This is a genomic window from Streptomyces sp. RFCAC02 (genome assembly GCF_004193175.1).
Taxonomy (GTDB): domain Bacteria; phylum Actinomycetota; class Actinomycetes; order Streptomycetales; family Streptomycetaceae; genus Streptomyces.
Genome location: NZ_SAUH01000001.1, coordinates 4695260 through 4752331, shown reverse-complemented (window position 1 = coordinate 4752331; position 57072 = coordinate 4695260). Strand labels below are relative to the sequence as shown.

The following is a 57072-nucleotide window of genomic DNA, read 5'->3' as shown; positions in this document are numbered from 1 at the left end:
TGAGGGGACCCAGGCGCACCGGCTCGAACAGCCGGGCGACGTCGGGCGTGGCGGGGGCGGAGGCGGTCGCGGTTGTCTCGGTCATGGCGGCAGCGTAAGAATTGACATCGGTGTCAAGTTCAAGTCGGAAGGGGGGCGCGGGATGCGGATCGGTGAGCTGGCGCGCCGCGCGGGGGTGAGCGAGCGCTCGCTGCGCTACTACGAGCAGCAGGGGCTGCTGACGTCCGACCGCACCCCCGGCGGACACCGCGAGTACGCCGGGAGCGCGGTCGATCGCGTCGTCCGCATCCAGGAGTTGTACGCCGCCGGACTGTGCAGCGCCAAGATCGCGCAGCTCCTGCCGTGCATGCGGGACGAGGACGGCGGACCGGCGGAGACGGCCGACGCACGGCTGGTCGCCGACCTCACCGCGGAGCGGGCACGCATCGACCGCATGATCCGTGACCTCGTGCGCTCGCGCGACACCCTGGACGAGGTGATCGCGGCGGCGTCGGGACGTGTCACGGACCCGGCCTGAGACGGGGCGCGCCCGGCGGTCGGCACCGTCCCGCGGCCGCCCCGGCCGGCCGACGCGTCACACGGCCGACCGTGCCCCCGCCGCGGGCGTGACCGCCTCGCCGTCCAGCGCGACGACCTCCGCCGGGTCGAACGCCACGCCCACCGCCTCGCCCTCGGCCGGCGCGGCCCGCAGCGGGCAGGCCGCCTCCAGGCGGGGACCCCGCGCGCAGTCGAGGAGCAGCAGCACGTGGTCCCCGCGGAACGTCCGGGCCGCGACGGTGGCGCGCAGCGGCGCGTCGGCGGGCGCCGTGAGCCGTACGCCGGACGGCCGGACCAGCAGCCGCCGGCGGCCGTCCCCCGTACCGGCCGGGACGGGCACCTCGCCCCACTCCGTGGCAGCCGTGCCGTCGCGGACCTCGACGGCGGTGCCGGTGACATTGCGGAAGCCGAGGAAACGCGCCACGAACGCGTCCGCAGGGCGCCGCCAGACCTCCACCGGCGTGCCGGTCTGCGCGACGCGCCCGTCCCGCATGACGACGACCCGGTCGGCCAGCGCGAACGCCTCCGCCTGGTCGTGCGTGACGGCGAGCACGGTCGTCCCGAGGTCACGGAACAACTGCCGCAGCTCGACGACGAGCCGGTCCCGCAGGTCGCGGTCGAGCTGACCGAGCGGCTCGTCCAGCATGAGGAGGCGGGGCCTGGGCGCGAGGGCGCGGGCGAGGGCGACGCGCTGCTGCTCGCCGCCGGACAGCGCGCCGACGGGGCGGCGCGCCGCGTCGGGCAGGCCGACGAGGTCGAGCAGTTCGGCCACGCGGCGCGCCGTCTCCGCGCGCGGCACGCGCCGCATCCGCAGGCCGAACGCGATGTTGCCGCCCACGTCGCGCTGCGGGAACAGCTGGTGGTCCTGGAACATCAGCCCCACCTCGCGCCGGTGCGCGGGTACGCCCGCCTGTTCCTGGCCGGCCAGCCGCACCGCTCCGTCGGCGGCGGGGACGAGCCCGGCGACGGCCCGCAGCAGCGTGGACTTGCCGCTGCCGCTCGGTCCGAGGACGCAGACCGTCTCGTGGTCGGCGACGGTGAGGTCCACGCCGTGGAGCGCCGTGCGGTCGCCGTAGGAGACGGTGAGGCCCGCGAGTTCCAGGAGGGCGGGGGGCATGGGTGCGGCGGTCATGGGGTCTCCGTCTCCGGCGGGCGCAGGCGTTCGAGGACGAGCAGCGTGAGGGTGCAGACGGCCATCAGGACGGTGCTGAGGGCCATGGCCTGTCCGTAGTTGAGGGCGCCCGGGCGGCTGAGGAGGCGGGCCACGGCCACGGGCAGCGTGGGGCTGTCGGCGCGCGCGATGAACACGGTCGCGCCGAACTCGCCGAGCGACACGGCGAACGCGAACCCAGCGGCGACGAGCAGCGCCCGCCGCGCCAGCGGCAGGTCCACCTCCCGCCACACCCGCGCGGGCGAGGCGCCGAGGACGGCGGCGGCCTGCCGCAGCCGGTCGTCCACGGCGCGCAGCACCGGCAGCAGGACGCGTACGACGAACGGGACGCCGACCAGTGCCTGGGCCAGCGGCACGAGCATCCAGGACTGCCGCAGGTCGAGCGGCGGTTCGTCCAGCGTGATGAGGAAGCCGAAGCCCACCGTGACGGCCGAGGTGCCGAGCGGCAGCATCAGCAGCGCGTCGAAGCCGCGCAGCAGTCGCCCCCCACCGCGGCGTGCGAGGGCCGCCGCCGCGAGGCCGCCGATCACCAGGGCGATGACCGTGGCCATGGCGGCGTAGCGCAGGGACGTACCGACCGCGGTCCAGGGTTCGACGGCGAAGGTGCCGCCGTCGGTGGAGAAGAGCGCACGGTAGTTGGCCAGTCCGTAGCCCCCAGTGGGGACGGACAGGGAGCGTTCGACCAGGACGGCGAGCGGGAGGAGCAGCAGCAGCGCGATGACCGTGAGGACGGTCCCCAGCACTGCCCACTGCGCTGCGCCGCGCGGCGGGCGGGCCGTACGGTCCGCGTCCGTCAGGGAGAGGGCCGTCTCGCGGCGGCGGGCCAGGACGGACTGGGTGATGAGCATGGCCGCGACGAGTGCGAGCTGCAGCAGCGTGAGGACAGCAGCGGCGGGCAGGTCGAGGAACTGGGCGGTCTGCCGGTAGATCTCGACCTCCAGCGTGCCGTTGCGCGGTCCGCCGAGGATCTGCACGACGCCGAAGGACGTGAAGGTGAAGAGGAACACCATGGCCGCCGCCGACGCCACGGCCGGGGTCAGGGCGGGCAGGGTCACCCGCAGCCAGGCGGCCCGTGGCGAGGCGCCGAGCACGCGGGCGGCCTCCTCCTGGCGCGGGTCGAGCTGGCCCCACAGCCCGCCGACCGTGCGGACGACGACGGCGAAGTTGAGGCAGGCGTGGGCGAGGAGGATCGCCCACACCGAGTTGTCGAGCCGTACGCCCCACCAGTCGTCGAGCAGCCCGCCCCGGCCCACGAGCGCGAGGAACGCCGCTCCTGTCACGACGGTGGGCAGTACGAACGGCACGGTCACCGCGGCGTGCAGTACGCGCCGCCCCGGGAACCGCAGCCGCGCGAACGCCCACGCCGCCGGCAGCGCGAGCACCAGCGTCAGCACGGTCGAGGCGGCGGCCTGCCAGACGGTGAACCACAGCACCCGCACCGTGTCGCCGTCCCCCAGGATCTCCGCCGCACGGCCGAGCTGCCAGGAACCGTCCTCCCGCAGCCCGCGCCCGACGATCGCCGTCACGGGGTAGGCGAAGAAGACGGCGAGGAAGGCCACAGGCACCGCGAGCAGCGCGGCCCGTACGACTGCGGCGCGTCCGGCCGGCGTCATCCGAGAACCGCGGAGGTCCAGGTGTCGATCCAGCCGTCGCGGCCCTCGGCGATCTCCTCGGGCGCCATGCTGTACGGGTCGTCGACGACCGCTCCGTAACGCGTGAACTCCTCCGGCAGCGCCGCGTCAGGCAGCACCGGGCGCACGAACATCGTGAGCGGCATGTCCTCCTGGAACTCCCGGCCGATCAGGAAGTCGAGGAGCGCGCGGCCGCCCTCGGGGTTCTCCGCGCCGTCCAGCAGGCCGGCGAACTCGATCTGCCGGAAGCACGTTCCCGTCGCGACGCCGGTGGGGGCCTCGTCGGGACGCTCGTCACCGCCGTAGACGACGCCGGCGGGCGGGCTGGACGCGTAGGAGACGACGAGCGGCCGGTCGCCGCCCTGCCCGGCACCGGAGAAGCGCTCGTTGTACGCCTGCTCCCAGCCGTCGACGACCTCCACGCCGTTGTCGGCGAGCCGCTCCCAGTAGTCCGCGAAGCCGTCCTCGCCGAAGGCGGCGACGGTCGCCAGCACGAAGCCGAGGCCGGGCGACGAGGTGGCGGCGTTCTCCACGACGAGGAGGTCGCGGTAGGCGGGGTCGGCCAGGTCCTCCAGGGTGGCGGGCGGTTCGACGCCGTGGTCGGCGAACCAGGCGCGGTCGTAGTTGACGCAGATGTCACCCGTGTCGACGGGGGTGACCCGGTTCTCGTCGTCCAGGCGCAGGTCGGCGGGGACGGCGTCGATCCCGGCCGGCTCGTACGGCGTGAAGACGTCCTCGTCCAGCGCGCGGGACAGCAGCGTGTTGTCGATACCGAAGAGGACGTCGCCCTGGGGGGCGCCCTGCGAGAGCACGGCCTGGTTGACGACGACGCCCGCGTCGCCGCCGCGCACGATGTGCACCGTGTAGCCGCTCTGCCGCTCGAACTCGGCGAGCACGTCGTCGGAGATCGCGAAGGAGTCGTGCGTGACGAGCGTGACGTCCTTCGAACCGCCGTCGCCCTGCTCCCCGGCGTCGTCGCCACCGCAGGCGGTGACCAGGCCGAGGCCGAGGACCAGCCCGGCGGCCCCGAGAGCCGGGCGGGACATCGCGGTGCGCTTCATGATGCTGCCTTCTCCGCGCGGGCGCGCGCAGGCAGGCACGAGAGAGTGATCCGAACTTCCTACCCGGCATGACCCGGGCGAGGTTCGAGGGTCTGCGGCCGATGCCGCACTCTCAGCGCTGCGAGCGCTCCCCTGTCGGAATGTCGTGGACGGTGTGTCCTGATTGTGTACTCGTCACGCAACAATATCAGCCGGACGGGTGCCACCCGAAAGGACGGATCGGGGGCGAAGGTATGTTCGCCTCAGCACATTCGCCCAGCACGTCAGGGATACGCACATGGCACGAGCTTCCGACTGGTCGCCCCTGGGCATGGACTCGGACCCAACTCCTGGCGACCCGGCCGACGTTCGCACTCTCGCAGACGAATTGCAGACGTTCGCCGACGATGTCGGCGAGGCGCTGGGGAAGATCAGGGGCATGGCCGGGGACCGCGCCGTGCAGGACTGGTCGGGGCTGTCGGCCGAGGCGTTCCGCGACGAGTTCGACGGCGTCCCGGACAACCTCACCAAGCTCCAGAACTCCTACGACCTGTGCGCGCAGGCGCTCCACACCTACTGGCCGAAGCTGGAGACCGCGCAGGGCCAGGCCGACCGCGCGCTGGAACGTGCCGTCGCCGCGCAGGCCGACCTCACCGCGGCCCAGGCCGACCTGAACGCCGCCTGGGAGCAGGTCTGGCAGACCAGGGACGAGGTGAACCGTCTGGAGCGTGCGGGCGAACGGACGGACGCCGAGCCGCCGGACGACAGCGAGGTGCGTGCCGCGACGCGCGAGCGGACGGCGGCCGAGACGGCCAGGCACGCGGCGCGCGACCGGGTGGACGACGCGCAGGAACGTCTCACCGCCGCGCGCCGGCTGGCCGAGCAGGCGAAGGAGATGCGCGAGGAGGCGGCCCGGAACGCGGCCCGCGACATCGACGAGGCGTCCGACGCGGGCATCCACAACCGGAAGTGGTGGGAGGACGCCTTCCACTGGGTGTCGGAGAACTGGGACACGATCGTCGACGTCTGCAAGGTGGTCGTCGCCGTCCTCGGCATCGTCGTCATGATCATCGGCGGGCCGCTGGCCTGGGTCGTCCTCGCCGCCGCCCTCGTCGTCCTCGCCGACACACTGATCAAGTACAGCCAGGGCAGGGCAGGCCTCCTCGACGTCGGCTTGGCGCTGCTCGACTGCATCCCCGGCATGAAGGGCATCACCACCCTCGGCGGCCTCGCCCGGGGGCTCAAGGGCGGCCTCGCCGCCGCCCGTACCGGCATGCGCGGCCTGTCGGCCGGCGTGCGTGGCCTCGGCCCCGCGATCCGGCGCGCGGGCCGTGACATCCGCGGCCTGACCTGCCGCACGGACCCGATCGACATGGCGACGGGTGAGGTCGTCCTGTCCGCGACGGACGTCGACCTGCCCGGTGTGCTGCCGCTCGTCCTGCGGCGCCACCACCGCAGCTCGGTCCGTTCGGGTACGTGGTTCGGCCGCTCCTGGGCCTCGACCCTCGACCAGCGGCTCGTGCTCGACGCGGAGGGCGTGCGCCTGTGTGCCGAGGACGGCATGACGCTGTACTACCCGCGCCCGCTGCCGGACGCCCCGGTCATGCCCGTGGAAGGCCCCCGTCACGCCCTGGCCTGGGAGGACGGGCCGGGCAGCCCGCTCACCGTCACGGATCGCGCGACCGGCCACACGCTGCACTTCGCGCCCATCCCCGGCCGCCTGGGCGGCGAACTCCCCCTCACCGCCCTGACCGACCGCAACGGCAACCGGATCAGCGTCACGTACGACGAGCAGGGCGCCCCGACCGGCCTGGTCCACGACGCGGGGTACCACGTCGGCATCACCACGCACGACGGACGCGTCACCGAACTCCGCCTCCTCAGCGCCCCCGACCGGCCCCTCCTGCGCCGCTACGCCTACGACGAGCGCGGCAACCTGGCGGCGGTCCACGACCCCGAGCACGACCGTCCGCTGCGCCTGACGTACGACGGACGCCGCCGGCTCACCGGCTGGACCGACCGCAACGGCATGGTGTACCGATACACCTACGACGAAGCGGGCCGCTGTGTCGCCACGGACGGCACCGGCGGGTTCCTGGCCAGCACCGTCGAGTACGACGAGGCCCACCACCGCACGCTGTTCACGGACTCCCTCGGCCACACCACCGTCTACCAGTTCAACGACTGCTACCAGCTCGTCGCCGAGACCGATCCGCTCGGTGGAACGATGCACCGCACCACGGACCGCTACGACCGCCTCCTGTCGATCACCGATCCTCTCGGCCACACCACCGCCTACTCCTACGACGACAACGGCGACATGACCGGCATGGTGCGCCCGGACGGGGCCGTCCTGAGCGCCGAGTACAACGCGGCCGGGCAGCAGACGCTGGCCGTCGAGGCGGACGGCACGACCTGGCGCCAGGAGTACGACGACCACGGCAACCCGACCGCCCTCACGGACCCGGCGGGACACGTCACGCGCTGGTCCTGGGCGCCTGGCGGCCGGCTGGCGTCCGTCACCGATCCCCTCGGCGGCACCACCCGCACGGAGACCGACGCGGCCGGCCTGACCATGGCCGTGACCGATCCGTCGGGCGGGACGGTGCGCTACGAGCGGGACGCGTTCGGCAGGCCCGTGAGCATCACAGACCCGCTCGGCGCGGTGCACCAGATGGGCTGGACGACGGACGGCTCACCGCTGTGGCACACCGATCCGCACGGCAACCGCGAGACGTGGACCTGGGACGCCGAGGGCAACTGCCTCTCGCACACCGACCCGTCCGGCGCCACGACCCGCTACACGTACGGCCCGTTCGACGTGACCGTGACGGAGACGAAGCCCGGCGGCGCGGTACATCGTTTCACCCACGACACCGAGCTGCGCGTCATCGGGGTGACCGGCCCCGACGGCAGGACATGGACCTACCGGCACGACGCCGCAGGCCGCCTCGTCTCGGAAAACGATTTCGACGGCCGGACCGTCACCTACCGGCACGACGCCGCGGGACGCCTGACCGCCCGCGTCAACGCGCTCGGCCAGACCGTCACCCACCAGCACGACGCGCTCGGCCGGGTCACCGCCAAGGACGTGGACGGCGTCCGCACGGACTTCGCGTTCGACGCCGCGGGCCGGATCGTCCGCGCCACCGGACCCGGCTCGGAGGTCCGCCAGGAGCGCGACGCCCTGGGCCGCGTCACCGCCGAGACCAACGCCGGCTCCAAGGTCACGCAGACGTACGACCCCCTCGGTCGCGTCCTGGCCAGAACCACCCCGTCCGGCCACCGCACTGCCTGGGCCTACGACACGGCCGGCGCCCCCACCGCCATGACCTCCGGCACCCGTACCCTCCGCCTCACCCACGACGCCGCCGGCCGCGAGACCCTCCGCACGCTCGACACGGGCGCCACGATCGCCCACGAGTGGGACGCCCTGGCCCGCCGCACCGGCCAGACGGTCACGGCCGCGGACCGGACCACCCACCGCCGCACCTGGTCGTACGGCGCCGGGCGCGGCCCCGTCACCGTCGGGGACGACATCCTCGGCACGGCCGTCCTCACGGCAGATGCCGAGGGCCGCGTCACCGCTGTGGACGCTCCGGACCGGCACGAGCGGTACGCCTACGACGCGGCCGGCAACCAGACCCACGCCGACTGGTCCACCGCCCACCACGACGACACCGCCGCAGGCCCCCGCGTCCTCGACGGCACGCGCCTGGTGCGCGCCGGTGGGTTCCACTGCACCCACGACGCGGAGGGCCGCATCGTGGAACGGCGCCGCGAGGGCTCTCCGACCGCCTGGCGGTACACCTGGGACGCCGAGGACCGTCTCACCTCCACCACCACACCGGACGGCACGGTGTGGCAGTACCGTTACGACCCGTTCGGCCGACGGACCGCCAAGGAACGCCTGGCTCCGGACGGCACGGTCGCCGAGCGCACCGCCTTCACCTGGTCCGGGTCCGTCCTGGTCGAGGAGACCACCACCGGCCCCGGCCTGCCCGGCCGTACCGTGAGCTGGGACTTCGACGGCCTGATCCCCGTCGCCCAGACCGACCGGGCGAACGACGACGCCGTACGCGAACGCTTCCACGCGCTGCTCACCGACCTCGTGGGCTCCCCGACCGCCCTCATCACCGACGACGGCGCCCTCGCGTGGCAGTCCGACGCCACGCACTGGGGCCTCACGACGACCGGCAGCGGCGCCACGGCCTCAACTCCGCTGCGCTTCCCGGGCCAGTACGCCGACGCGGAGACCGGCTGGCACTACAACCTGCACCGCCACTACGACCCCGCGACCGGCCGGTACGCCTCGGCCGACCCCCTCGGCCTGTCCCCCGCACCGAACCCCGTCGCCTACGTACCCCGCCCGCAGGAGCTGGCCGACCCGCTCGGCCTGACCCCTTGCTCCCCCACCCCCTACCGCGCCCGCATGCCCTGGGGACGCCCGGACCGCCAGCTGGTGTTCGACGGCCACGGCGGCTTCCCCCGGTGGTCGCTCTTCCGCCGTACCACCGTGGTTCCGGAAGGGACGGCCATCGCCTTCTACTCACGCCACGGTGAGGCCCTGTCGTACCAGGACGGCATCTCGGTGAACCTCGGCGGGCCGGTGGCCATTTTCGACAGAGGTCAGATGGTGGGTTCGGTCAACGCCGTGCCCGTCGAAATCGCCGGACCGGGCACCCGCATCCCGAACTACCGCCTTTATCCGCTGGACGCCGATATGCAAGCCTACGGCGACCCGTTCACCGTGGACTCGCCGGTACGGTTGTCGGAACTGCTACAGCCGAACCTCGGTCTGGTCCACTGGTCCGCCTGCCGGAGCATCGTGTGACCCACTACACCGACCTGTCCCCCTACTCCTACCTCCCGGAGACCGTCCAGCCCGGCGTGCACGCCCTGAACGTCGGGTGGCTCGCTCCCTTCCACCGCCATCCGAAGGGCGCGGTACCGCCCGCCTTCACCGAGGCGCTGGCCCTGCTGTGCCGGGACGACCGCCGGGCCGTCACCCGCGGATTCCACCCGTGCGGCCTGTGGCACCGCCCCGGCGCCGCGCCGGGGAAGCCCGTCAGGACGGCCGTGGGCGGCGTGCCGGTCACCCTCGGGACGGCGGAGGTCAGGGTGGCCGCGCCCGACGGCACCCTCCTCATCGCGCCGACCCTCGTGCTGCACTACGTGACGGCGCACCGCTACCGGCCGCCGGACGCCTTCATCGACGCCGTCATGGCAGGCCGGAGGGCCACCGGCTGAGGCGCCCGTGATCCGCGAAGGAGGGACGCGGTGTTGCCCACCCGCGCCCCTTACGGATCAGGCCCGTTCCACCGCCGCGAGCTGGCCGCAGGCGCCGTCGATCTCCTGGCCCCGCGTGTCCCGCACGGTGACCGGCACGCCCCGCGCCTCCAGCGCCGCGACGAACGCCCGCTCGTCCTCCGGGCGCGAGGCCGTCCACTTCGAGCCCGGCGTCGGGTTCAGCGGGATCAGGTTGACGTGCGCGCCGCGGCCCTTCAGCAGCCGGCCGAGGAGGTCGGCCCGCCACGCCTGGTCGTTGATGTCACGGATGAGCGCGTACTCGATCGAGATGCGGCGGCCCGACCGCTCCGCGTACTCCCAGGCGGCGTCCAGGACCTCGCGGACCTTCCAGCGCGTGTTCACCGGGACGAGGGTGTCGCGCAGCTCGTCGTCGGGCGCGTGCAGCGAGACGGCGAGACGGCAGGAGAAGCCCTCCTCGGCGAACTTCCGCATCGCCGGCACGAGCCCCACCGTCGACACGGTGATCCCGCGCTGGGACAGGCCCACCCCGTCCGGCGCGGCGTCCGTCAGCCGCCGGATCGCGCCGGTGACCCTGCGGTAGTTGGCGAGCGGCTCGCCCATGCCCATGAAGACGATGTTCGACAGGCGCGCTGGGCCGCCCGGCACCTCGCCGTCGCGCAGCGCCCGCATCCCGGCCACGATCTGGTGCACGATCTCGGCGGTCGACAGGTTGCGGTCGAGGCCGGCCTGCCCCGTGGCGCAGAAGGGGCAGTTCATGCCGCACCCGGCCTGCGACGAGACGCACATCGTCACCCGGTCCGGGTAGCGCATCAGCACGGACTCGACGAGCGTCCCGTCGTGCAGGCGCCACAGGGTCTTGCGGGTGGCGCCCTCGTCGCACGTGATGTGCCGCACCTCGGTCATGAGCGGCGGCAGCAGCTCGGCCGCGAGCCGCTCACGGGCGGCCGCCGGGACATCCGTCCAGTCCGCCGGGTCCGCGGTGAAGCGGCCGAAGTAGGCTTGCGACAACTGGCGCGCGCGGAACGGCTTCTCCCCCAGCGCGGCGACGGCCTCCCGGCGCTCGGCGGGCGTGAGGTCGGCGAGGTGCCGCGGCGGCCTGGCGGCCCCGCGCGGCGCGATGAAGGTGAGTTCTCCAGGTGCAGGCATGGTCCTGCCAGTGTCGCAGATCGCCGGACCGGCCGTCCGGCCCGCCCGGTGCCGCCTCAGCCGGCGCCGACGAAGGCCAGCAGCAGGAGCCACACCACGGGGGCGGTCGGCAGTATGGAGTCGAGCCGGTCCATGATCCCGCCGTGCCCGGGGAGCAGGGTGCCCATGTCCTTGATGCCGAGGTCCCGCTTGATCATGGACTCGCCGAGGTCGCCCAGCGTCGCGCTGGCCGAGACACCGAGGCCGAGGACGAGGCCCTGCCACCACGTGCCGCCGTCGATCAGCAGCGGCATCACGACGGCACCGGCGGCCATGGCGAACGTGACGGCCCCGAGCAGGCCCTCGCGCGTCTTCCCGGGGCTGATGCGCGGCGCCAGCTTGCGGCGGCCGAACCGCCAGCCCACGGCGTACGCCCCCGTGTCGCTGATGACGGTCAGCAGCAGGAACGTCAGCACCCGCCGCGGCCCGTCGTCCGCGCTCAGTATCAGCGCCACGAAGGTGGCGAGGAACGGCACGTACAGCGCCGTGAAGATGCCGGCCGTCACGTCGCGCAGGTAGTTGTCCGGCGGTCCGAACATCCGCCACAGCAGGATCGCGAGCGCCGTCAGCGCCGTCGCCACCCACGCGCCCTCCGTGCCGCCGAGGTAGCCGGCCACGACCATGGCGGCGCCGCCCACCGCCAGTGGCGGGAGCGGCACATGGATGTCCTTGCGCTCGGCGAACCGGGAGGACAGCTCCCACAGCCCGACCACCACGGCCACCGCTATGACGCCGACGAAGACCGGCTTGTAGACGAAGAGGGAGACGACGACCACCGCGCCGAGCCCGACCCCGACCCCGATCGCCGCGCGCAGGTTGCGGCCCGCGCGCTTCCTGGGCTGCTGCTCCGTCATAGGCCGAGTCTGCGCCGCCGGCGCCGCATCATGCACGGGACCCGCCGGGGCGGGCACCGCGGACCGTGCCGGTGCCGACGGCACCGGCACGGTCCGCGGACCGCCGGGCGCGGCCTGCTGCGGCAGGGGCCGGGTCGCCGGCCCGGCCGGTGCCGGCTGGCCCGGCGTGACGTAACCGGTGGCCCGGGGCGGTCCCCAGGGAGATTCGTTCACGGTTGGGTGCGTCCTCGTCCTCGCGATGGCGGGCGCCGGCCGGGCCGCCCCGGCCGGGCGGCGGTCAGACCTCCAGCAGCTCGGCTTCCTTGTGCTTCAGCAGCTCGTCGACCTGGGCGACGTACTTGGCCGTCGTGTCGTCGAGCTCCTTCTCGCCGCGCCGGCCCTCGTCCTCACCGACCTCGCCGTCCTTGACGGCCTTGTCGATGCTCTCCTTCGCCTTGCGCCGGACGCCGCGGATCGAGATCTTGGCGTCCTCGCCCTTGGTGCGGGCGACCTTGATGTACTCGCGGCGCCGCTCCTCGGTCAGCTCGGGGAGGACAACCCGGATGATGTGGCCGTCGTTGGTCGGGTTGACGCCGAGGTCGGAGTCGCGGATGGCCTGCTCGATGTTGCGCAGCGCCGACTTGTCGAACGGCGTGACCACCGCCATGCGCGCCTCCGGCACGGAGAACGACGCGAGCTGGTTGATCGGGGTCTTGGTGCCGTAGTACTCCGCGACGATCTTGTTGAACATCGCGGGGTGCGCACGGCCGGTACGGATGGCCGCCAGGTCGTCCTTGGCGACGCCGACGGCCTTCTCCATCTTCTCCTCGGCCTCGAGGAGGGCTTCTTCGATCACCACGTGCTCCTGGTTCGCGTAGGAAAGAGGTAGGTCAGGCCCGGCGGCCCTGGCTGCCTACGAGTGTGCCGATCTTCTCACCCTTTACCGCACGGGCGATATTGCCCTCGGCGAGCAGCTCGAACACCAGGATGGGCAACTGGTTGTCCCGGCACAGGGTGATGGCCGTCGAGTCGGCGACGCGCAGATCGCGCGTGATGACCTCGCCGTAGTCGAGGGAGTCGAACTTCACCGCGCCCGGGTTGCGCGCCGGGTCGGAGTCGTAGACGCCGTCGACGCCGTTCTTGCCCATGAGGAGCGCCTCGGCGTGGATTTCGAGGGCGCGCTGCGCGGCGGTCGTGTCGGTCGAGAAGTACGGCATGCCCATGCCGGCGCCGAAGATGACCACGCGGCCCTTCTCCAGGTGCCGCACGGCGCGCAGCGGGATGTACGGCTCGGCGACCTGCCCCATGGTGATGGCGGTCTGGACACGGGAGTCGATGCCCTCCTTCTCCAGGAAGTCCTGGAGCGCGAGGCAGTTCATCACCGTGCCGAGCATGCCCATGTAGTCGGAGCGGGCTCGGTCCATGCCGCGCTGCTGCAGCTCGGCGCCACGGAAGAAGTTGCCGCCGCCGATGACGATGGCGATCTGCGCCCCGTCCCGTACGACGGCGGCGATCTCCCGGGCCATCTTGTGCACGATGTCGGGATCGACGCCGAGTCCGCCGCCGCCCGCGAAGGCTTCTCCGGACAGCTTCAGCAGGAAACGCCTGGGTTTGTCGTCCTGATGCATGGCACTCTCCTCGGGCACACACGAAGGAGGCCACTGCCGGCGGTTCCGCTGGGTTCCGTCGAAGCAGTGGCCTCCTCGTCACAACTACGGTCGTCCCGGCCTGTGCGCGGGGCGGCGGCCGGACGGCCTTCCGCCCGACAATAGCGGGGCGGGTCCGTCCGGCCGCCGGCGGCACGGCGGCGCGGTCGCGGGCGGCGGGTCAGGCGCCGACGCGGAAGCGGGCGAAGTTCGCGACGGTGACGCCGGCCTCCGTCAGCACCTTCTGCACGGACTTCTTGTTGTCCTTGGCGAACGGCTGGTCGAGGAGGACGTTCTCCTTGAAGAAGCCGTTGACGCGACCCTCGACGATCTTCGGCAGGGCGCCCTCCGGCTTGCCCTCCTCGCGGGCCGTGGCCTCGGCGATGCGCCGCTCGCTGTCGACGGTCTCGGCGGGGACGACCTCGCGGTTCAGGAAGCGCGGGGCGAACGCCGCGATGTGCTGCGCGACGTCCTTGGCGGTCTGCGCGTTCTCCTTGTCCAGCTCGACCAGGACGCCCACCTGCGGCGGCAGGTCGGGGCTGGTGCGGTGCAGGTAGGAGGCGACGTACGCGCCGGAGAACCGGGCGAAGCGGTCGAGGACGATCTTCTCGCCCAGCGTGGCGTTGGCCTCGTCCACGTACGCCTGGACGCTCTTGCCGGACTCGATCTCCGACGCCAGCAGGGAAGCGAGGTCGGCCGGGGCGGTCGCGAAGACGTGCTGGGCGATCGCCTCGGCGACGGCCTGGAACTTGTCGCCCTTGGCCACGAAGTCGGTCTCGCACTTCAGCTCGACCAGGACGCCGGAGGTGTTGTCGTCCGCGATGACGGAGACGACCGCGCCGTTCTCGGCGGTACGGCTCTCGCGCTTCGCGACACCCTTCTGGCCCTTGACGCGGAGGATCTCGACGGCCTTGGTGACATCACCCTCGGCCTCGTCCAGCGCCTTCTTGCAGTCCATCATGCCGGCGCCGGACAGCTCCCGGAGCTTCTTGACGTCGGCGGCGGTGAAGTTCGCCATGGTTACTGAGTTCTCTTCCAGGAAGTCGATCGGATCGGTGGCGATCCCGTGAATTCGGCGGGCCGGGGGACGGCGCGCGGCGCGTGGCGCGCACGCGTCCGCCGTCCCCCGGCCGTCACGCTGGTGTGGCTCAGGCCTGCTCGGCGGCGGCCGGGGCCTCGTTCTCGGCCTCGGCCTCGGCGGCCGGCGCCTCGGCGGCGGCCTGCTCGGCGGCCGGCTGCTCACCGGTCTGCTGCTGCTCCTCGTCGCGGACGAGCAGCTCGCGCTCCCACTCGGGCAGCGGCTCGCCGGACGGCTTCTCGCCCTCCTTGGCCTGGGCGGCCGCGCCGGAGCGGGAGATCAGGCCCTCGGCCACGCCGTCGGCGATCACGCGGGTCAGCAGGGTGACGGAGCGGATCGCGTCGTCGTTGCCCGGGATCTTGTAGTCGACCTCGTCGGGGTCGCAGTTGGTGTCGAGGATCGCGACGACCGGGATGTTGAGCTTGCGGGCCTCGCCGACGGCGATGTGCTCCTTCTTGGTGTCCACGATCCAGACGGCGCTGGGCACCTTCTGCATGTCGCGGATACCGCCGAGGGTGCGCTCCAGCTTGGCCTTCTCGCGGGAGAGGACCAGCAGTTCCTTCTTGGTGAGGCCGGAGGCGGCGACGTCCTCGAAGTCGATCTGCTCCAGCTCCTTGAGGCGCTGCAGCCGCTTGTGGACGGTGGAGAAGTTGGTGAGCATGCCGCCGAGCCAGCGCTGGTTGACGTACGGCATGCCGACGCGGGACGCCTGCTCCGCGATGGCCTGCTGCGCCTGCTTCTTGGTGCCCACGAACATCACGGTGCCGCCGTGCGCGACGGTCTCCTTGACGAACTCGTAGGCGCGGTCGATGTACGACAGCGACTGGAGCAGGTCGATGATGTAGATGCCGTTGCGCTCGGTGAAGATGAAGCGCTTCATCTTCGGGTTCCAGCGGCGGGTCTGGTGCCCGAAGTGGACGCCGCTCTCCAGCAGCTCCCGCATCGTGACGACGGCCATGGCCGTTCTCCTTGTGACGCTCGGTTGTCGGCACCGTCCGGCGGACGGTGCCCCTGACGCCCCGGCGCGCTGAGCCTGGAGCCGTCGTAAGAGACCGCTCCGAGGACCGAGGTGCGCGGCCACCGGGACACCCGGCTCGGAGCCGGGCCGCCGGAGTGGCGGGGCGTGCGAGGTCGATCCGGGTCGCCGGATCGCCACGAGAAGTGTACGGGACCCCGGCGACACGGGGCGACAGGCCACCGGAGGGGCCGCGTGACCAGAACGTCACTCACAAGAGTGACGGAGTTGTCCACAAAAGCCGGGTTTTCCACAGGGGGCGATCAAGATCCACTTCGTCGCCGCGGCCGGTGCACGCTCGTCCCCGGAGGTGACGCGGAATGGACCGTACGAGGATGACGGGCGCCGTGCCGGGTGCGAGGGGCGCGGCCGGGGTGCCGCCCGGGGCGCACGCGCCCCCGCGGGGCACGGGCCGCGGACGCGGCGCGCCCCGCGCGCGGGGCAGGGGCCGGGGTGCTCTCGGCCGCTTCGGGGAGGACCTCGCGGCGCGGCGGCTGCGCGCGGCGGGGCTCACCGTCCTCGACCGCAATTGGCGGTGCCGCGCGGGTGAGATCGACATCGTGGCGCAGGAGCCGGCGGGCGGGCGCGCGCTGGTGGTCTGCGAGGTGAAGACGCGCAGGGCCGGCGCGTTCGAGCACCCCATGGCGGCCGTCGGCCCCCGCAAGGCGCTGCGGCTGCGGGAGCTGGCCGCCATGTGGCTGGCGGAGCGGTGGCTCGCCGAGCACCGCCCCGTGCCGCCCGGCGGTGTGCGGATCGACCTGGTGGGCGTGCTGGTGCCGTACCGCGGGGCACCGGTCGTGGAGCACGCGCGGGGGTGGCGTGATGGGGTTCGCGCGGACGAGCGCCGTCGCCCTCACCGGGGTCGAGGGCGTCGTGGTGGAGGTGCAGGCCGACCTGGAGCCGGGGATCGCCGCCTTCTCCCTGGTCGGGCTCGCGGACAAGTCGCTGAGCGAGAGCCGGGACCGGGTGCGCGCCGCGGTGATCAACTCGGGCGCGGAGTGGCCGCAGAAGAAGCTGACGGTCGGGCTGAGCCCGGCGTCGGTGCCGAAGTGCGGCAGCGGTTTCGACCTGGCGGTGGCGTGCAGCGTGCTCGCGGCGTCGGAGCGGATCGACCCGCGGTCCGTCGCCGAGCTGCTGATGATCGGCGAACTGGGGCTCGACGGGCTTGTGCGGCCGGTGCGTGGGGTGCTGCCCGCCGTGCTGGCAGCCGCCGGCGCGGGCTACCGGCGGGTGGTGGTACCGGAGCAGACGGTGCCCGAGGCGTCGCTCGTCCCGGAGGTGGCCGTCCTGGGGGTGCGGAGCCTGCGGCAGCTCATCGCGGTGCTGGCCGGCGAGCCGGTGCCCGACGAGCCCGCTCCCGGGGAGCCCGGCGGCCCGCCCGCGCTCACCGTGCCGGGCTGGGAGGGGCCGCCGGTGGCCGGGCAGTACTGGATGCCGCCGCAGGAGCTGCGGCCCGACCTGGCGGAGGTGTCCGGCCAGCGGCTGGCGCGCCGGGCGCTGGAGGTTGCGGCGGCCGGGCGGCACCACCTGCTGATGAAGGGCGCGCCGGGGGCGGGCAAGACGATGCTGGCCGAGCGCCTGCCGGGCATCCTCCCGCCGCTGACCCGGCGGGAGGCGCTCGAGGTCACCGCCGTCCACTCGGTGGGCGGGGCGCTGCCGCCGGGCCGCCCGCTGATCGAGCGGCCCCCGTACTGCGCCCCGCACCACTCGGCGTCGATGGCGGCGCTGGTCGGCGGCGGCACGGGGGTGCCGCGGCCCGGCGCGGTCTCCCTCGCGCACCACGGCGTGCTCTTCCTGGACGAGGCGGCGGAGATGAACGGCCAGATCCTCGACGCGCTGCGGCAGCCGCTGGAGTCGGGGCACGTGGTGGTGGCCCGGTCGGCGGGCGTCGTGCGGATGCCGGCCCGTGTGCTGCTGGTCCTCGCGGCGAATCCGTGCCCCTGCGGGCGGCACGGCTCGGCCTCGGCGGACTGCGAGTGCGTGCCGAGCGCGGTGCGGCGGTACCGGGCGCGGCTGTCGGGGCCGCTGCTCGACCGGGTGGACCTGCGGGTGACGGTGGAGCCGGTGGGCCGGGCCGAGCTGGTGGGTGCGGCCGGTGGCGGGGAGAGTTCGGAGACGGTGGCGGCCCGGGTCCTGGCCGCGCGGGAGCGTGCCGCCGCCCGGTTCGCCGACACCCCCTGGACGGTGAACGCCGATGTGCCGGGGCACGAGCTGCGGACCCGCTGGGCACCGCGGCCCGGCGCCCTGGGCAGGGCGGAGCAGGACATGGACCGCGGCCTGCTGACCGCGCGCGGTCTCGACCGGGTGCTGCGGGTGGCGTGGACGGTCGCCGATCTCGCCGGGCACGACCGGCCCACCGCGCAGGACGTGGACGCGGCCCTGGAGCTGCGGACGGGTGTCCGGCGCGGCGCGGGCGTGGCCGGGAGTCTGCCGTGACGGCGGAGCGTCCCGGGGTCGGGCACCCGCCCGGTGCGGAACGGCCGGCGCGCGCGGCGCTGACCCGGGTCGCCGAGCCGGGGGACGAGGTGGTCGGCCGGTGGCTCGCCGACCTCGGCGCCACGGCGGTGCTGCGGGCGCTGCGGGAGGACCGGCGGCTCCCCGGGGTGTCGGCCGACCGGTGGGCGGGGCTGCGGGGCCGGGCGGCGCGCGCGGAGCCGGAGCGGGATCTGGCGGCGGCGGCCGGGATCGGCGCCAGGTTCGTGTGTCCTGGCGACCGGGAGTGGCCGCGCCAGCTCGACGACCTCGGGCCGCGGCGCCCGATCGGCCTGTGGGTGCGCGGCGCGTGCTCGCTCCGGTTCGTCGCCCTTCGGTCGGTGGCGGTCGTCGGCGCCCGGGCGTGCACGGACTACGGGGCGCATGTGGCGGGCGAGCTGTCCGGCGCGCTCGCCGAGCGCGGTTGGACGGTGGTCTCCGGCGCCGCGTACGGGATCGACGCGGCGGCGCACCGGGGGGCGCTGGCCGTCGGGGGCGCGACGGTCGCCGTGCTGGCGTGCGGGGTGGACCGCCCGTACCCGGCGGGGCACCGCGGGCTGCTGGACCGGGTGGCCGCCTGCGGGCTGGTCGTGGCGGAGCTGCCGCCGGGTGAGCATCCGACACGCGGCAGATTCCTTCAGCGGAACCGGGTCATCGCCGCGTTGACCCGGGGGACGGTGGTCGTGGAGGCGGCGCGGCGCAGCGGGTCGCTCGTCACCGCGCGGCAGGCGGGGCGGCTCGGCCGTGCGCTGATGGCCGTGCCCGGACCGGTCACCTCGGGTCTCTCCGCGGGGACGCACCAGTTGATCCGGGAGGAGGCGGTGCTGGTGGGCAGCGCCGCCGAGGTCGTCGAGATGGCGGGCCACATGGGCGAGTTGGCCCGTGAGGAGACCGGACCCGCCGTGCCGCGCGACCTGTTGGCGCCGCCCGCCGCGCAGGTGCTCGACGCTCTGCCGGCCGCCGGCGCGGTCGGCGCGGACGCGGTGGCGGCCGGAGCGTGCACGAGCCGGGAGGCGGCCCTCGCGCGGCTGCGGGAGCTGAGCTGTCTGGGATTCGTCGAACGCGTGGGCGATCGCTGGCAGTTGTGCCGGACAGCGGCCCGACACGCGGACGGCCTTCCCCCGGACGCGTGAGCGTACGTCCCACGTCCGTGCGGGCAGCGGAACGTATCTGCGCATATACGATCGCGGTTCAGGTGCGCACCGCTACGTCACTGTCACGCTACGCTCACAGGGTTCTGTCGCCAGAACCTGTACCGCCCGTCCGCATCCCTGCAGAACGGTTCCTGACCACGTATGCCACAGCACTCCACCGGGCCACGGCACGCGGCTCCGGCAGCACCGGCCGCGACGGACGGCGCGCCGCTTGTCACGGCGCCCACCGCACTCGACGCGCTGTGGCGCTCCTACAAGACCACGGGGGACGAACGGCTGCGGGAGCAGCTCATCCTGCACTACTCCCCGCTGGTCAAGTACGTGGCGGGCCGGGTGAGCGTCGGGCTGCCGCCCAATGTGGAGCAGGCCGACTTCGTGTCCTCCGGGGTGTTCGGGCTGATCGACGCGATCGAGAAGTTCGACCCGGAGCGGTCCATCAAGTTCGAGACGTACGCCATCACCCGCATCCGGGGGCGATGATCGACGAGCTGCGGGCGCTGGACTGGATCCCCCGGTCGGTGCGGCAGAAGGCTCGGGCCATCGAACGCGCCTACGCGACGCTTGAGGCGTCGTTGCGCCGCACGCCGTCGGAGGCGGAGGTGGCGGCCGAGATGGACGTCACCCTGGAGGAACTGCACGCGGTCTTCAGTCAGTTGTCCCTGGCCAACGTGGTCGCCCTGGAGGAGCTGCTGCACGCCGGCGGCGAGAGCGGTGACCGGCTGAGCCTGATGGACACCCTGGAGGACACGGCCGCGGACAACCCGGTGGAGGTCGCCGAGGACCGGGAGCTGCGCCGCCTCCTCGCCCGCGCGGTCAACACCCTGCCCGACCGGGAGAAGACCGTCGTGACGCTCTACTACTACGAGGGTCTGACGCTGGCGGAGATCGGCGAGGTCCTCGGGGTGACCGAGAGCCGGGTGAGCCAGATCCACACCAAGTCGGTGCTCCAGCTGCGGGCCAAGCTCGCCGACGTCAGCGGCTGACGGCGGCCGGTCACTCCCGGCGGGCCAGGAGGTACGCCCGGTGCGTCGGGGCTTCGTGGGGCTCGGGCGCGCGGTCCGTCCGCGCCCTGACGGTGAACCCGGCGTCCCCCAGCAGCCGGGCCACATCGGCCGGGTCGAGGAAGCGGAAGTCGAGGTCCACGGCCCTCCCCCACCAGGAGTCCAGGTGCCGCACCTCGTCGCCGACGTGGAACGAGACGAGGAACGTGCCGCCGGGGCGCAGGACCCGTCGTACCTCGGCGAAGGCGCGGGGCAGCTCGGCGGGTGCGAGGTGGATGATCGAGTAGAGGGCGACGGCGGCGTCGAAGGAACGGTCGTCGGCGGGCAGCGCCAGCAGGTCGCCCTGCCGGAATTCGACACCGGGGTACCGGGCACGCCCCACCGTCGTCATGCGGGACGACAGGTCGACACCGACCGTGCGTGCGCCCCGCCCGGCGAGCCACGCCGCGACGTGTCCCGGACCGCAGCCGAGGTCGGCCACCGTGCCGGCGGGGCCGGCCAGCTCCAGCACTGTGGCCAGCAGCGCCCGGTCCAGGGGCTTGCCGTCGAGTTCGTCGTGGAGGCGCGCCGCGTACTCCTCGGCGACGGTGTCGTAGGCACGCCGGACGCCGTCGTGCCCCCCGGGCTCGGTCATGGGGTGAGCATGTCACAGCGGGACGCGGGCGTCGGGGACGGGGACACCGGTCACGGGAAGCAGCCGCGAAGGCCCGTCGCGCAGCAGTTCGCGCGGCAGCAGCGACAGCGGGTCGAGGTACGTGTCGTCACGGAGCGCTCCCCAGTGCAGGCACGGCCGGCCCGCACAGTGGGACGGCCCCTCCGCGAGCGCGCCGAGGACCGTGCCGGTCACCACGTCGTCGCCCACCGCGACGGCCGGGAGCACCGGCTCGTGCGTGAGGCGCACGGGCGGGGTGCCGCTGTCCTCCAGCTCGACCGTGACGACACCCCGGCCGGCGACCTGCCCGGCGAAGGTCACCCGACCGGGACCCGCCGCACGCACCGGATCGCCGGCCGCGCCTGCCAGGTCCACGCCGCGGTGGCCGGCGGCCCAGGGCTCGGGCGGCGGCTCGTGGAGCCGCTCCACCACGGGGCGGCGGGCACCGGGGGCGCCCGCCAGCGGCCAGCCGCCGAGCCGTACCCCTGCCCCGGCACCGGCGTCGGCGGGGGCATCGGGCGACGCGGCCGCGCCGGCCGACAGGAGCAAGCAGGTCAGCACGGAAAGGAAGGAAGCAATCACCGTACGCATGCGGTCAGCATGACGGGAGCCGCCGGGAAGCGTCGGCCGGTGAACCGTTCCTGTGGACAACCCACCGCCTGTGGACAACCACCTCCCCCGTACGGGTGAAGCGATCCCCGTCAGTCGCCCCGCCCGCCGCCGAAACCGGAGTCCTCCGGAAGGTCGAGCTCGCTCCGATTCAGTTCCTCGATGTTGACGTCCTTGAAGGTCAGGACCCGTACCTGCTTGACGAACCGGGCCGGCCGGTACATGTCCCAGACCCAGGCGTCCGCCATCGACACCTCGAAGAACACCTCGCCCTGCACCGAGTGCACCTGCATCTCGTAGTCGTTGGTGAGGTAGAACCGCCGCTCGGTCTCGATCACATACGTGAAAAGGCCGACCACGTCCCGGTACTCCCGGTAGAGCTTCAGCTCCATCTCGGTCTCGTACTTTTCGAGGTCCTCGGCACTCATGGCGTGATCCCCTTCAGCCGTGCGTTCCCTCATTGTGCGCCACGGGCGCCGCCGGCACGCCATGACGCCCCTTCCGCCGGGCCGCCCAGCGCGCCACCGGACCGTACGCCGCCCCCGCGACGATCAGCACCGCCCCCGTCACCACCGCCCACAGCAGCGGCACCAGGGGACCGCGCCCCGAGACGCCGCCCGGCAGCCCGGCGAAGCCCGTGGCCGGGGCGAGGGTCCCGATCCGCCCGGGCGGCCACGCCGTGGCCTCGACCCGCGCGGTCACCGCGTCGCGCGGGACGGTGCCGGCCTCCGTGTCCGTGATGTGGCTGCGGGAATCGAGCGATTCCGCGCGGTCGTCCCCGAGCAGGAACAGCTCGCCGTCGGGCACCACCACGTCGAAACCGGTCGATGAGATCCCGAAGGCGGAGGTCAGATACGGCTCGGCGATCGGCTCGCCGTTCACCAGGAGGCGGTCACGCGCGTCGCAGCACGCCACCTCGTCCCCGCCGACACCGACGACGCGCTTCATCATCGGCACCTCGCCCCATGTGTCGTCCCGGAAGACGACCACGTCGCCGCGCCGCACGTCCGCCCCGTCGATCCGCAGCGCGAGGACCCGGTCGCCGGGGGTGACGGTCGGTGCCATGGAGCCGGTCGGCACCGTGAACGGCCGGTAGAGCACAGCGGCCAGGGCGAACCCGCCGAGGAACAGGACGCAGCCGATCCCGGCCGCGATCCCGGAGAGGACACGGCCCCGCCGGCCGCTTCCGCGCGGCTGTGCCCCCATCGCGTCGCCCTCTCCCCGTTCGGCCGGTCAGGGGACGACCCTATCGAGATCGCGGGGCGCCGGTCAGCCCCTCCCCCGCCCGTCGGCCACGGGCTCCGTCGCGGCACGGCGCAGCACCCTGCGGCGGCGCCACAGCACCAGCGGGACAGCACCGGCGACGCCGAGCGCCGTCGGCGCCGAGGCCGCCGCCGCGTCGCCCACCGAGTCGAAGCCGTCGGGCACCGGGAGGGTGCTCCACCGGTTCACCGGCCAGGCCACGACGATCGCACGGCCGACGACCTCGTCCACCGAGACCGTGCCGCCGCCCTCCAGATTCTGGTGGTAGCGGGAGTCGAGGGAGTTCTGCCGGTGGTCGCCCATGACCCACAGCCGGCCCTCCGGGACCGTGATCGGCCCGAAGGGCTGGTCGTCGCACGGGGTGTTGCCCGGGTAGAGGTAGTCGCTCTCGTCGATGGCCTCCCCGTTGACCATGACCTGGCCGCCGGCCTCGCACTCGACCGTGTCGCCGCCGACCGCGATGACCCGCTTGATCAGGTCCTGGTCCTCGGCGGACGGCATCAGCCCGATGGCGCTGAGCCCGGTGCGCAGCGCCGAGCCGAAGCCGCCGTCGCCGGAGTCCTCGTCGCCGAGCCAGCCGCCCGGGTCGTGGAAGACGACGACCTCCCCGCGCTCGGGCTCCCACCCGAACCACGGCGTCAGCTTGTCGACGAGCACCCGGTCGCCGCGCTGGAGCGTGTCCTGCATGGACAGGGACGGGATGGAGAACGCCTGCACCAGGAACGTCTTGATCAGCACGGCAAGCACGATCGCGATGCCGATCAGCAGCGGCAGCTCCTTCCAGAACGACCGCGGCTTCGCCGGCTGCTTCCGCCTGCGCCTGCGACGGCCCCCGCCGGCAGCGCCGTCGCCACCCCCGTCACCGTCGCCCTCGCCACCACCGGCGTCACCGCCGGAGCCGCCGCCAGCACCGGGCGCCGCGGCATCGTCGGGCGCCGCTGCGGGGACGCCGGATCCCGGCGCCGTGCCGGGCGGCCCGTCACCCGCGGGGCTCTCCCCCACCCCGGCCGGCCCGCCGGAACCACCGGCCTGCCACCCGCCGTCCGGACGGGAGGATTCCTCGTCGGGCGCTCCGCCGCCGTGCGCCGTCCACCGGTCCCCCGGCTCGTCGCCATTGGCACGTGCACCCACCGCCACATCCCCCACATCCGCTCCTCACGCTCGGCCTCGGCCCGCGCCGCCTCCGCGACAGGCCCACCACTCCCATAACGACCGGGAGTTCCACAGGCATCGGGAAGGGCGCCATTTCCTGGCGATCCCTCCCCGCTCCCGGGCCGGCCGACGCGTCACCGCCCGGCTCGGGCACCGCCGCGAACGGCTCGGTGTCACCCAGCCCGCTCCAGTGCGAGACGGGCCACGCGATGAAGAGCGCCCGGCCCACGAGGAGGTCCTCCGGTACCGTACCGTGCCCCTCGTCCTCCAGGTGATACCGGGAATCCGCCGAGTTCGACCGGTGGTCCCCGAGGACGAAGATCCGCCCCTCGGGCACCGTCACCTCGAACTCGATGCGCGAGGGCGGGTTCCCCGGGTAGAGGTACGGCTCGTCGAGCCCGACCCCGTTCACCGTGATGCGGCCCGCCTCGTCGCAGCACGCGACCGTGTCACCGCCGACGCCGACGACCCGCTTGATGAGGTCCTGGTCGTTCGCGGAGGGCAGCAGCCCGATGCTCGACAGGGCCGCCTTGATCTGCCGGATGCCCACCGGCCCGCCGTCCCCGCCCGTGTCGGGCTCCTGGCGCAGCCACCCGCCGGGATCGCGGAACACGACGACGTCGCCACGCTCCGGCTGCCAGCCGAACCACGGCGAGAGCTTGTCGACGAGCACCCGGTCGTTCACCCGGATCGTCTGCTCCATCGATCCGGACGGGATGACGAACGCCTGCACGAGGAACGTCTTCAGCACCACCGCGATCAGCAGCGCGAGACCTATCAGCAGGGGCACCTCCCGGCCGGCCCGGAACCGCCGGCGACGTCGGATCCGCTTCGCCGCCCGCCGCCGGTCGGCACGGCCCTGCCCCGGGCCGCGCAGCGTCGGCCGCGGCTCCCCGCCGCCGGAGCCGGCCGCGCCCGCCCCTCGGTCGCCCACCGGCGCCGGGGCCGCCCGCCGCCGGTGGGCACGCCGTGCGCCGCCGCCGTGCTCACCCATCGCCCGACCCCACCGAGCCGAAGCGGCCCAGCGGCCAGCCGATCCACTCGACCCGCCCGATCACCCGGTCCACGGGAACGGTCCCGCCGCCGGGCGACCCCAGGTACTGGCGGGAGTCGGCCGAGTCGGAGCGGTGGTCACCCATCACCCACAGCCGGCCCTCCGGCACCTCGATGTCGAATCCCACCTCGGACGGCGCGTCCCCCGGATAGAGGTACGGCTCGTCCAGCGGCTCGCCGTTCACCTCGATCCGGCCCTGCTCGTCGCAGCACCGCACATGGTCGCCACCGACGCCGATGACCCGCTTCACGAAGTCGGTCTCCTCGGGTTCGGCGAGCCCGACGGCCGCCGCCGCGCCGTGCAGCAGGGCGGTGACGGGGTTCCGGTCCTCGGCGGCGGACTCGGCGACGAACGACCCCGCCCCGTCGAACACGATCACGTCCCCCCGCCGCACGGGCGAGCCGAAGTCGTACGCCAGCTTGTTGACGAAGACGCGGTCGCCGACCCGCAGGGTGCCCTCCATCGAACCGCTGGGGATGCGGAACGGCTGCACCACCCACGCGCTGACGATCCAGGTCAGCACCACCGCGCCGAGGACCACGGCCCCCCACAGACGCGTGGAGCGCGACACCCGCCACCTGCTCACCGGGGAGGAGGGGGCGGAGTCGCGCTCCGGAGGTCCTGCGTCGGTTTCCGTCACGCCGTGATGGTAACCGGCGGCACGGACGCCTCAGTTCTCGCGCTTCTCCTTGATCTTGGCCGCCTTGCCGCGCAGGTTGCGCAGGTAGTACAGCTTCGCGCGGCGGACGGCGCCGCGCGTGACGACCTCGATCTTCTCCACGACCGGCGTGTGCACGGGGAAGGTGCGCTCGACGCCGACACCGAAGCTGACCTTGCGGACGGTGAAGGTCTCCCGGACGCCCGAGCCCTGGCGGCGGATGACGACGCCCTTGAACTGCTGGACACGGGAGCGGTTGCCCTCGATGACGCGGACGTGCACGTTGACCGTGTCGCCGGGCCGGAAGGCGGGGACGTCGTCCCGCAGGGACGCGGAGTCGACACTGTCGAGGAGGTTCATGACCTGCTGCTCTCTTCGCCGATGCCACAGGTCATCGGCGGAACGTTGATGGGTGCGGTGCGACGGCCCGGTCCCGTCGGCGGGCGGCGTTCCCCCTGTGGCAGGGGCGCGCGCCGCACGGGAGGAGGTGGGCCGACCGCCTATTCTTCCACGGGCCGCGACGCCCGCCCAAATCGGCCGTCGGGACCCGGCTCCCAGCCGAGCTCGGCGAGCGTCGCCAGATCACGCTTGTCGAGGGCTGCCGGGTCGCACCGCTCGACGAGATCGGGCCGGTGGGTGCTGGTCCGGCGCAGCGCCTCGTCGCGGCGCCAGCGGCCGATCCTGCCGTGGTGGCCGCTGATCAGGACCTCGGGCACCGCGCGGCCGCGCCACTCGGGGGGCTTCGTGTAGACCGGCCCCTCCAGCAGTCCGGCCATCGCGCCGGGCGCGAACGAGTCGTCACGGTGGGACTCGGCGTTCCCGAGGACACCGGGCAGGAGCCGGGCGACGGCCTCGACCATGACGAGCACCGGCGCCTCCCCGCCCGCGAGGACGTAGTCGCCGATGGACACCTCGCGCACGTCGAGGCGCTCGGCGTAGTCGTCGATGACGCGGCGGTCGATGCCCTCGTAGCGTGCGGGCGTGAAGATCAGCCAGGGGCGGGCGGCCAGCTCGACGGCCAGCTCCTGGGTGAACGGCCGCCCGCTCGGCGTGGGCACGACGAGGACCGGCGCCCCGTCCCCGGCGGACGGTCCGGCGGCGAGCACCGCGTCCAGTGCCTCGCCCCACGGCTCGGGCTTCATCACCATGCCGGGGCCGCCGCCGTAGGGGGTGTCGTCCACGGTGCGGTGGCGGTCGTGGGTCCAGTCGCGGAGGTCGTGGAGGCGGACGTCGAGCTGCCCGCGGGCGCGCGCCTTGCCGACGAGGGAGACGTTCAGCGGCTCCAGGTACTCGGGGAAGATCGTGACGACGTCGATCCTCACGCCGGCTCCCCGTCCGCGGCGGTGTCGAGCAGGCCGGGCGGCGGGGTGACGACGAGCTGCCCCTCGGTGACGTCCACCTCGGGGACGATCTCGGACACGAACGGGATCATCGCCTCGCCGCCGTCCGGCCGGGCGACGATCAGCAGGTCCTGGGACGGCAGGTGCGCGACCTCGCTCACCGTGCCGATCTCCTCGCCCTCCGTCGTGACGGCCCGCAGGCCGACGAGCTGGTGGTCGTAGAACTCCTCCGGGTCGTCCGGGAGTTCGTCCGGATCGACCTCGGCGAGCAGGAGTGTGTTGCGCAGGGCCTCGGCGGCCGTGCGGTCGTGGACGCCCGCGAAGCGCAGCAGCAGCCGGCCGCTGTGGACCCGGCCGGCCTCGATGGTCAGCGGTCCGGCGGCGGGCGGGTCGGTGGCGAGCACGGCGCCGGGGGCGAGCCTGAGCTCGGGCTCGTCGGTGCGTACCTCGACGGACACCTCGCCCCTGATGCCGTGGGCGCGGCCGATGCGCGCGACGACGAGTTCCACGTGTGCTGTCCCGTTCTCGAAAGTCATGGGGGGCTCGTAGGGATGGGGCCGGCGGGGAGCACGAAGGGCCGGGGGCGGTAGCCGCCCCCGGCCCTTCGTGCGACGCCTTCGCGCCCTCAGCGGATCTCGTCCGCGTCGACGAGGTCGACGCGGATGCCCTTTCCGCCGAGCGCGCCCACGACGGTGCGCAGCGACCGGGCGGTGCGACCGTTGCGGCCGATCACCTTGCCGAGGTCGTCGGGGTGCACCCGGACTTCGAGCGTGCGCCCGCGCCGCAGGGTGCGGGAGGCGACCTGGACCTCATCGGGATGGTCGACGATGCCCTTCACCAGGTGTTCCAGGGCCTCTTCGAGCATCTCAGCCCTCGGACGACCCGGCCGGGGCCTCGGCCTCGGCGTCGGCCTTCTTCTCGGCCTTCTTCTTGGGCGTGATGGCCTCGCCACGCGCCTCGCCGTCGGTCGCCTTGGCGGCGGCCTCGAAGAGAGCACGCTTGTCCGGCTTGGCCTCGGGGACCTGCAGCGGCGGCGGCGCCGGCAGGCCCTTGAACTTCTGCCAGTCGCCGGTGGCCTTGAGGATGGCGAGAACCGGCTCGGTCGGCTGCGCGCCGACGCCGAGCCAGTACTGCACGCGCTCCGAGTCGACCTCGATGCGCGACGGGTTCTGCACCGGGTGGTACAGGCCCAGCTCCTCGATGGCGCGGCCGTCCCGGCGGGTGCGGGAGTCGGCGACGACGATGCGGTAGTGCGGCGACCGGATCTTGCCCAGTCGCTTCAGCTTGATCTTGACGGCCACGGGTGTGGTGTCTCCTGCGTGTTGACGTGATGGGCCTCAGCCGGTCTCCGCGTGGGGGTGCGGCGCCGCGGGCCCGATGGACGCGCCAGCCGGAGGAGAGAGGGTCCTGTGCGACTGCCGAGTTCAGCCGCCCATTGTGCCACAGGCCGTCAGTGCGGTGCGGCGGCGGCCATGGCCTCGACGATCTGGAAGGGCTTCTTGCAGGCACCGCAGACGATGGGCGCCTGGGCCAGGACCGACGGGACGACGCGGACGTTGCGCCCGCACTCGCAGACGGCCTTGACGCGGACACCGCCGCCCGAGGAGCCGTGCCGCGCGGCGGGACCGCGGAAGCTGCGCTTGGTGTCGGTGGCGGTGGCGGCGTTGTGCGCCTTGAGGGCACGGGCCAGCCGCTCGGCCGTGGGCCGGTACCTGCGGCGGGTCTCCGGCGTCATGGCGACGAGGGAGAAACCGCTGCTGGGGTGGGGGTCCTCCACGTGCTCGAGCCCCAGCTCCTCGGCGATCGCGAGGAAACGGCGGTTGTGGTAGCGGCCGGCGCGCGAGGTGTCGCGGACACCCCGGGCGGCGGCGATGCCGTGCACGGCCTCGTGCAGGAGCCGTTCGAAGGAGAGCTCGGAGCCGCAGGCGGACGACGACTCTCCGATCAGGGATTCTGGTGCGGCCAGGTCCGGCAGCTCCGGGTGGTGCCGTTGAATGTCGGCCCACGCGTGTGCCAGCTCGGCGGCGAGAACTGGTGGTGTCGTGCTCACGTCTACCTAACGAGCGAGATCCCCGGGGTGTTCCGATTCCGGGTCAAGTCCACGAATTTGCACTTACCGGTCAGTTGGTCTCTCCGGTGGCCGCGGGACCGGCCCGCGCGGGCGCGCCGCGCGGGCCTTCCGTACGCCTCCGTGCGCCTCAGTACGCCCGGCCGACGACCGCCAGGAGGCCCGGCTGGTCCTCCGTCTCGGGGACGGACCCGTCCTCCCCGACCAGGCAGCGCACCGACACCGCGTCCTGCGCGAGCCGCGCCTCGCCGTCGGCGCCGACCAGCGACCACGGCACCCGCGCCCACCCGCCGGCGCGGGCGGCCTCGACGGCCTCCTCCAGGGTCGCCACATCGCTCGTGCGGGCCTCGCGGCGCTCGCGGGACTGGCGCAGCAGCAGGGCCTGGTCCTCCTCCAGGAGGCCGGGCAGCAGCCGGGGCAGCGACTCGATGGAGACGGACTCCTTGCCGCCGGGGATGCGGCGGACGAGGACGGCGTTGCCCGCGGCCACGTCGCGCGGGCCGACCTCGACGCGCGCGGGGACGCCCTTCAGCTCCCAGTCCACGGCGCGGCGTCCGAACGGGGTGTCGGTGCGGTCGTCCACCTCGACGCGGACGCCGGCGGCCGTGAGCGCGGCGCCGATCTCGTGGACCTTCGCCAGGACCTCCGGGTCGTCCTTGATGGCGAGGACGACGGCCTGCACGGGCGCGAGGCGCGGCGGGATGCGCAGGCCGTTGTCGTCGCCGTGGGACATGATGAGGCCGCCGACCATGCGGGTCGACGTGCCCCAGGAGGTCTGCCAGACCAGCTCGCGATTGCCGTCCTTGGACAGGTAGCGGGTGTCGAAGGCGCGGGCGAAGTTCTGGCCGAGCTCGTGGCTCGTGCCCATCTGGAGGGCCTTGCCGTCACCCATCATCGCTTCGAGCGTGCGGGTGTTGATCGCGCCGGCGAACCGCTCGGAGGGCGACTTGGCGCCGAGCACGACGTCCATGGCGAGGACGTTCACCATGAAGTCGGCGTAGACCTCGCGGTGGATGCGGGACGCGTAGTCGCGGGCGTCCTCGTACGTGGCGTGCGCGGTGTGCCCCTCCTGCCAGAGGAACTCGGTGGTCCGCAGGAAGACGCGCGGCCGCATCTCCCAGCGGACGACGTTCGCCCACTGGTTGATCAGCAGCGGGAGGTCGCGGTAGCTCTGCACCCAGCGGGCGAAGGACGCGTTGATGACCATCTCGGAGGTGGGCCGCACCACGGCGGCCTCCTCCAACTGCTTGCCGCCCCCGTGGGTCACGACCGCGAGCTCGGGCGCGAAGCCCTCGACGTGCTCGGCCTCCTTGGTCATGAACGACTGGGGGATGAGCAGGGGGAAATACGCGTTGCGCGCGCCGGCGGCCTTGATGCGGGCGTCCATCTCGGCCTGCATCCGCTCCCACAGCCCGTAGCCGTACGGTCGGATGACCATGGTGCCGCGCACCGGGCCGCCCTCGGCCAGCTCGGCCTTGCTGACTACGTCCTGGTACCAGCGCGGGAAGTCATCCGCCTGGGGTGTGAGTACGGGAGCCTTTGCCATGCGCGACATCGTACGGAACACGGCGGGCCGAACGTGAATCGGTTTGCGTGCGGCGGGCGCGCGGAGCCGGTACGGACCCCGGGCGCCCGCCACGCCGCCGTCACAGCATGTCGCGGAACTCCTTGGGCAGTTCGAAGTCCGCCGGGTCCGTGCCCGCGGCGCCGTCGGAGCGGCGCTGGTCCTCCTCGCGGCGCTTCATCGGGTTGCCCGAGCGCCGGGCGCCCTTGCCGCGCTTCGCCTGCTGCTTGCCACCCTTGCGCCGGCCGCCGCCCATCCCGGGGATGCCAGGCATGCCGGGCATGCCGCCGCCCTGGGCCATGCGGGACATCATCTTGCGGGCCTCGAAGAACCGCTCGACCAGGCCCTTGACCGCCGAGACGTCCACACCGGAGCCCCGTGCGATACGGGCGCGCCGCGAGCCGTTGATGATCTTCGGGTCGGCGCGCTCGCCCGGGGTCATCGACTTGATGATCGCGGCGGTCCGGTCGACCTCGCGCTCGTCGAGGTTGTTGATCTGCTCGCGCATCTGCCCCATGCCCGGCATCATGCCGAGCAGCTTGGACAGGGAGCCCATCTTGCGGACCTGCTCCATCTGGGACAGGAAGTCGTCGAGCGTGAACTCCTTCGGCCCCTTGGCCAGCTTGCCGGCGAGCGCCTCGGCCTCCTCCTGGCTGAAGGTGCGCTCGGCCTGCTCGATGAGGCTGAGGACGTCGCCCATGCCGAGGATGCGGGACGCCATCCGGTCGGGGTGGAACGCGTCGAACTCGTCCAGCTTCTCGCCGTTGGAGGCGAACATGATCTGGCGGCCGGTGACCTGCGCGATGGACAGGGCCGCGCCGCCACGCGCGTCGCCGTCGAGCTTGGAGAGCACGACCCCGTCGAAGCCCACACCGTCGCGGAACGCCTCGGCCGTCGTCACGGCGTCCTGGCCGATCATGGCGTCCACGACGAACAGGACCTCGTCGGGCCGCACCGCGTCGCGGATGTCGGCGGCCTGGCGCATCAGTTCCTCGTCGATGCCGAGGCGGCCCGCGGTGTCGACGACGACCACGTCGTACTGCTTGTCACGGGCGTGGGTGATCGAGTCCTCGGCGACCTTGACCGGGTCGCCGACGCCGTTGCCCGGTTCGGGGGCGAAGACGGCGACCCCGGCGCGCTCGGCGACGACCGAGAGCTGGTTCACCGCGTTGGGGCGCTGCAGGTCGCAGGCGACCAGCAGCGGGGTGTGGCCCTGGCCCTTGAGCCAGCGGCCGAGCTTGCCGGCGAGCGTCGTCTTGCCCGCGCCCTGGAGGCCGGCGAGCATGATGACGGTCGGCGGGTTCTTGGCGAACCGCAGGCGCCGCGTCTCGCCGCCGAGGATGCCGACCAGCTCCTCGTTGACGATCTTGATGACCTGCTGGGCCGGGTTGAGGGCGCGGGAGACCTCGGTCCCGAGCGCCCGCTCCTTGACCTGCTTGATGAACGCGCGGACGACCGGCAGCGCGACGTCCGCCTCCAGCAGCGCGATCCGGATCTCGCGCGCGGTGGCGTCGATGTCCGCCTCGCTCAGACGGCCTTTGCCGCGGAGGTTCTTGAACGTCGCCGCAAGGCGGTCGGAGAGAGTGTCGAACACGGGGCTGACTGTTCCTTACGCGTAGGACGGTCGGGGGAACGGTGCCCTCCAGCCTATCCGCACGGCCACCGGACGGTCAGCCCGCGGGCGCGGGGTCCGCCAGGGCCTCCTCGACGGTCCTGGCGAGCCGGGTCGCCGCCGCCGGGGGCAGGGGCGCGCCGTCCGGTGCCGTGATGTAGAAGGCGTCGACGGCGTTCCCGCCCAGGGTGCTGACGTGCGCGCTGCGCACGGTGGCGCCCGCGGTCTCCAGGGCCTGGCCGATGCGGTGCAGCAGGCCGGGGGCGTCCCGCGCGCGGACTTCGAGGACGGTCGCGAGGCGGGAGCCGAGGGGGGCGACGGTCACGCGCGGCGGGGGCGCGGGCGGCAGGCGGCGCGGGCGGCGGTACGCGGCCTCCCGCTCGCCGAGGCGCGCGGCGATGTCGAGGGAGCCGTCCAGGGCGCGGACGAGGTCGGCGCGCAGCCGTTCGGCACGGGGCAGCGAGCCGTACTCGGCGGCGACGCGCCAGTCGAGGACGAGGACGGTGCCGCCTCCTGTGGGGTCGATGGCGCGGAGTTCGGCGGAGCGGACGGTGAGGCGGTGGAGGGCGAGGACCCCGGCCATGGCGGGCAGGACACCGGGGCGGTCGGGGAGCGCGACGAGGAGTTCGACGCCGAGGGGTTCCGGCTCGTCGGGGACGGCCGCCCCGTCAGCGGCGCCGTCCGTGCCGGCGGGGCGCTCGGGGCGCGGGGTGAGGGCGAGGACGGGCGCGCCGGTGCGTACGGCCTCGACGGCGAGCCGTTCGGCGGCGACCGTGGCCCGGCCCGGCGCGGGGTCGGCGGGCGCGCCGTCGCCCAGGGTGGCGGCGGTCCTGACGACGAGGTCGTCGACGAGGGAGGCGCGCCAGCCGGACCAGGCCGCGGGTCCGGTGGCGAGGGCGTCGGCCTCGGTGAGGGCGTGGAGGAGTTCCAGGGTGCCCGTGTCGCCGACGGCGTCGGCGACGAGGGCGACGGTGGCGGGGTCGTCGAGGTCGCGGCGGGTGGCGGTGTCGACCAGCAGCAGGTGGTGGCGTACGAGCGTGGCGAGGGTGTCGGCGTCGGCGGGGCCGAAGCCCATGCGGGCGGCCATGCCGCGGGCGATCGCGGCGCCGGCGGTGCTGTGGTCGCCGGGCCTGCCCTTGCCGATGTCGTGGAGCAGGGCGGCGGCGAGGAGGAGGTCGGGGCGGCCGACGCGGCGGGTCAGGGCGGCGGCGCGCACGGCCGTCTCCACGAGGTGGCGGTCGACGGTCCAGCGGTGGACGGGGTTGCGCTGGGGGCGCCAGCGGACGTGCTCCCAGTCGGGGAGGAACCGGGTGATGAGCCCCGCGGCCTCCAGGGCCTCCCAGACGGGTACGGTGCCGGGGCCCGCGCCCAGCAGCGTGAGGAACGCCTCCCGCGCCTCGGCGGGCCACGGCACGGGCAGCCGGGCGCCGGCCGCGGCGAGCGCGTGGACGGCGGGCAGGGCGAGGGGCAGGCCCGCGCCGGCGGCCGCCGCGGCGGCGCGGAGCGGCAGGACGGGATCGCGGTCGGGCCTGGCCGTCCGGGCGAGGACGACCTCGCCCTCCTGCTCGACGACGCCGTCGGCGAGCGGCACGCGCTCGGCCGCGGGGCGGCGGGCGGTCCGCGGGCCGAGCAGGGTGCGCAGCCCGCGGCGCGCGGAGCGGGCGCGCAGGACGCGGCCGACCTCGCGCCAGGTGACGTCGGAGGCATAGGAGACGGTGCGGCCCGCCTCGTACACGCGCCGCAGGAGGGCGTCGGCGTCGGGCAGCCCGAGGTCCCCCGCCACCTGTTCCTGGTCCTCCAGGGCGAGGCGGTCGGTGGCGCGTCCGGTGGCGAGGTGGAGGGCGTCGCGGACATCGAGCAGGGTGGTGCGGGCGGCGTCGAGTCCCTGGCGCGGGGCGTCGGCGATCCAGGAGGCGGCGACGGCGCGCAGCGCGGTGGCGTCGCGCAGCCCGCCGCGTGCCTCCTTGAGGTCGGGTTCGAGGAGGAACGGCAGCTCGCCGTGGCGCTCGGCGCGGTCGCCGAGCGCCGCGCGGAGTTCGGGGAGGCGCGCGGGCGCCTGGGCGCGCCACTGGGCGAGGACGGCGGTGCGCAGCTCGGCGGTGAGGGACGCGTCGCCGGCGATGTGCCGGGCGTCGAGGAGTCCGAGGTGGACCTTGAGGTCGTCGGCCGCGGCGGCGTGGGCCTCGGCGAGGGTGCGCACGGAGTGGTCGAGGGCGATGCCGAGGTCCCAGACGGGGTACCACAGGTGGTCGGCGAGGGCGGCGAGGGCGGCGACCTCCGCGCCGGTGCCGTCGTGCAGCAGCAGGAGGTCGAGGTCGCTGCGGGGGGACAGCTCGCCGCGGCCGTAGCCGCCGACGGCGACGAGCGCCGCGCGGCCGGTGCGGGGGGCGCCGGCGAAGAGGGCGGCGAGCCAGGTGTCGGTGAGCCGTGCGAGGGCCGTGCGGCGGGCGTGCCCGGTGCGGGGGTCCTCGGTGAGGAGGCGCAGGCGGTCGGCCGCGTAGCCGCCGCCGGCCGGTGTGGTCTCCGCCGTCATGCGGTCCCGTTCTTCCGTGGGGTGGTGCGTGCCGGCCGGTCCGGGCGGGGCCGGCCGCGAGGGGGTCGCGGCCGGCTCCGGGACCGGTCCGCTACAGGGCGTCGGGACCGCGTTCGCCGGTGCGGACCCGGACGGCGGTCTCGACGGGCAGGCTCCACACCTTGCCGTCGCCGATCTTGCCGGTGCGCGCGGCCTTGACCACGACGTCGATGATCTGCTCGGCGTCCTCGTCCTCGGTGAGGATCTCCACGCGGATCTTCGGCACGAGGTCGACGGTGTACTCGGCGCCGCGGTAGACCTCGGTGTGGCCGCGCTGGCGCCCGTAGCCGCTGGCCTCGCTGACCGTCAGGCCGTGCACGCCGAACGCCTGCAGTGCCTCCTTGACCTCGTCCACGCGGTGCGGCTTGATCACCGCGGTGATGAGCTTCATGCGTCCACCTTCTTCTCGCCGGCGACCGCCGTGGCGGCGGTGCCCGGGACTGCGCCGGCCGGGGCCACCCCGGTGCCGGTCTGGCTGAAGTCGTACCCCGTCTCGGCGTGGTAGGCCAGGTCGAGGCCCGCGACCTCCTCCTCCTCGCTCGCCCGGAAGCCGATCGTGCGCTGCACGAGGAGGGCGATGAGGTAGGTGACGACGAACGAGTAGGCCATCACGGAGAAGGCGCCGAGGGCCTGCTTGCCGAACTGCTCGAAGCCGCCCACGCCGTCGGTGGCGAGGAAGCCGACCAGCAGGGTGCCGACGACACCGCCGACGAGGTGGACGCCGACCACGTCGAGGGAGTCGTCGAAGCCCAGCTTGTACTTGAGGCCCACGGCCCAGGCGCAGACGAGGCCGGCGATGAGGCCGATCAGGACGGCGCCCATGGGGTTGACGTTGGCGCCGGACGGCGTGATGGCGACGAGGCCGGCGATGGCGCCGGACGCGGCGCCGAGGGTGGTGAACTTGCCGTGGCGGAGGCGCTCGTAGACGAGCCAGCCGACGATGGCGGCGCCCGTCGCGACCTGGGTGTTGAGGGCCATGAGGGCGGCGGTGCCGTTGGGGGAGAGCGCGGAGCCCGCGTTGAACCCGAACCAGCCGAACCACAGGAGGGCGGCGCCGAGGAGGACCATGGGCAGGTTGTGCGGCCGCATCGGGTCCTTCTTGAATCCGATGCGCCTGCCGACGACGAGGGCCGCGGCGAGGCCGCCGGCGCCCGCGTTGATGTGGACGGCGGTGCCGCCGGCGAAGTCGATCACGCCCTGGTTGAACAGCCAGCCCTGGTCGACGGCCCACACCCAGTGCGCGACCGGGAAGTAGACGATCGTGACCCAGAGGACGACGAACAGCACCCAGCCGCTGAACTTCACGCGGTCGGCCAGGGCGCCGCTCATCAGGGCGGGCGTCAGGATGGCGAACATCAGCTGGAAGACGGCGAAGGCCAGCAGCTCGCCCTGGTCCACCGAGATGTCCTGCAGGCCGATGAAGTCCAGGTTGCCGAGGATCGGGCTGGTGGAGGTGTCGCTGAACGCCAGGGAGAAGCCGTAGAGGACCCACAGCACGCTGACGATGCCGAGCGAGACGAACGACATCATGAGCATGTTGAGGGCGCTCTTGACCCGGACCATGCCGCCGTAGAAGAAGGCGAGTCCCGGGGTCATGATCATCACCATGGCGGCACAGATCACCACATAGGCAGTATTGGTCGAGGAAAGCACTTCATCAGGACTCAATGTGGACGTCTCCTCACAAGGACGACCCGTGCGGGCAGGTTCTCGGTCGGGTCAGGATGGGCCACAGCGTTTCCGAGGGCCGTTTCCGACGATGGCCGCACGTGTTTCACGGGTGTGACGATGACACACGGAGTGTTACGCGCTCATGAAGCGCCGCGACGCACCGGCGCGGCCGGGCTACCGTGTCCGGCACCCGTGGGGGGTGACCGCCGCCACGGGGCACCGACGCGAACCGGCCGCGCCGGCCGCCGTACCCATGCGGGGCATACGGCGGCCGGCGCGGCCGGTCGCGAACGGTGGGGCGGGGGCGGGGCGCTCCCGGGCGGGCCTCAGACCGCCCGCGCCCCCGGGTGACGGGGCAGTTCGACGGCGAGCCGCCGCGCGCTCTCCCTGATCTCGGCGGTGCCGAACTCACGGTGGGCCGCCGCCCACGTCTTGCGCAGGCGGTTGTTCACCCGCTCGGACCGCAGGCGTCCGGCCAGGTTCGTGGCCTCCTTCGCCTGCTCGGCGAACGCCTCCGCGTCCCTCTCCAGCAGGTGCACGGTGGCCATGCCGATGAGGTTGAGTGCATACGAACGGTGGTGGCCGCCGGCCGGGTCCTCCGCGCACTCCTCGGCGAACAGCTCGACGGCGCGCTCCATCAGCGGCCTGGCCCGGTGCACGTACGTGGGGCTGCGGCCCGCGACGTACGCGAGGTCGCGGTAGGAGTGGGCGTTCTCCGCGTTGAGCTCGGCCTCGGAGAAGAAGCGCACCCAGTCCGGCTCGGGGTCGTCCCCCTGGATCTGGGCGAACGTCTCCTGCGCCATGCGCACGGCCCGGTGGCACTTGGCGGGCTGGCCGAGCGTGGCGTGGGCGCGGGCCTCCATGGCGTACAGCATGGCCTGGGTGCGGGGACCCGCGGTGCCGCGGCTGCCGTACTGGGCGAGGTGGATCAGCTCCAGCGCGTCGTCGCCCCGGCCGAGGTGGATCATCTGCCGGCTCATCATGGACAGGATGAACGCGCCGAGCGGCCGGTCGCCCGCCTCCTTCGCCGCGTGCAGGGCGAGGACGAAGTACTTCTGCGCGGTGGGCTGGAGCCCGATGTCGTAGCTCATCCAGCCGGCCAGTTCGGCCAGCTCCGCCGTCACGCGGAACAGCCGCCGCCGCACCGGCTCCGGGTGGGAGTCCTGGAGGAGGTCGGTGACCTCGTGGAGCTGCCCGACGACGGCCTTGCGCCGCAGGCCGCCGCCGCTCTGCGCGTCCCAGCGGCGGAACTGCGCGGTGGTGGCCTCCAGCACGGTCAGCTCGGCGTCGGACAGGTGGGTGAGGCGGCGGCCCTCGGCGCGGCCGTCCGACGGCAGGGTCAGCAGCCGGGCGCCGGCGGGCGCGTCCTCGGCCGCGGGGGTGGGCACGAGCCAGCGCTGCATGGGCTCGATCAGCGCGGGCCCCGCGGACATGGTGAGCGAGGTGCCGAGGAAACCGCGCCGGCCGAGCATCAGGTCGCTGCGCGAGAACTCGTTGATCATCGCCACGGTCTGGGTCCCGGCCCAGGGGAGGTCCACGCCGGACACGGCGGCGGACCGGCGCGCGGCGCGCAGCCCGAGGTCCTCCGCGGCCACGACGCAGCCGAAGCGCTCGGAGAACAGCTCGGCGAGGATGCGCGGGATGGGCTCACGCGGCTGCTCGCCGTCCAGCCAGCGGCGGACACGGGAGGTGTCGGTGCTGATGTGGTGGGCGCCGAGCTGGCGGGCGCGGCGGTTCACCTGTCTCGCGAGTTCCCCCTTGGACCATCCGCTGCGCTGGAACCACGAGGTCAGCCGATCGTTCGGCTGCCTGGCGGAGGTGCCGCCGGTGCCGGTGCCGCCCACGAGTCACGCCCCCATCCCGGGTGAGGTCGGCGACGCGCGGTCTGCTGACGACGCGTCTACGGAATGTACCGAAAGTAATCCTACGATCACGAGTGAGGCAGCCGGGACGAGGAAGCGCCACCATTCGCCACCCCTCCGCGTCAACTCCATGCCCACCTGCCGAGTTTCACTGGTACGCGCCGTCCGCGGGACCGGGCGGACCGAAGCACACGGGGGGCGCGTGCTGTCATGCGCACTCCCTGCGGCGCCACCCCGAGCCGTAACCATCGGCGGGACGACCCGTTGGAGAGTGCATGGGCTTCACGATCGGCGGTCTGCGCGAGATCCGTGAACAGCGGCTTGCCGCCCGCCGACCGGGGCCGCGCCCCACGCCCGCGGGGATCCCCACCGCCGTCGCCGAGTACACCGGTCTCCGGGGCTGGGACGTGACCCCCGGCGCCCGGGCCACCAGGAACGCCCGCGGCGGCCGCGCGGCCTGCTCCTGCGGCAGCGCCCACTGCCCCTCCCCCGGCGCCCATCCCCTCGACGCCGCCTTCACGATCCCGGCCGGCGCGACCCTGGACCGCGTCTGCGGCGACTGGGTGCCCGGCGCCTCCGTCCTGCTGCCGACCGGGCGGCGGTTCGACATCCTCGACGCCCCGGCGCACGCCGCCCGCCGTGCGCTCCCCCGTCTTGAGCGGCTCGGCCTGCGGACCGGCCCGGTGGCCCTGGCCCCGCACGGCCGGGCGTGGTTCTTCGTCGCGCCGGGCAGCACGGCCGAACTGCCGGTGCTCCTGCGCCGCCTCGGCTGGGGCGACACCCCCGTCGACCTGCGCGGGCTCGGTCCCGGCAGGCACATCACGGCCCCGCCGTCCGACCACGGCGGCCACGGCCCGGTCCGCTGGCTGCGCGCCCCCGGCCTGGAGACGCCTGCCACGCCGCCCCCCGTCACCCGCACCCTGCTCGCCGCGCTCGCCTACAACTGCGCTTCCCTGCCCTGCCTCGCCCTTCATCCCTGATCCCCGCGGGCGCGCCACGGCCCCGCGCCCTCCCGGTGACGGGACGGAGGCACGGGGCCGTGAGGTGCGCGGGCGGGCGGCCCGGCTCAGGTCAGCAGGGCGTCCACGAACGCCTCGGGGTCGAACGGCGCGAGGTCGTCCGGCCCCTCGCCGAGGCCGATGAGCTTGACCGGCACACCGAGCTGTCGCTGCACGGCGACGACGATGCCGCCCTTGGCGGTGCCGTCGAGCTTGGTGAGCACGATGCCCGTGATGTCCACGACCTCGGCGAAGACCCGGGCCTGCGTGAGGCCGTTCTGCCCGGTGGTGGCGTCGAGGACGAGCAGCACCTCGTTGACCGGGCCGTGCTTCTCGACGACCCGCTTCACCTTGCCCAGCTCGTCCATGAGGCCGGTCTTGGTGTGCAGCCGCCCCGCCGTGTCCACGAGCACCGCGTCGGCGCCCTGCGCGATGCCCTCCCGCACGGCGTCGAACGCGACGGACGCCGGGTCGCCGCCCTCGGGGCCGCGCACGATCCGCGCGCCGACCCGCTCGCCCCAGGTCTGGAGCTGGTCCGCCGCGGCGGCGCGGAAGGTGTCGGCCGCCCCGAGGACGACGGACCTGCCGTCCGCGACGAGGACCCGGGCGAGCTTGCCCGTGGTCGTGGTCTTGCCCGTGCCGTTGACCCCGACCACGAGCACGACGGCCGGCCGCTCCTCACCCTCGGCCGACACGCCGCCCTCGGTGTGCACGGCACGGTCGAGGGAGGGGTCGATGAGGGTGACGAGTTCCTCGCGCAGCAGGGCGCGCAGGTCCTCCGGGGTCCGGGTGCCGAGGACCCGCACCCGCTCCCGCAGCCGCTCCACCAGCTCCTGGGTGGGGCCGACCCCGACGTCGGCGGTCAGCAGGGTGTCCTCGATCTCCTCCCAGGTGTCCTCGTCGAGGTGCTCGCGGGAGAGGAGGGTCAGCAGCCCCTTGCCGAGGGTGTTCTGCGACCGGGCGAGGCGGGCGCGCAGCCGTACCAGGCGTCCCGCGGTGGGCTCGGGCACCTCGACCGGCGGCGCCTCCGCCTCGGCCTCGACGGCGGGCGGCGAGGTGCCCGGCGGCAGGACGACGTCCTCGATGGTGCGCCGCTCCTCCTCGGGCGGGGCGGTGGCGTCCTCGCCGACCTGCGGTTCCGCCGGGGCCGCGGGCGGCCGGGTCCCGCCGCGCGGGGGCGCCGTGCGCGTACCGCGGCCCCGGACGAGGAACGCGGCGATCGCGGCGACGGCGACCACGGCGATGACTACGACAAGGATCAGGATGTCCATCGGTTCCCTTGAGTGCTGCCTGACGGGGACGGGTGGGACCAGTATTCCCGACGCGCTCCGGCGCGGGACGGGTCAGCCCATGTCCTCCAGCTTCTTGCCCTTGGTCTCGCGGACCCACAGCAGCAGGAAGGGGATGGTCAGCAGCGCGAACGCCGTGTAGATGACGTAGGCGCCCGAGAGGTTCCAGTCGGACAGGGTCGGGAAGCTCTCGGTGATGGCCCAGTTCGCGATCCACTGCGCGCTGGCTGCGACACCGAGCGCCGAGGCGCGGATCCGGTTGGGGAACATCTCGCCGAGCAGGACCCACACCACGACGCCCCAGGACAGCGCGAAGAACAGGACGAACGCGTGGGCGCCGATCAGGGCGACGGTCCCCTGGGCGTCGGGCAGCGAGATGTCGTCGCCCGTGCCCGTCTTGGCGGAGAACGCCCAGGCCGTCGTGCCCAGGGCGACGGCCATGCCGATCGAGCCGATGAGCAGCAGCGGCTTGCGGCCGATGCGGTCCACGAAGATCATCGCGATGACGGTGCCGATGATGTTGATGATCGAGGTGGTGAAGGAGTAGAAGAACGAGCTCTCCGGGTCGATGCCGACCGACTGCCACAGGGAGTTCGAGTAGTAGAAGATGACGTTGATGCCGACGAGCTGCTGGAACGCCGACAGCACGATGCCGATCCAGACGATGGGCAGCAGCCCGGCCCGGCCGCCGAAGAGGTCCCGCCAGCTCCGCTTCTGCTCGGTGTGCAGCGCGGACTCGATCTCCCGGATGCGGGCGTCGAAGTCGGTGTCGGCGGGCTCCACCCGGCCGAGGACGCGCCGGGCGTCGTCATAGCGTCCGCGCGAGACCAGATAGCGGGGCGACTCGGGGATGCCGAGGGTCATCAGCCCGTAGACGACGGCGGGCAGCGCCTCGACGCCGAGCATGAGCTGCCACGCCTCGATGCCGAGGAGGTGCCCGCGCTGGTCGTCGCCCGCGAGGTTGACCAGTCCCCAGTTGACGAGCTGGGAGACGGCGATGCCGAGGACGATCGCCGCCTGCTGGAACGAGGCGAGCCGCCCCCGGTACTCGGAGGGCGAGACCTCGGCGATGTAGGCGGGCGCGATCACGGACGCCATGCCGATGGCGACGCCGCCGAGCGTCCGCCAGATGGCGAGGTCCCAGATCGCGAACGGCAGCATCGAGCCGATGCCGCTGATCACGAACAGGAACGCGGCGAGCTGCATCACCCGGATGCGCCCGATCCGGTCGGCCAGGCGGCCGGCGATCAGCGCGCCCACGGCCGCGCCCAGCAGGGCGATGGCGACGACGGTGCCGAGCCGGCCCGACGAGACGTCGAACCGGCCGCGGATGCCCTCGACGGCGCCGTTGATCACGGAGCTGTCGTAGCCGAAGAGGAAGCCGCCGAGTGCGGCGGTCGCGGCGATGTAGATGACGAAGGTCAGGTGCGGCGGGCGCCTCGGTGCGCTGGTCCCGGAGGTGGCTGTCCTACTGGTCACGCTGCTCTTCTCCTTCGTCCGACGGCTCCTGCCTGCCGTCTTCCCCCGCTCGCGCGGATCAGCGCTCCGGCTTCGAGAGGGGTCCTTGCCTCACCCCGCGAAAGTCACAGTACGCCCCGTAAGGGCATGCTTCATCCGAAAGGATCGCCGAAGGGGCCGAAAGCGACATACGCCACTTTCTCCGGTGCGTGTCAGGCCGCGAGACGCTGGCTGATCACCTTCGACACACCGTCGCCCTGCATGGAGACGCCGTACAGCGCGTCGGCGACCTCCATGGTCCGCTTCTGGTGCGTGATCACGATGAGCTGCGAGCTGTCCTTCAGCTCCTCCATGATCCGGATGAGCCGCTGGAGGTTGGTGTCGTCGAGGGCCGCCTCGACCTCGTCCATCACGTAGAACGGGCTCGGACGCGCCTTGAAGATCGACACCAGCAGCGCGACGGCCGTGAGCGACCGCTCCCCGCCGGAGAGCAGGGACAGCCGCTTCACCTTCTTCCCCGGGGGCCGCGCCTCCACCTCGACCCCGGTCGCGAGCATGTCGTCCGGGTCGGTGAGCACGAGGCGGCCCTCGCCGCCGGGGAACAGCCGCGAGAACACGCCCTCGAACTCGCGCGCCGTGTCGTGGAAGGCGGCGGTGAAGACCTGCTCGACGCGCTCGTCCACCTCCTTCACGACCTGGAGGAGGTCGGCACGGGTCTTCCGCAGGTCGGTGAGCTGCTCGCTCAGGAACTGGTGCCGTTCCTCCAGCGCCGCGAACTCCTCGAGCGCGAGTGGGTTGACCTTCCCGAGCTGCTTGTGCGCGCGCTCCGCCGCGCGCAGGCGCTTCTCCTGCTCCGCGCGGTCGAACGGGCGCGGCCGGTTGCGCGGGTGCGCGGGGTCGTCGGGCAGCGTCTCGCCCTCGTCGGGCGGTGGCGGCGGAACGGGCTGGTCCGGGCCGTACTCGCGGACCAGCACCTCGGGGTCGACACCCAGCTCCTCCAGGGCGCGGCCCTCCAGCTGCTCGATGCGCAGCCGTTTCTCCGCGCCGAGGACCTCCCCCCGGTGGACGGAGTCGGTGAGCTTGTCCAGCTCCTCCTTCAGCTCGCGGCCGGCGGCGCGCTCCGCGGCGAGGGCGTTCTCCCGCTCGGCGCGCTCCCGCTCGGCGGCCGCGCGTTCCGCCTCGGCGCGGGCGAGGGACGCCTCGGTGCGGGCCAGCAGCCGGCGGGCGCCCTCGGCGACGGCGGCGGCGACCCGCGCCTCGTGGCGCATCCGGGCGCGGCGCTGCTCCGCGCGGGCGCGTGCCTCGCGTTCCGCGCGGGCGGCGCGGTCGAGGGAGTCCGCCCGGCCGGCGAGGCCCCGCACCCGTTCCTCGTGCGTGCGGACCTGGAGCCTCGCCTCCATCTCGGCGCTCCTGGCGTCGGCGCCCTCGGCGGCGAGGCGGTCGCGTTCGGCCGCGTCCGGCTCCTCGTCGGTGTCGGTGGTCTCCTCGGCGACGGCGAGGCGTTCCGCCAGTTCCTCCGCCTGTTCGACGGCCCGGGCGAGGTCCTCCTCGGCACGGACGACGGCGGCCTCGGCGCGCTCGGCCTCGCCCGCCGCGCCCCGCGCCTGGCCGGCGAGGCGGCCGAGGTCCTGGGCGACGCGGGACTTGGCCCGCTCGGCGGCGCTGCGGCGCTGCGCCAGCTCCTCGACACGGGCGGCCAGCTCGCGCCGGCGCCCGGCGGCGGTCTCGGAGGCGGCCGCGAGGTCGGCGCAGCGCGCGGCCAGCTCCCGCAGTTCGGCCGCCGCCTCGTCCACGGACGCCTGGACCTCCAGGAGGCTGGGCGCGCCGGCCGACCCGCCGAGGGCGAGGTGCCGCGCCAGCACGTCGCCCTCGGCGGTGGCGACGGTCAGGCCGGGGTGGGCGGCGAGCACGGCGAGGGCGTCGTCGAGGGTGCCGGCGACGACGACGCCGCGCAGCAGCCGCCGGACGGCCGGCAGCAGGTCGGCGGGGCCGCGCACCAGATCGGCGGCGGCGGTGAGCCCCGCGGGCACGGCAGGGCCGGCGTCCGCGGGGTCGTCGTCCGGTACGCCCCCGAGCAGCAGGGCCGCGCGGCCCGAGTCCTGTTTGCGCAGCAGGCGCAGGGCGTCGGCCGCCGCGGCGGGCCCGTCCATGGCGACGGCGTCGGCGGCGGCGCCGAGGGCGGCGGCGACGGGCACCTCGTGGCCCGGGGTGACGGAGAGCAGCTCGGCCGCCGGGCCGAGCAGCCCGGCGAGGTCGCCGCCCGCCGCGAGGAGCGCGCCGGTGCCGTCCTTGCGGCGCAGGCCGAGCGCGAGGGCGTCGTGCCGGGCGGCGACGGCGGCGCGTTCACGTTCGGCCGTGGTCAGGGCGTCGCGGGCGCGGGATCGTTCCGCCTCGGCGGCGGCGAGGTCGCGGCGGGCCGCCTCGTGCTCCGCGGCCAGCTCGGTGTCATCGGCGTCGAGGCCGTCCACCTCGGCGCGCAGGGTCTCGTACTCGGCCTGCGCCCGGGCGGCGCGCTCGCGCGCCTCGTCGCGGGCGGTGGCGAGGCGGTCGATCCCGGCCTGGGCCGACGCGGCGCGGGAACGGGCCGCGTTGGCCTGGCCGTGCAGGCGGGCGAGCCCCTCCCTGCGGTCGGCGATGGCGCGGGCCGCGTCCTTGAGGCGGCGCTCCTCGTCGGCGAGCCGTCGCTCCAGATCGGCACGGCGCTCCACCGCGTCGTCCAGGGCACGGGTGGCCGCCTCAAGCGCTGCCGCAAGCTCGGCCTCCTGCTCGCGGACGCGCGCGGCCTCGCGTTCCAGGTCCTCCGGGTCGCGGCCCCTGCGCTCCTCGGGGGCGGCGGCGGTGGCGCTCGCCACGCGGGCGTCGGCGAGGCTCACCGTGCCCCGGACGCGTTCGGCGAGCTGCGACAGCTCGTACCAGGTGGTCTGGGCGCCGCTGAGGCGCGGCGCCAGGGCACGGACCTCGGCCTCCAGCTCGGCCTCGCCGTGCAGCGCCTCCCGCAGCCGCGCCTCAGCGGCCTCCTTGCGCTCCTTCAGGACGGCCTCGTCGGCGATCTCGGCGGCGAGCGCGGCGCGCAGCCCGACGAGGTCGTCGGCGAGCAGCCGCAGCCGGGCGTCGCGCAGGTCGGCCTGGATGACGGCGGCCTTCCGCGCGACGGCGGCCTGGCGGCCGAGGGGCTTGAGGCGGCGGCGCAGTTCGTCGGTGAGGTCCTGGACCCTGGCCAGGTTGGCCTGCATGGCGTCGAGCTTCCGCAGCGCCTTCTCCTTGCGCTTGCGGTGCTTGAGGACGCCGGCGGCCTCCTCGATGAAGGCCCGGCGGCCGGTGGGGTCGGCGTGCAGGACCGAGTCGAGGCGGCCCTGCCCGACGATGACGTGCATCTCCCGGCCGATGCCGGAGTCCGACAGGAGTTCCTGGACGTCGAGGAGGCGGCACGTGGTGCCGTTGATGCGGTACTCGCTGCCGCCGTTGCGGAACATCGTCCGCGTGACCGTGACCTCGGTGTAGTCGATGGGGAGGGCGCCGTCGGCGTTGTCGATCGTGAGGGACACCTCGGCCCGGCCCAGCGGGGGGCGGCCGGTGGTGCCGGCGAAGATGACGTCCTCCATCTTGCCGCCGCGCAGCGACTTGGCGCCCTGCTCCCCCATCACCCAGGAGAGGGCGTCCACGACATTGGACTTGCCCGACCCGTTGGGGCCGACCACACAGGTGATGCCGGGCTCGAAGCGCAGCGTCGTGGCCGAGGCGAAGGACTTGAACCCCCGCAGGGTGAGGCTCTTCAGGTGCACGCCGTGCGACTTTACCGGGCGGTTGTGCGCGATCGGCCGTTTCGACGCGGGCGCGGCCGGGCAGATCAGTCAGTAAGCCACGGCCGGGGTGCCGCGGCGGGTGCACGTGCCGGAGGGGCCGCGACATGACGAAGGGACGCCGAAGCGCCCCTCGCATTGCGTTCGGCGGGTGGATCCGCCGATGACGTGTCCGGACGACCCGTCCCTCCTCGTCGAGGGTCAGGTCAGGGCGGGCTCCGCCTTGGGCATGTCGATGTCGTCGAGCACCGGGTCGCCGTGCCGAGCGGCGGCGAGCGCGTCGTTCTCCGCCTGGACGCGGAGCAGCTGGGTCTCCAGGTCCTGTACGCGCTGCTGAAGCCGTCGCATCTCGGCGATGACTCGGGGGTCGAAGCCGCCGATGTGACCGAGAAGCGCCTTTGCCATGATGGATGGTCCTCCACACTGAGTGACCGACCGAAGCCGTGGTAGGTCGTGAGGGATAACGTCCGCCGCGTCCGCTCCGTCCCGCTTTCACACGGGCGCACAGCGGAGAAGCGCGGGACTTTCAGCGTCTCACCAAAAAGTGGGACGGTCAACACGATCACACCGCGTATCGCCGGGGTGATCATCCACCCGGCGTCAAGGAGTTGCCGAATTCTCTCCGTCGGTCACGACCGGTCATTCCCCGTCGGCGGCGGAAGCGGGCGCTCGAAGGCCTCCAGTGGCGGCAGCCTTGCACGTCGGAGCGGGGTTGGCAACCCGTTTCCCGTATTTTCCCGGGCCGGCCGGGCCGCTGATCATCTGATGGCGAAATCCGGATAGCCGCCACGCGGTGTGTCCCATATCTCGGTGACTCCGTCGACGCGGCCGGGCGTGTCGCCGTCGCGCAGCCAGGCGAGCAGGCGTTCACAGGCCACCCGGTCGCCCTCGGCCACCACCTGCACCCGGCCGTCGTCCCGATTGGACGCGAATCCGCGCAGACCGCCGATGGAAAGTGCCTGCTCACGGGTGAACCAGCGGAAACCGACCCCCTGGACGCGGCCTCGCACCCATGCGGTCATACGGACCGTTCCGTCCTGATTCCGGGACTCCCCCGCCGTCTGCTCCATGTGACGCACGCTATCCCGCCAATTCCCCGTCGCACAGGACCGGCCACCCGGCCATGCCGTACAGTCACGCGATGAACATTCATCCATTCGGGTGAGTTTCGATCTTGATTCGTTACCGACGAGGACAAGGACGGTGCCCGCATGGGACGCCATCGCCGCCGCCGGAGCCATGCGCGTACCGGCCTGATCGGTGCATCCGCAGCGCTCGCAGTGGGCGCGGTGGGAGTCGGCAGCGGGCTGCTGCCGGGCATGGGGGACGCGTTCGCCCCCAGCGACTCACCCGCGTCGGACGACACACGGGCGCAGCCGCCCGAGCCCTCCCTGCCCGTCGGCTCCGTGTCGCCCGAGGCGTCCGCCTCGCCGAGCGCGGACCGCACGGCACAGCCGGAGGAGAGCCGAAGCCCCGAGCGGGAGACGACCGACGCGTCGTCATCCCCGGCGGAGGAGACCGAGGCCCCGCAGGACGACGAGAGCACCTCCGAGGCCGAGGAGACGCCGTCGGCCGACGACACGGCGGACGACGCCCCGGACGCGGAGGAGACGGAGGCGACCGAGGAGAGCACGCCGTCCGACGAGCCCACCACCGAGGCCACCGAACCGGCCGAGGACACCGCGACGGAGCCGGCCCCCGAGGAGACGGTCGCGCCCGACCCCGCCGACGACGGTTCCGGCAGCGCGGCCGACGAGCAGCTCGCGGCCGCCCAGGAGGTCCTGTCGCTCGTCAACGCGGAACGCGCCGCCGCCGGCCTGCGCAGCCTCACCCTCGACCCGTCGCTCAGCGCCCTCGCGAACGCCTACAGCGCCGACATGGCCGCCCGCGGCTTCTTCGACCACACGGACCCCGACGGCCGCACCCCCTGGGACCGCGCGGCCGACGCCGGCATCCTCAACCTCGGCGGCGAGAACATAGCCCGCGGCCAGGTGGACGCGGAGGCCGTGGTCGAGGCGTGGATGGCCAGCGAGGGACACCGCGACAACATCCTCAACCCCGTCTACACCACGATGGGCCTCGGCGTGCAGTTCGGCGACGGCGGCCCCTGGTGGACGCAGGTCTTCGGCTACTGACGCCGGGGCGGCCCCGGGCACCGGCGCCCGCCGCGCGTCAGCCGCGCGGCGGGCGCTGGCACTTCGGGCAGAAGTGACTCGACCGGTTCATCCACGGCCGGCGCCGGACCGGGGTCCCGCAGCGGTGGCACGGCAGGCCCTCACGGCCGTAGACGTCGAGCGAGCGGTCGAAGTAGCCGGACTGCCCGTTCACGTTGACGTAGAGGCTGTCGAAGCTCGTGCCGCCGACGGCGAGCGCCGCGTCCATCACGGCGCGGAGATGCCCCACCAGTTCGGCCGTCCGCGGGCGCGTCAGGCCGGCGGTGGGCCGGTCGTAGTGCAGCCGGGCGCGCCACAGCGCCTCGTCCGCGTAGATGTTGCCGACGCCGCTGATCAGGGACTGGTCGAGCAGGGCACGCTTCACGGTGGTGCGGCGGCGGCACAGCGCCGCGTGAAAACGGTCCTCGTCGAACTCGGGGTCGAGGGGGTCCCGCGCGATGTGCGCGATCACGTCGGGCAGGCCGTCGGCACCCACCGGGTGCAGCGACAGGCCGCCGAACGTCCGCTGGTCCACGAACCGCAGCTCACCGCGCACCGCGTCCTCGAAGGTGAGGCGGATCCGCAGGTGCTTCTCGTCCGGGGTGCCGCCGGGCTGCACGAGGAGCTGGCCGCTCATCCCGAGGTGGGCGAGCAGCGCCGTCCCGCCGTCCCGGCCGCCGAGCGGCAGCCACAGGTACTTGCCGCGCCGCCGGACGGCCGTGACCCGCAGGCCGGACAGCCGGGCCGTGAAGTCGTCGGCACCGGCAGGGTGCCGCCGTACGGCGCGCGGGTGCAGCACCTCGGCGGTGAGCACCGTGCGGCCGCCGACCCACCGGTCGAGACCGCGCCGGACGACCTCGACCTCGGGCAGCTCAGGCAACGGCCGGCCCGTCCAGGTCGGCGGGCGCGGCGTCGGGGTCGGCCGACGCCTCGGCCCGCGCGGCACGCTCCGCGTCGATCGCACTGCGGATCGAGCGCCAGGCGGTCTCCGCCGCCTGCTGCTCGGCCTCCTTCTTGCTGCGGCCCGTACCGGTGCCGTAGGTCTCGCCAGCGACACGGGCGGCAGCGGTGAAGGTCTTCTCGTGGTCGGGACCGCTCTCGTCGATCACGTACTCCGGCACCCCGAGGCCCTCGGCCGCGCTCAGCTCCTGCAGCGAGGTCTTCCAGTCGAGCCCGGCCCCGAGACCGGCGGACCGCTCGATCACCGGGTCGAACAGCCGGTGCACCAGCGCGTCGGCCGCGTCCAGCCCCTGGTCGAGGTAGACCGCGCCGATCACCGCCTCCAGCGTGTCCGCGAGGATCGACGCCTTGTCCCGGCCGCCGGTGCCCTCCTCACCGCGCCCCAGGCGGACGAACGACCCGAGCCCGAGGCCCCGGGCCACCTCCGCGAGCGCCCGCGCCTGCACGACGGCCGCCCGCAGCTTGGCGAGCTGGCCCTCGGGAAGGTCCGGGTGACGCCGGTAGAGGGTGTCGGTGACGATCAGGCCGAGCACCGAGTCCCCGAGGAATTCGAGGCGCTCGTTGGTGGGCAGCCCGCCGTTCTCGTACGCGTAGGAGCGGTGGGTGAGCGCACGCGCCAGAAGGGCGGGCTCGAGCCGGTGGCCGAGCCGCCCTTCCAGAGTCGCGAGGGACGAGGCAGTGTCCTCAGACGCCTGGGGTTGCGACCTCCTGGCGTGTGACATGACGCCCGTCACCCGCCGATCAGACCTCGAGGACCTGACGGCGGTTGTACGTGCCGCAGTTGGCGCACGCGGTGTGCGACAGCCGCGGCTCCTGGCAGCGCTCGCAACGCACCAGGTTCGGGACCGCAGCCTTCCACTGCGACCGGCGGTGGCGCGTGTTGCTGCGCGACATCTTCCGCTTCGGAACAGCCACGGCTACTTCTCCTGTGATCCGTCCCCGCTCCCGCGGGGTGCCTTGTCTTGCATGTCCTGCTGGTCCTGCCCCGCGGGGCCGTCCGCCCCCTCGGGCGGACCGGCGAAATCCCGCAGTGCCGCCCACCGGATGTCGACGGGCTCGTCGTGCCCGTGCTCCGGATCGGCCGCGAGCGGCGCACCGCACTCGGGACACAGCCCCGGGCAGTCCTCCCGGCACACCGGCTGCAGCGGCAGTGAGAGCACCACCGCGTCGCGCAGCACCGGTTCGAGGTCGAACAGGTCGGCCTGGAGGTACAGCGTCTCCTCGTCCCCCTCGTCGTCGGGGGTGTCCGCCGGACGGCGGCCGTGCCCCTCCGACTCGGGGTACGAGAACATCTCCTGGAAGTCCGCCGCGACCTCGTCGGTCAGCGGCTCCAGACACCTTACGCACTCCCCCGCCAGCGGCGCGCGGGCGGTCCCGGTCACGAGCACGCCCTCCATGACGGACTCGAGGCGCAGCTCCACCTCGACCGGCTCGCCCTCGGGCACCCCGACGACCTCGACATCACCGAGGTCGGCCGGCGCCGGAACGGTGCGCGAGACCCGTTTCATGGCACCGGGACGCCGCCCCAGCTCCCGTGTGTCGAACACGAGCGGGGCACGGTGGTCCAGGGGGGCGTTCAGGGCTTTCTGCTTTCTCATGGGGTGGCTGCGCGGTCGCCGTGCGCGCCGGCCTCTCGCCGAGGGGCCGGGCGGGCAGCCGCGATCACACGGGGTGCCGCGGCCGAAGGGCCAGCATACGCCACGGCCCGCCCGGCACCCAATCGGCGGCTCCCCCGCGCTACTGGCGGCCCTCCTGGTACCGCCGTAGCTGCTCGGCGTCGATCATGCTCGTGTCGAACAGGCTCGTCTCGTCCAGGACGGTGGGCTGCTGCTGGTAGCCGTACCCGGCGTCGGAGGAGTACGCGGTCTGCTGCGGGTAGGCGCCGGAACCGTAGTCCTCCTGCCCGTAGGAGTAGCCGCTGTCGCCGCCGTACTGGCCGCCGGTGCTGTAGGGGTCGCCCTGGGCGTAGCCGCCGGGGTCCTGCGCGCCGTAGCCGCCGGACTGGGCGGGGAACGAGCCGGTGGCGGACGGATCGTAGCCCGCGGCCGCGGCCGCGGCGGCGGGCTCGGGGTCGTGCTGCGGTTCGGGCTGCTGCAGGCCGAGGTAGCCGTAGGTGTCCTGCTCGGCCTGCTGCTCGAAGAACGCGGCGGAGCGGGTCTGCTCGCCCTGCGCCGCCTCCATGGCCTCCTGTGCGGCGACGTGCTCGGCGAGTTCGTCGATGGGCCGGTGGCCGGTCAGCTTCTGCCGGCCGCGCCCCACCGCTTCGAGGGTCTTGTTCAGCACGGCCTGGATGGCGCCGAACTGCGCCTCGATGTAGGCGTCGGCGTTGGCGAGCAGCTCCCGGGCGTCGCCGCGGTCGGGGTCGCCGAGCAGCTTGTCGCGGCCACGGTCGACCGAGCCGATGGTCTTGCCGAGGACGACCTCGAAGTTGGCCAGTTTGCTGTCCACGTAGTCGTCGGCCTCGGCCTTGACCTCGGCGGCCTCCTGCCGGGCCTCGGCGAGGATGCGGGCCGCCTCGTTCTGCGCCTGCTGGACGATCTCGGTGCCATCGACCAGCGATCCGCGCTCCGCGTGCGCCGCCTCGACGATGCGGCGGGCCTCCTGCTGGGCGTCGGCGACGACGGCCTCCCGGTCTCCGAGGACCTCCTGCGCCTGGGCGAGCGAGCCCGGCAGCGCCGCGCGCACCTCGTCGAGCCGTGCGAGCAGGTCGGAGCGGTTGATGACGCACGACGCCGACATGGGCATGCCCTTGGCGCCGCGCACCGCGGCGACGATCTCGTCCAGTTTCTGGTTCACGTCCACAGGTGCGACTGTACGGCCAACCCGCGCGCGGCGGTGCGCCATTGCCCGGCGCGGCGGGGGCGCACGGCGGCTCAGCGGCGGTCGAGCCTGCCCCGCAGGGCGTCGAGCACGGGCCCCGGCACGAGGTGGGACACGTCCCCGCCCCAGGCCGCGACCTCCTTGACGAGGCTCGACGACAGGAAGCTGTACACCGGGTTGGTGGGGATGAAGAGCGTCTCGACGCCGGAGAGGCCGTTGTTCATCTGGGCCATCTGGAGTTCGTAGTCGAAGTCGCTGACGGCGCGCAGGCCCTTGACGATGGCGGGGATCTCGCGCTGCTTGCAGTAGTCCACCAGCAGGCCGTGGAAGGACTCCACGATCACGTTGTCGTACTCGGCGGTGCACTCCTCGATGAGGGCGATGCGCTCGTCGACGTCGAACAGGCCGCGCTTCGACGTGTTGACCATCACGGCGACGTGCACGACGTCGTAGAGCCGGGAGGCGCGGGCCACGATGTCGAGGTGCCCGAGGGTGACGGGGTCGAAGGACCCGGGACAGACTGCGCGGCGCAACGCTTTCTCCTCGTGTTCGCGGCCGGTCACACCCGGCCGCCTGCGTCGGGGCCGGTGGTCCGGCCGTACCAGAGCGTTCCCTCGCCGTAGCGGCGCGAACGCAGCTCCTCGAAGCCGTCGGGCCAGCCGAACGCGCCGCCGCGGGTGCTGCGCTCCACGGTGGCGAGCGCGCCGGGCGCGAGCCAGCCGTTGGCGCGCAGGGCGAGCAGGAGGGCACGCAGGTCGGCGTCGGTGACGGCGTACGGCGGATCGAGGAAGACCAGGTCGTACGGGTCGCCCGGCGGCGGCCCGGCGGCGAGCTGCTCGGCGCGGACGGGGCGCAGGTCGGCACCGGGCAGGCCGAGGGCGCGGATGTTGGCCCGGATCGTGCGGGCGGCCCGCGGGTCGGACTCGGCGAGCAGGGCGTGCGCGGCCCCGCGGGAGAGGGCTTCCAGACCGACGGCGCCCGAGCCGCCGTACGGGTCGAGGACGCGCGCCCCGGCGAGCGGGCCGGAGAGGGCGCTCCAGGTGGAGAACAGCCCCTCCCGCGCCCGGTCGGAGGTCGGCCGGGTACCGCCGCCCGGCGGCACGGCCAGCCGCCGCCCGCCGGCGGTCCCGGCGATGACGCGGGTCATGGGGGTCCTCGCAGTGTGGTTCCGTGGGCGCCTGCTCGGCCGTACTCCCCCACGCTATACAAACCCGCCGGAACGCGGCGGGGCGGGTCAGACGGAGGGGCCGCCCTCGGGCCGGCCGGTGTGGCGGCGGGCGGCGAGCCCGGCGGCGCGCCGGTCCGGGTACACCTCGCAGACGAGGCGGCCGTCGGGGGTGTGGTCGTGCTCCAGTTCGTAGAGGCACAGCTCGCTGTCGTCGGCGAGGAGGAAGGCGTGCGCGTAGACGGAGCACCAGGCGCGGCCGACCGGCCGCACGGCCGGATCGGGCACGCGCTCGATGAGGTAGCCGCGGGCGGCGGCGAGCAGACGGAGGGTCTCCTCACCGGGGCGGTCGGCGTTGACGGCGCGGCGCAGGAGGCGCCGGGCGTGGTCGGACGAGTCCCGGCCCGGGTAGGTGCGCCGGCCGGGCACGGGGGCCGGCGGCCCGCCGTGGACCAGCCACTCGAGCTCCTCGGCCGACGGCACGTCGCCGCCCGGCAGGGCCTCCGGCTGATCGGTCATGTGCGTCCTCCCGGGGTGCCGCTCTCCTGTGACCGCGCCTGGGCGGGACACCGTAGCGCCGAGGCGCCGCCCCCGGGAGCCGCTTCGCGGAAAGTGGCCCGGGGGCGGAGCGATAACCGGACACGTCCGGCCGCCGGCGGCGGGCGCCGGCGGCCGGGGGCCGTCAGTCCGCCGCCGCCTCGCCCGCGGAGCCGACGAGCGCCGGGGACACGTAGCGGGACCAGGACAGGCAGCCGTCGGGCGGGCAGTACTCCGGGCGGCGCGGGTCGTGGCCCAGCTCGCGGAGCTTCGTCCGCACGGAGTCGGGGGTGCGGCCGAAGCGGGCGGCTATGCGCGCGATGGTCTCGCCGCCGTGGAAGCGGCGGGTGAGGTCCTCCTCGTGCTGGGGGATCCAGGGCGCGCCGTGGCCGGGGAACAGCTCCCGCAGGATGTCGCGGTCGGGGATGGGCTCGGACACGTCCGCCGCCAGCGCGAGGGCGCGCAGCCCCCGGTTGAGGGCGATGCGGAGGGTGGGGACGTCGGCGAGCGGCATGGTCAGCGAGCCGGAGGCGAGCGGGACCTCCGGCAGCGCCTCGCGCCAGCCGGTCAGGGTCAGGGTCACGGTGATGTCGTCGTCGCTGGCCAGCTCGATGCGGAAGACCTTGTCGCCGAGCGGCAGTTCGTTGATGTGGCGGAATGCCATGCGGGCAACCCCCTGTGGTCCGGCCGGTGCGACCCCGGTTGGATCGCCCCGGACTGAGTCCATTCTCGCAGGCACCACTGACAATTGACGGGTCGTCAGACGCCCCGCCGGGGGCTTCCCCATGCGCTCAGGAACGGCCCTTCGCGGCGGGATCGGGGACCCGGCGAGACCCATACCGCCGCCCCCGTCCGAGGGCCGGGAAGAGGGCGGCGTCGGCGGCCTTCGCGACGAGCGGAGAGCCGTCCGGCCCGCCCTTCCCGGCATCCGGGGCGCCGGGACGGGCTCAGCCCTTGTCGAGGAATTCCTCGCGGCCCGCGTCGAGCAGGGCGTCGAGCGCGGTGCGCAGGGCGGGGGCGCCGGTCAGGTCGGGGTCGCGCGCCACCAGCGCGACCGCCTCGGCCCTGGCCTCCGTGATGATCTCCTCGTCGTCGATGACGGCGAGCATCCGCAGGCTGCTGCGGCCGCCCGACTGGGCGGCGCCGAGGACATCGCCCTCCCGGCGCTGTTCGAGGTCGACGCGGGACAGCTCGAAGCCGTCCGTGGTCGCGGCCACGGCGGCGAGCCGCGCACGGGCCGCGCCGCCCTCCACGGCGTCGGTCACCAGCAGGCACAGCCCCGGAGCCGCCCCGCGCCCGACGCGGCCGCGGAGCTGGTGCAGCTGCGAGACGCCGAACCGGTCGGCGTCCATGATCACCATCGCGGTGGCGTTGGGCACGTTGACGCCGACCTCGATGACGGTGGTGGCGACCAGGACGTCCACCTCGCCGGCGGCGAAGCGCCGCATCACGTCGTCCTTGGCATCGGGCGCGAGCCGGCCGTGCAGGACGGCCGTGCGCAGCCCGGCGAGCGGGCCGGCGGACAGGCGCTCCGCCACCTCCAGGACGGCCAGCGGGGGCCTGCGCTCGGCGCCGTCGCCGCCGTCCCCGTCATCGGCACCCGCCTCCCCCGTGCCACCGCCGGCGCCGCGCTCCCGCTCGTCGTCGCCGATGCGGGGGCAGACGACGTACGCCTGGTGGCCGGCGGCGACCTCCTCCCGCACCCGCTCCCACGCGCGGGTCAGGAAATGCGGCTTGTCACTGACCGGCACCACGTGCGTGGCGATCGGCGAACGGCCGGCCGGCAGCTCGTCGAGGACCGAGGTCTCCAGGTCGCCGAAGACCGTCATGGCGACGGTGCGCGGGATGGGGGTCGCGGTCATGACGAGGAGGTGCGGGGGCCGCTCGCCCTTGGCGCGGAGCGCGTCGCGCTGCTCGACGCCGAAGCGGTGCTGCTCGTCCACGACGACCAGGCCGAGGTCGTGGAACATGACGGCGTCCTCGATGAGGGCGTGGGTGCCGATGACGATGCCGGCCTCGCCCGTCGCGGCGGCCAGCAGCGCGCGGCGGCGGGCCGGCGCGCCCATGGAGCCGGTGAGCAGCTCGACCCGCGTGCCGCGCTCGTCGCCGCCGAGGAGACCGCCCTCGGCGAGGTCCCCGAGCATGGCGGTGATCGAGCGGTGGTGCTGCTGCGCGAGGACCTCGGTGGGCGCGAGCAGCGCCGACTGGCCGCCCGAGTCGGCGACGGCGAGCATGGCGCGCAGCGCGACGAGCGTCTTGCCGCTGCCGACCTCGCCCTGGAGCAGGCGGTGCATGGGGTGGTCGCCCGCGAGGTCGGCGAAGATCTCGTCGCCGACACGGCGCTGCCCCGCGGTGAGGGTGAACGGCAGCCGGGCGTCGAACGCGTCCAGCAGGCCGCCGGCCGCCGGGCGGCGCGGCACGGCGGAGAGCTGGCCCGTCGCGTGGCGCCGCCGGGCGAGCGCGACCTGCAGGACGAACGCCTCGTCCCACTTGAGGCGGGCACGGGCCTCGTCGATCTCGGCGCGGGAGCGCGGCCGGTGGATCTTCTCGAACGCCTCGGGCAGCGCGACCAGCCCGCGTTTCCCCCGCAGGGCGGGCGGCAGCGGGTCGGTGAGGTCGCTCCAGCCGGTGGCCTCCTGGGTGTCGAGGACGACACCGACGGACTTGGCGAGCCGCCAGGACTCCAACTGCTTGCAGGCGGGGTACAGGGGCAGCGGGCGCCCGGCGAACTCGGCGACGGCGTCCGTGCCGCTGTCCTCGTCCAGCAGTTCGTAGGCGGGGTGGGAGAGCTGGAGCCTGCGGTTGAACACACCCACCTTGCCCGCGAACATGCCGCGGCGCCCCGGGAGCAGCACCTTCTCGTGGTGGCGGACGGCGCGGGCGCCGAAGAAGACGATCTGCAGCCGGCCGCCGCCGTCCGTCAGGGTGACCTCCAGACGCAGGCCGCGGCCCCGGTTGAACGTCATCGTGCGGGCGTCGGCGATCTCGGCGACGACCGTGACGTGCTCGTCGAGCGGCAGGTCGGTGAGCCTCGTCAGCTCGCCGCGCTCGGCGTAGCGGCGCGGGTAGTGGTGCAGCAGGTCGCCGACGGTGTGCAGGTCGAGGTGGGCGGCCATCACCTTGGCGGTGGTGCCGCCGACGACTTTGGCCAGGGGTTCGGACAGCGCGGTCACACGGCCCATTGCACACCATGGGTACGACAGTCGCGGCGCGGGCCGGACACGGCGGCGCGCGGTGTCATTCGACGCCGACGAGGAGCGGGACGGTCTGGCGCCCCTCGTGGACGACGGTGTCGACCCCGAGGTGGCCGCGCCTGACCTGTTCGCACAGGCGGGCCGCGAGGCCGGGCGGGGCGCCGGCGCCGAGGACGAGGGTGACGAGTTCACCGCCCGCGGACAGCATGCGTTCCACGACGTCCGCGGCGACCTGCACGGGGTCGCCGCCGATGACGGCGACATCGCCGTCGACCAGGCCCAGCACGTCCCCCGCCTGGCAGATGCCGGCCATCGTCCACGCCTGGCGCTCGGCGACCACGACCTCGCCGAACCGGGTCGCGCCGGCGGCGGCCGTCATCGCGACGACGTCCTCGTCGAAACGCCGCTCCGGCGCGTGCACGGCGAGCGCGGCGATGCCCTGGACCGGCGAGCGCGTGGGCACGACGGCGACCCTGACACCCGCGGCGCGCGCCTGCTGCGCCGCCGCGGAGGCCGCGTGCCACAGGGCGTCGTCGTTGGGCAGGAGCACGACTTCGGCCGCGCCGGTGGCGAGGACGGCGGCGGCC

The 57072-nt window shown here is 73.9% G+C and carries 52 protein-coding genes, 1 pseudogene and 1 riboswitch (2 of these 54 only partly in view); of the genes and pseudogenes, 8 read left to right on the top strand and 45 right to left on the bottom strand.

Going from position 1 to position 57072, the window contains the following annotated elements; genetic code table 11:
* On the bottom strand, positions 1–85 hold the start of the coding sequence (locus EMA09_RS22105; RefSeq protein WP_129842726.1) for an alkene reductase. Its footprint begins 1043 nt before the window's first position; 85 of the gene's 1128 nt are visible here — the first part of the coding sequence; its start codon is at positions 83–85; its stop codon lies beyond the left edge, outside the window.
* Positions 86–142: 57 nt separating this feature from the next.
* Between EMA09_RS22105 and EMA09_RS22100 the strand changes: the two genes are divergently transcribed.
* Positions 143–517: a MerR family transcriptional regulator gene (locus tag EMA09_RS22100; protein WP_129842725.1), complete on the top strand. Its 375-nt coding sequence runs from the start codon at positions 143–145 to the stop codon at positions 515–517.
* 57 nt (positions 518–574) lie between these two features.
* Here EMA09_RS22100 and EMA09_RS22095 read toward each other — a convergent pair whose 3' ends face one another.
* The 3 genes from EMA09_RS22095 to EMA09_RS22085 are packed head-to-tail and all read right to left on the bottom strand — an operon-like array spanning position 575 to position 4400.
* A complete protein-coding gene (locus EMA09_RS22095) occupies positions 575–1654 on the bottom strand; it encodes an ABC transporter ATP-binding protein (protein WP_129844191.1) in 1080 nt (359 codons plus the stop codon).
* 11 nt (positions 1655–1665) lie between these two features.
* The gene (locus EMA09_RS22090; RefSeq protein WP_129842724.1) at positions 1666–3321 is read right to left on the bottom strand and encodes an iron ABC transporter permease; all 1656 of its coding nucleotides are present in this window, start codon (positions 3319–3321) and stop codon (positions 1666–1668) included.
* Positions 3318–4400: a thiamine ABC transporter substrate-binding protein gene (locus EMA09_RS22085; protein WP_240796515.1), complete on the bottom strand. Its 1083-nt coding sequence runs from the start codon at positions 4398–4400 to the stop codon at positions 3318–3320. Before EMA09_RS22085 ends, EMA09_RS22090 begins: the two co-directional genes overlap by 4 nt.
* Positions 4401–4438: 38 nt before the next feature.
* A riboswitch (TPP riboswitch) is annotated at positions 4439–4544 on the bottom strand.
* Positions 4545–4677: 133 nt separating this feature from the next.
* Here EMA09_RS22085 and EMA09_RS22080 point away from each other — a divergent pair.
* Positions 4678–9213 carry a DUF6531 domain-containing protein gene (locus tag EMA09_RS22080; protein WP_129842723.1) on the top strand — a complete coding sequence of 1512 codons (4536 nt, stop codon included), beginning with the start codon at positions 4678–4680 and terminating at the stop codon, positions 9211–9213.
* Entirely contained in the window at positions 9210–9629 is a 420-nt protein-coding gene (locus EMA09_RS22075; protein WP_129842722.1) for a hypothetical protein, read from the top strand. Before EMA09_RS22080 ends, EMA09_RS22075 begins: the two co-directional genes overlap by 4 nt.
* Before the next feature lie 57 nt (positions 9630–9686).
* Here the strand turns inward: EMA09_RS22075 and rlmN are convergent, their stop codons facing one another.
* From rlmN to rpsB, 6 genes are all read right to left on the bottom strand, one after another.
* Positions 9687–10796 (bottom strand): 23S rRNA (adenine(2503)-C(2))-methyltransferase RlmN, encoded by a 1110-nt coding sequence (rlmN, locus tag EMA09_RS22070; protein WP_129842721.1) that lies wholly within the window; start codon positions 10794–10796, stop codon positions 9687–9689.
* A gap of 56 nt (positions 10797–10852) precedes the next feature.
* Positions 10853–11902, bottom strand: a complete 1050-nt coding sequence (locus tag EMA09_RS22065; protein WP_129842720.1) for a phosphatidate cytidylyltransferase — start codon at positions 11900–11902, stop codon at positions 10853–10855.
* Positions 11903–11966: 64 nt separating this feature from the next.
* Positions 11967–12524 (bottom strand): ribosome recycling factor, encoded by a 558-nt coding sequence (gene frr / locus EMA09_RS22060; protein WP_129842719.1) that lies wholly within the window; start codon positions 12522–12524, stop codon positions 11967–11969.
* A gap of 34 nt (positions 12525–12558) precedes the next feature.
* Entirely contained in the window at positions 12559–13296 is a 738-nt protein-coding gene (gene pyrH / locus EMA09_RS22055) for a UMP kinase (protein ID WP_129842718.1), read from the bottom strand.
* Positions 13297–13495: 199 nt separating this feature from the next.
* Entirely contained in the window at positions 13496–14332 is an 837-nt protein-coding gene (gene tsf / locus EMA09_RS22050; RefSeq protein WP_129842717.1) for a translation elongation factor Ts, read from the bottom strand.
* A 130-nt stretch (positions 14333–14462) separates the two neighbouring features.
* The gene (gene rpsB / locus EMA09_RS22045; RefSeq protein WP_129842716.1) at positions 14463–15350 is read right to left on the bottom strand and encodes a 30S ribosomal protein S2; all 888 of its coding nucleotides are present in this window, start codon (positions 15348–15350) and stop codon (positions 14463–14465) included.
* 879 nt (positions 15351–16229) lie between these two features.
* Between rpsB and EMA09_RS22035 the strand changes: the two genes are divergently transcribed.
* The 3 genes and pseudogenes from EMA09_RS22035 to whiG all read left to right on the top strand — a co-directional run bounded on the left by EMA09_RS22035 (position 16230) and on the right by whiG (position 20016).
* The gene (locus EMA09_RS22035; protein ID WP_129842715.1) at positions 16230–17843 is read left to right on the top strand and encodes a YifB family Mg chelatase-like AAA ATPase; all 1614 of its coding nucleotides are present in this window, start codon (positions 16230–16232) and stop codon (positions 17841–17843) included.
* Positions 17840–19012, top strand: coding sequence for a DNA-processing protein DprA (dprA, locus tag EMA09_RS22030; protein WP_129844189.1), 1173 nt, complete (start codon positions 17840–17842; stop codon positions 19010–19012). Before EMA09_RS22035 ends, dprA begins: the two co-directional genes overlap by 4 nt.
* Positions 19013–19174: 162 nt before the next feature.
* Positions 19175–20016: pseudogene (gene whiG / locus EMA09_RS22025) on the top strand (RNA polymerase sigma factor WhiG).
* Positions 20017–20026: 10 nt separating this feature from the next.
* Here whiG and EMA09_RS22020 read toward each other — a convergent pair.
* From EMA09_RS22020 to EMA09_RS21930, 19 genes are all read right to left on the bottom strand, one after another.
* Positions 20027–20668 (bottom strand): class I SAM-dependent methyltransferase, encoded by a 642-nt coding sequence (locus EMA09_RS22020; protein WP_129842714.1) that lies wholly within the window; start codon positions 20666–20668, stop codon positions 20027–20029.
* Between the two features lie 12 nt (positions 20669–20680).
* Complete coding sequence (locus tag EMA09_RS22015) at positions 20681–21277, bottom strand: M23 family metallopeptidase (RefSeq protein WP_129842713.1); 597 nt, start codon at positions 21275–21277, stop codon at positions 20681–20683.
* A 110-nt stretch (positions 21278–21387) separates the two neighbouring features.
* Complete coding sequence (locus EMA09_RS22010) at positions 21388–21723, bottom strand: DUF2469 domain-containing protein (protein WP_129842712.1); 336 nt, start codon at positions 21721–21723, stop codon at positions 21388–21390.
* Between the two features lie 13 nt (positions 21724–21736).
* Entirely contained in the window at positions 21737–22501 is a 765-nt protein-coding gene (lepB, locus tag EMA09_RS22005; RefSeq protein WP_129842711.1) for a signal peptidase I, read from the bottom strand.
* A gap of 63 nt (positions 22502–22564) precedes the next feature.
* Positions 22565–23560: a signal peptidase I gene (lepB, locus tag EMA09_RS22000; RefSeq protein WP_168220782.1), complete on the bottom strand. Its 996-nt coding sequence runs from the start codon at positions 23558–23560 to the stop codon at positions 22565–22567.
* Entirely contained in the window at positions 23538–24704 is a 1167-nt protein-coding gene (gene lepB, locus EMA09_RS21995; RefSeq protein ID WP_168220781.1) for a signal peptidase I, read from the bottom strand. Before lepB (EMA09_RS21995) ends, lepB (EMA09_RS22000) begins: the two co-directional genes overlap by 23 nt.
* On the bottom strand, positions 24697–25350 hold the full coding sequence (lepB, locus tag EMA09_RS21990; RefSeq protein ID WP_240796709.1) for a signal peptidase I: 654 nt from the start codon (positions 25348–25350) through the stop codon (positions 24697–24699). Before lepB (EMA09_RS21990) ends, lepB (EMA09_RS21995) begins: the two co-directional genes overlap by 8 nt.
* An 84-nt stretch (positions 25351–25434) precedes the next feature.
* Positions 25435–25782 (bottom strand): 50S ribosomal protein L19, encoded by a 348-nt coding sequence (gene rplS / locus EMA09_RS21985; protein WP_129842708.1) that lies wholly within the window; start codon positions 25780–25782, stop codon positions 25435–25437.
* 140 nt (positions 25783–25922) lie between these two features.
* Positions 25923–26744 carry a tRNA (guanosine(37)-N1)-methyltransferase TrmD gene (gene trmD, locus EMA09_RS21980; RefSeq protein WP_129842707.1) on the bottom strand — a complete coding sequence of 274 codons (822 nt, stop codon included), beginning with the start codon at positions 26742–26744 and terminating at the stop codon, positions 25923–25925.
* Entirely contained in the window at positions 26741–27271 is a 531-nt protein-coding gene (gene rimM, locus EMA09_RS21975; RefSeq protein WP_129844188.1) for a ribosome maturation factor RimM, read from the bottom strand. The genes trmD and rimM overlap by 4 nt, the downstream gene beginning before the upstream one ends.
* A 116-nt stretch (positions 27272–27387) precedes the next feature.
* A complete protein-coding gene (locus EMA09_RS21970; RefSeq protein ID WP_129842706.1) occupies positions 27388–27627 on the bottom strand; it encodes an RNA-binding protein in 240 nt (79 codons plus the stop codon).
* Position 27628: 1 nt separating this feature from the next.
* Positions 27629–28063 (bottom strand): 30S ribosomal protein S16, encoded by a 435-nt coding sequence (gene rpsP, locus EMA09_RS21965; protein WP_129842705.1) that lies wholly within the window; start codon positions 28061–28063, stop codon positions 27629–27631.
* A 149-nt stretch (positions 28064–28212) separates the two neighbouring features.
* Positions 28213–28812 carry a hypothetical protein gene (locus EMA09_RS21960; RefSeq protein ID WP_129842704.1) on the bottom strand — a complete coding sequence of 200 codons (600 nt, stop codon included), beginning with the start codon at positions 28810–28812 and terminating at the stop codon, positions 28213–28215.
* Between the two features lie 148 nt (positions 28813–28960).
* Positions 28961–30376 (bottom strand): proline--tRNA ligase, encoded by a 1416-nt coding sequence (gene proS / locus EMA09_RS21955; RefSeq protein ID WP_129842703.1) that lies wholly within the window; start codon positions 30374–30376, stop codon positions 28961–28963.
* Positions 30377–30476: 100 nt separating this feature from the next.
* The gene (gene ffh, locus EMA09_RS21950) at positions 30477–31988 is read right to left on the bottom strand and encodes a signal recognition particle protein (protein WP_129842702.1); all 1512 of its coding nucleotides are present in this window, start codon (positions 31986–31988) and stop codon (positions 30477–30479) included.
* A gap of 76 nt (positions 31989–32064) precedes the next feature.
* On the bottom strand, positions 32065–34539 hold the full coding sequence (locus EMA09_RS21945; RefSeq protein ID WP_129842701.1) for a [protein-PII] uridylyltransferase: 2475 nt from the start codon (positions 34537–34539) through the stop codon (positions 32065–32067).
* 91 nt (positions 34540–34630) lie between these two features.
* Positions 34631–34969, bottom strand: a complete 339-nt coding sequence (locus tag EMA09_RS21940; protein ID WP_129842700.1) for a P-II family nitrogen regulator — start codon at positions 34967–34969, stop codon at positions 34631–34633.
* Positions 34966–36204 (bottom strand): ammonium transporter, encoded by a 1239-nt coding sequence (locus tag EMA09_RS21935; RefSeq protein ID WP_346655874.1) that lies wholly within the window; start codon positions 36202–36204, stop codon positions 34966–34968. The genes EMA09_RS21940 and EMA09_RS21935 overlap by 4 nt, the downstream gene beginning before the upstream one ends.
* Before the next feature lie 371 nt (positions 36205–36575).
* Positions 36576–38093, bottom strand: a complete 1518-nt coding sequence (locus tag EMA09_RS21930; protein ID WP_129842699.1) for a hypothetical protein — start codon at positions 38091–38093, stop codon at positions 36576–36578.
* A 293-nt stretch (positions 38094–38386) separates the two neighbouring features.
* Here EMA09_RS21930 and EMA09_RS21925 point away from each other — a divergent pair, with 293 nt between their 5' ends.
* Positions 38387–39091, top strand: a complete 705-nt coding sequence (locus EMA09_RS21925; RefSeq protein WP_129842698.1) for a bifunctional DNA primase/polymerase — start codon at positions 38387–38389, stop codon at positions 39089–39091.
* Positions 39092–39177: 86 nt separating this feature from the next.
* Here the strand turns inward: EMA09_RS21925 and ftsY are convergent, their stop codons facing one another.
* The 5 genes from ftsY to EMA09_RS21900 all read right to left on the bottom strand — a co-directional run bounded on the left by ftsY (position 39178) and on the right by EMA09_RS21900 (position 46726).
* A complete protein-coding gene (gene ftsY, locus EMA09_RS21920; protein ID WP_129842697.1) occupies positions 39178–40380 on the bottom strand; it encodes a signal recognition particle-docking protein FtsY in 1203 nt (400 codons plus the stop codon).
* A gap of 72 nt (positions 40381–40452) precedes the next feature.
* Positions 40453–41877, bottom strand: a complete 1425-nt coding sequence (locus tag EMA09_RS21915; protein ID WP_129842696.1) for a sugar porter family MFS transporter — start codon at positions 41875–41877, stop codon at positions 40453–40455.
* A 191-nt stretch (positions 41878–42068) separates the two neighbouring features.
* Positions 42069–45638, bottom strand: a complete 3570-nt coding sequence (gene smc, locus EMA09_RS21910; RefSeq protein ID WP_129842695.1) for a chromosome segregation protein SMC — start codon at positions 45636–45638, stop codon at positions 42069–42071.
* Between the two features lie 219 nt (positions 45639–45857).
* Positions 45858–46061: a hypothetical protein gene (locus EMA09_RS21905; RefSeq protein ID WP_129842694.1), complete on the bottom strand. Its 204-nt coding sequence runs from the start codon at positions 46059–46061 to the stop codon at positions 45858–45860.
* Between the two features lie 353 nt (positions 46062–46414).
* Positions 46415–46726 (bottom strand): acylphosphatase, encoded by a 312-nt coding sequence (locus EMA09_RS21900; RefSeq protein WP_129842693.1) that lies wholly within the window; start codon positions 46724–46726, stop codon positions 46415–46417.
* Between the two features lie 219 nt (positions 46727–46945).
* On the opposite strand from EMA09_RS21900, the gene EMA09_RS21895 reads away from it, so the two are divergent.
* A complete protein-coding gene (locus tag EMA09_RS21895; protein ID WP_240796513.1) occupies positions 46946–47791 on the top strand; it encodes a CAP domain-containing protein in 846 nt (281 codons plus the stop codon).
* 37 nt (positions 47792–47828) lie between these two features.
* Here EMA09_RS21895 and mutM read toward each other — a convergent pair whose 3' ends face one another.
* The 11 genes from mutM to EMA09_RS21840 all read right to left on the bottom strand — a co-directional run.
* Positions 47829–48689 (bottom strand): bifunctional DNA-formamidopyrimidine glycosylase/DNA-(apurinic or apyrimidinic site) lyase, encoded by an 861-nt coding sequence (gene mutM, locus EMA09_RS21890; RefSeq protein WP_129842691.1) that lies wholly within the window; start codon positions 48687–48689, stop codon positions 47829–47831.
* Positions 48682–49491 (bottom strand): ribonuclease III, encoded by an 810-nt coding sequence (gene rnc, locus EMA09_RS21885; RefSeq protein ID WP_129842690.1) that lies wholly within the window; start codon positions 49489–49491, stop codon positions 48682–48684. The genes mutM and rnc overlap by 8 nt, the downstream gene beginning before the upstream one ends.
* Before the next feature lie 19 nt (positions 49492–49510).
* Complete coding sequence (rpmF, locus tag EMA09_RS21880; RefSeq protein ID WP_129842689.1) at positions 49511–49684, bottom strand: 50S ribosomal protein L32; 174 nt, start codon at positions 49682–49684, stop codon at positions 49511–49513.
* A 2-nt stretch (positions 49685–49686) separates the two neighbouring features.
* Positions 49687–50367 carry a DUF177 domain-containing protein gene (locus tag EMA09_RS21875; RefSeq protein ID WP_129842688.1) on the bottom strand — a complete coding sequence of 227 codons (681 nt, stop codon included), beginning with the start codon at positions 50365–50367 and terminating at the stop codon, positions 49687–49689.
* A 139-nt stretch (positions 50368–50506) separates the two neighbouring features.
* Complete coding sequence (locus EMA09_RS21870; RefSeq protein ID WP_129842687.1) at positions 50507–51571, bottom strand: ATP synthase F0 subunit B; 1065 nt, start codon at positions 51569–51571, stop codon at positions 50507–50509.
* A gap of 71 nt (positions 51572–51642) precedes the next feature.
* Entirely contained in the window at positions 51643–52122 is a 480-nt protein-coding gene (gene coaD, locus EMA09_RS21865; protein WP_206305979.1) for a pantetheine-phosphate adenylyltransferase, read from the bottom strand.
* A gap of 26 nt (positions 52123–52148) precedes the next feature.
* The gene (gene rsmD, locus EMA09_RS21860) at positions 52149–52736 is read right to left on the bottom strand and encodes a 16S rRNA (guanine(966)-N(2))-methyltransferase RsmD (RefSeq protein WP_129842685.1); all 588 of its coding nucleotides are present in this window, start codon (positions 52734–52736) and stop codon (positions 52149–52151) included.
* An 87-nt stretch (positions 52737–52823) separates the two neighbouring features.
* Positions 52824–53273 (bottom strand): DUF6227 family protein, encoded by a 450-nt coding sequence (locus EMA09_RS21855; RefSeq protein WP_129842684.1) that lies wholly within the window; start codon positions 53271–53273, stop codon positions 52824–52826.
* 163 nt (positions 53274–53436) lie between these two features.
* A complete protein-coding gene (locus EMA09_RS21850; RefSeq protein WP_129842683.1) occupies positions 53437–53955 on the bottom strand; it encodes a hypothetical protein in 519 nt (172 codons plus the stop codon).
* 283 nt (positions 53956–54238) lie between these two features.
* A complete protein-coding gene (gene recG / locus EMA09_RS21845) occupies positions 54239–56473 on the bottom strand; it encodes an ATP-dependent DNA helicase RecG (RefSeq protein ID WP_129842682.1) in 2235 nt (744 codons plus the stop codon).
* Between the two features lie 55 nt (positions 56474–56528).
* Positions 56529–57072: the 3' portion of a DAK2 domain-containing protein gene (locus EMA09_RS21840; protein ID WP_129842681.1), read on the bottom strand. 1199 nt of this gene lie beyond the right edge of the window; 544 of the gene's 1743 nt are visible here — the last part of the coding sequence; its start codon lies beyond the right edge, outside the window; the stop codon is at positions 56529–56531.

Coding starts and splice junctions, on each gene's coding strand:
- EMA09_RS22100 (WP_129842725.1), top strand. CDS start 143: ATGCGGATCGGTGAGCTGGCGCGCCGCGCGGGGGTGAGCGAGCGCTCG.
- EMA09_RS22095 (WP_129844191.1), bottom strand. CDS start 1,654: ATGCCCCCCGCCCTCCTGGAACTCGCGGGCCTCACCGTCTCCTACGGC.
- EMA09_RS22090 (WP_129842724.1), bottom strand. CDS start 3,321: ATGACGCCGGCCGGACGCGCCGCAGTCGTACGGGCCGCGCTGCTCGCG.
- EMA09_RS22085 (WP_240796515.1), bottom strand. CDS start 4,400: ATGAAGCGCACCGCGATGTCCCGCCCGGCTCTCGGGGCCGCCGGGCTG.
- EMA09_RS22080 (WP_129842723.1), top strand. CDS start 4,678: ATGGCACGAGCTTCCGACTGGTCGCCCCTGGGCATGGACTCGGACCCA.
- rlmN (WP_129842721.1), bottom strand. CDS start 10,796: ATGCCTGCACCTGGAGAACTCACCTTCATCGCGCCGCGCGGGGCCGCC.
- pyrH (WP_129842718.1), bottom strand. CDS start 13,296: ATGCATCAGGACGACAAACCCAGGCGTTTCCTGCTGAAGCTGTCCGGA.
- tsf (WP_129842717.1), bottom strand. CDS start 14,332: ATGGCGAACTTCACCGCCGCCGACGTCAAGAAGCTCCGGGAGCTGTCC.
- rpsB (WP_129842716.1), bottom strand. CDS start 15,350: ATGGCCGTCGTCACGATGCGGGAGCTGCTGGAGAGCGGCGTCCACTTC.
- EMA09_RS22035 (WP_129842715.1), top strand. CDS start 16,230: ATGGGGTTCGCGCGGACGAGCGCCGTCGCCCTCACCGGGGTCGAGGGC.
- EMA09_RS22020 (WP_129842714.1), bottom strand. CDS start 20,668: ATGACCGAGCCCGGGGGGCACGACGGCGTCCGGCGTGCCTACGACACC.
- EMA09_RS22015 (WP_129842713.1), bottom strand. CDS start 21,277: ATGCGTACGGTGATTGCTTCCTTCCTTTCCGTGCTGACCTGCTTGCTC.
- EMA09_RS22010 (WP_129842712.1), bottom strand. CDS start 21,723: ATGAGTGCCGAGGACCTCGAAAAGTACGAGACCGAGATGGAGCTGAAG.
- lepB (WP_129842711.1), bottom strand. CDS start 22,501: ATGGGGGCACAGCCGCGCGGAAGCGGCCGGCGGGGCCGTGTCCTCTCC.
- lepB (WP_168220781.1), bottom strand. CDS start 24,704: ATGGGTGAGCACGGCGGCGGCGCACGGCGTGCCCACCGGCGGCGGGCG.
- rplS (WP_129842708.1), bottom strand. CDS start 25,782: ATGAACCTCCTCGACAGTGTCGACTCCGCGTCCCTGCGGGACGACGTC.
- EMA09_RS21970 (WP_129842706.1), bottom strand. CDS start 27,627: ATGCTCGAAGAGGCCCTGGAACACCTGGTGAAGGGCATCGTCGACCAT.
- proS (WP_129842703.1), bottom strand. CDS start 30,376: ATGGCAAAGGCTCCCGTACTCACACCCCAGGCGGATGACTTCCCGCGC.
- EMA09_RS21945 (WP_129842701.1), bottom strand. CDS start 34,539: ATGACGGCGGAGACCACACCGGCCGGCGGCGGCTACGCGGCCGACCGC.
- EMA09_RS21940 (WP_129842700.1), bottom strand. CDS start 34,969: ATGAAGCTCATCACCGCGGTGATCAAGCCGCACCGCGTGGACGAGGTC.
- EMA09_RS21925 (WP_129842698.1), top strand. CDS start 38,387: ATGGGCTTCACGATCGGCGGTCTGCGCGAGATCCGTGAACAGCGGCTT.
- ftsY (WP_129842697.1), bottom strand. CDS start 40,380: ATGGACATCCTGATCCTTGTCGTAGTCATCGCCGTGGTCGCCGTCGCC.
- EMA09_RS21905 (WP_129842694.1), bottom strand. CDS start 46,061: ATGGCAAAGGCGCTTCTCGGTCACATCGGCGGCTTCGACCCCCGAGTC.
- EMA09_RS21900 (WP_129842693.1), bottom strand. CDS start 46,726: ATGGAGCAGACGGCGGGGGAGTCCCGGAATCAGGACGGAACGGTCCGT.
- rnc (WP_129842690.1), bottom strand. CDS start 49,491: ATGTCACACGCCAGGAGGTCGCAACCCCAGGCGTCTGAGGACACTGCC.
- EMA09_RS21875 (WP_129842688.1), bottom strand. CDS start 50,367: ATGAGAAAGCAGAAAGCCCTGAACGCCCCCCTGGACCACCGTGCCCCG.
- rsmD (WP_129842685.1), bottom strand. CDS start 52,736: ATGACCCGCGTCATCGCCGGGACCGCCGGCGGGCGGCGGCTGGCCGTG.
- EMA09_RS21855 (WP_129842684.1), bottom strand. CDS start 53,273: ATGACCGATCAGCCGGAGGCCCTGCCGGGCGGCGACGTGCCGTCGGCC.
- EMA09_RS21850 (WP_129842683.1), bottom strand. CDS start 53,955: ATGGCATTCCGCCACATCAACGAACTGCCGCTCGGCGACAAGGTCTTC.
- recG (WP_129842682.1), bottom strand. CDS start 56,473: ATGGGCCGTGTGACCGCGCTGTCCGAACCCCTGGCCAAAGTCGTCGGC.